General features: G+C 58.5%; 55 protein-coding genes and 1 pseudogene (2 of these 56 only partly in view). 27 read left to right on the top strand and 29 right to left on the bottom strand.

Translation table 11 applies throughout. The features are described from left to right. Together ACA069_RS12130 and ACA069_RS12125 are read right to left on the bottom strand one after the other, a co-directional pair. Positions 1–415, bottom strand: the 5' portion of a protein-coding gene (locus tag ACA069_RS12130; RefSeq protein ID WP_489880125.1) for a methyl-accepting chemotaxis protein. Its footprint begins 809 nt before the window's first position; the window shows 415 of its 1224 coding nt (coding positions 1–415); the start codon lies at positions 413–415; the stop codon falls past the left edge of the window. A 607-nt stretch (positions 416–1022) separates the two neighbouring features. Then, positions 1023–1427: a TraR/DksA family transcriptional regulator gene (locus ACA069_RS12125; protein WP_047301757.1), complete on the bottom strand. Its 405-nt coding sequence runs from the start codon at positions 1425–1427 to the stop codon at positions 1023–1025. A 401-nt stretch (positions 1428–1828) separates the two neighbouring features. On the opposite strand from ACA069_RS12125, the pseudogene ACA069_RS12120 reads away from it, so the two are divergent. Continuing rightward, positions 1829–2730, top strand: a pseudogene (locus ACA069_RS12120) (MurR/RpiR family transcriptional regulator). Between the two features lie 38 nt (positions 2731–2768). Here ACA069_RS12120 and ACA069_RS12115 read toward each other — a convergent pair. After that, complete coding sequence (locus ACA069_RS12115) at positions 2769–4034, bottom strand: hypothetical protein (protein WP_497617708.1); 1266 nt, start codon at positions 4032–4034, stop codon at positions 2769–2771. 353 nt (positions 4035–4387) lie between these two features. Here ACA069_RS12115 and ACA069_RS12110 point away from each other — a divergent pair, with 353 nt between their 5' ends. Beyond that, positions 4388–4993 (top strand): glutathione S-transferase, encoded by a 606-nt coding sequence (locus ACA069_RS12110; protein ID WP_497617707.1) that lies wholly within the window; start codon positions 4388–4390, stop codon positions 4991–4993. A 2-nt stretch (positions 4994–4995) separates the two neighbouring features. Continuing rightward, a complete protein-coding gene (locus ACA069_RS12105; RefSeq protein ID WP_497617705.1) occupies positions 4996–6102 on the top strand; it encodes a DNA alkylation repair protein in 1107 nt (368 codons plus the stop codon). A gap of 211 nt (positions 6103–6313) precedes the next feature. Here the strand turns inward: ACA069_RS12105 and ACA069_RS12100 are convergent, their stop codons facing one another. Next, complete coding sequence (locus ACA069_RS12100) at positions 6314–6631, bottom strand: DUF7677 family protein (RefSeq protein WP_175553718.1); 318 nt, start codon at positions 6629–6631, stop codon at positions 6314–6316. A gap of 1036 nt (positions 6632–7667) precedes the next feature. Here ACA069_RS12100 and ACA069_RS12095 point away from each other — a divergent pair. Further along, positions 7668–8890 (top strand): IS3 family transposase gene (locus tag ACA069_RS12095; protein WP_497617704.1). Its coding sequence is split into 2 segments (ribosomal slippage): positions 7668–8019 and positions 8019–8890, totalling 1224 coding nucleotides; the frame shifts between segments, so codons are not numbered across the junction. Positions 8891–8929: 39 nt separating this feature from the next. On the opposite strand, the gene ACA069_RS12090 is transcribed toward ACA069_RS12095, so the two are convergent. From ACA069_RS12090 to ACA069_RS12070, 5 genes are all read right to left on the bottom strand, one after another. Beyond that, positions 8930–9586, bottom strand: coding sequence for a DUF2931 family protein (locus ACA069_RS12090; protein ID WP_497617703.1), 657 nt, complete (start codon positions 9584–9586; stop codon positions 8930–8932). Between the two features lie 11 nt (positions 9587–9597). After that, positions 9598–10254, bottom strand: a complete 657-nt coding sequence (locus ACA069_RS12085; RefSeq protein ID WP_497617702.1) for a DUF2931 family protein — start codon at positions 10252–10254, stop codon at positions 9598–9600. Further along, positions 10254–11795, bottom strand: a complete 1542-nt coding sequence (locus tag ACA069_RS12080) for a T6SS phospholipase effector Tle1-like catalytic domain-containing protein (RefSeq protein WP_497617701.1) — start codon at positions 11793–11795, stop codon at positions 10254–10256. Before ACA069_RS12080 ends, ACA069_RS12085 begins: the two co-directional genes overlap by 1 nt. Before the next feature lie 138 nt (positions 11796–11933). Continuing rightward, positions 11934–12296, bottom strand: a complete 363-nt coding sequence (locus ACA069_RS12075; protein WP_401265461.1) for a DUF6124 family protein — start codon at positions 12294–12296, stop codon at positions 11934–11936. A gap of 549 nt (positions 12297–12845) precedes the next feature. Further along, the gene (locus ACA069_RS12070; RefSeq protein ID WP_489880057.1) at positions 12846–13589 is read right to left on the bottom strand and encodes a hypothetical protein; all 744 of its coding nucleotides are present in this window, start codon (positions 13587–13589) and stop codon (positions 12846–12848) included. A 270-nt stretch (positions 13590–13859) separates the two neighbouring features. Between ACA069_RS12070 and ACA069_RS12065 the strand changes: the two genes are divergently transcribed. Beyond that, a complete protein-coding gene (locus ACA069_RS12065) occupies positions 13860–14261 on the top strand; it encodes a carbohydrate-binding module family 20 domain-containing protein (protein WP_497617700.1) in 402 nt (133 codons plus the stop codon). A gap of 55 nt (positions 14262–14316) precedes the next feature. Here the strand turns inward: ACA069_RS12065 and ACA069_RS12060 are convergent, their stop codons facing one another. Continuing rightward, positions 14317–14532, bottom strand: a complete 216-nt coding sequence (locus tag ACA069_RS12060; RefSeq protein ID WP_489880055.1) for a DUF4287 domain-containing protein — start codon at positions 14530–14532, stop codon at positions 14317–14319. Positions 14533–14714: 182 nt separating this feature from the next. After that, positions 14715–15269 carry a cytochrome b gene (locus ACA069_RS12055; RefSeq protein ID WP_489880054.1) on the bottom strand — a complete coding sequence of 185 codons (555 nt, stop codon included), beginning with the start codon at positions 15267–15269 and terminating at the stop codon, positions 14715–14717. A gap of 209 nt (positions 15270–15478) precedes the next feature. Between ACA069_RS12055 and ACA069_RS12050 the strand changes: the two genes are divergently transcribed. From ACA069_RS12050 to ACA069_RS12010, 9 genes are all read left to right on the top strand, one after another. Continuing rightward, a complete protein-coding gene (locus ACA069_RS12050) occupies positions 15479–16156 on the top strand; it encodes a thermostable hemolysin (RefSeq protein ID WP_497617699.1) in 678 nt (225 codons plus the stop codon). Further along, positions 16146–17627: an AMP-binding protein gene (locus tag ACA069_RS12045; RefSeq protein WP_497617698.1), complete on the top strand. Its 1482-nt coding sequence runs from the start codon at positions 16146–16148 to the stop codon at positions 17625–17627. The genes ACA069_RS12050 and ACA069_RS12045 overlap by 11 nt, the downstream gene beginning before the upstream one ends. Beyond that, positions 17624–18298, top strand: coding sequence for an iron-containing redox enzyme family protein (locus ACA069_RS12040; RefSeq protein WP_497617697.1), 675 nt, complete (start codon positions 17624–17626; stop codon positions 18296–18298). The genes ACA069_RS12045 and ACA069_RS12040 overlap by 4 nt, the downstream gene beginning before the upstream one ends. Next, positions 18285–19094, top strand: coding sequence for an SDR family oxidoreductase (locus tag ACA069_RS12035; RefSeq protein WP_489880050.1), 810 nt, complete (start codon positions 18285–18287; stop codon positions 19092–19094). Before ACA069_RS12040 ends, ACA069_RS12035 begins: the two co-directional genes overlap by 14 nt. Further along, positions 19091–19735 carry a tetratricopeptide repeat protein gene (locus tag ACA069_RS12030; protein ID WP_497617696.1) on the top strand — a complete coding sequence of 215 codons (645 nt, stop codon included), beginning with the start codon at positions 19091–19093 and terminating at the stop codon, positions 19733–19735. The genes ACA069_RS12035 and ACA069_RS12030 overlap by 4 nt, the downstream gene beginning before the upstream one ends. Positions 19736–19746: 11 nt before the next feature. Next, positions 19747–20409, top strand: a complete 663-nt coding sequence (locus ACA069_RS12025) for a response regulator (protein ID WP_047295015.1) — start codon at positions 19747–19749, stop codon at positions 20407–20409. Further along, positions 20406–21821 carry an ATP-binding protein gene (locus ACA069_RS12020; protein WP_497617695.1) on the top strand — a complete coding sequence of 472 codons (1416 nt, stop codon included), beginning with the start codon at positions 20406–20408 and terminating at the stop codon, positions 21819–21821. The genes ACA069_RS12025 and ACA069_RS12020 overlap by 4 nt, the downstream gene beginning before the upstream one ends. A 136-nt stretch (positions 21822–21957) precedes the next feature. Then, the gene (gene fnr, locus ACA069_RS12015; protein WP_497617694.1) at positions 21958–22707 is read left to right on the top strand and encodes a fumarate/nitrate reduction transcriptional regulator Fnr; all 750 of its coding nucleotides are present in this window, start codon (positions 21958–21960) and stop codon (positions 22705–22707) included. Between the two features lie 90 nt (positions 22708–22797). Next, positions 22798–23361, top strand: a complete 564-nt coding sequence (locus ACA069_RS12010) for a GNAT family N-acetyltransferase (RefSeq protein WP_497617693.1) — start codon at positions 22798–22800, stop codon at positions 23359–23361. A 46-nt stretch (positions 23362–23407) separates the two neighbouring features. Here ACA069_RS12010 and ACA069_RS12005 read toward each other — a convergent pair whose 3' ends face one another. Then, positions 23408–24481, bottom strand: a complete 1074-nt coding sequence (locus ACA069_RS12005) for an NAD(P)-dependent alcohol dehydrogenase (RefSeq protein WP_497617692.1) — start codon at positions 24479–24481, stop codon at positions 23408–23410. A 256-nt stretch (positions 24482–24737) separates the two neighbouring features. Between ACA069_RS12005 and ACA069_RS12000 the strand changes: the two genes are divergently transcribed. Next, a complete protein-coding gene (locus tag ACA069_RS12000; RefSeq protein WP_401265486.1) occupies positions 24738–25664 on the top strand; it encodes a universal stress protein in 927 nt (308 codons plus the stop codon). 28 nt (positions 25665–25692) lie between these two features. Here ACA069_RS12000 and arsH read toward each other — a convergent pair whose 3' ends face one another. The 4 genes from arsH to ACA069_RS11980 form a co-directional block, all read right to left on the bottom strand. Then, positions 25693–26391, bottom strand: coding sequence for an arsenical resistance protein ArsH (arsH, locus tag ACA069_RS11995; protein ID WP_497617691.1), 699 nt, complete (start codon positions 26389–26391; stop codon positions 25693–25695). Positions 26392–26403: 12 nt separating this feature from the next. Further along, positions 26404–26874 carry an arsenate reductase ArsC gene (locus ACA069_RS11990; protein ID WP_401265489.1) on the bottom strand — a complete coding sequence of 157 codons (471 nt, stop codon included), beginning with the start codon at positions 26872–26874 and terminating at the stop codon, positions 26404–26406. Positions 26875–26901: 27 nt separating this feature from the next. Continuing rightward, positions 26902–27249, bottom strand: coding sequence for a metalloregulator ArsR/SmtB family transcription factor (locus tag ACA069_RS11985; protein ID WP_497617690.1), 348 nt, complete (start codon positions 27247–27249; stop codon positions 26902–26904). A gap of 75 nt (positions 27250–27324) precedes the next feature. Continuing rightward, complete coding sequence (locus ACA069_RS11980; protein WP_187680266.1) at positions 27325–28212, bottom strand: LysR family transcriptional regulator; 888 nt, start codon at positions 28210–28212, stop codon at positions 27325–27327. 133 nt (positions 28213–28345) lie between these two features. On the opposite strand from ACA069_RS11980, the gene ACA069_RS11975 reads away from it, so the two are divergent. Both ACA069_RS11975 and ACA069_RS11970 read left to right on the top strand, forming a co-directional pair. Continuing rightward, complete coding sequence (locus ACA069_RS11975) at positions 28346–29992, top strand: GMC family oxidoreductase (RefSeq protein ID WP_497617689.1); 1647 nt, start codon at positions 28346–28348, stop codon at positions 29990–29992. 176 nt (positions 29993–30168) lie between these two features. Beyond that, the gene (locus tag ACA069_RS11970; RefSeq protein WP_497617688.1) at positions 30169–31791 is read left to right on the top strand and encodes an MFS transporter; all 1623 of its coding nucleotides are present in this window, start codon (positions 30169–30171) and stop codon (positions 31789–31791) included. Between the two features lie 47 nt (positions 31792–31838). Here the strand turns inward: ACA069_RS11970 and ACA069_RS11965 are convergent, their stop codons facing one another. Both ACA069_RS11965 and ACA069_RS11960 read right to left on the bottom strand, forming a co-directional pair. Continuing rightward, positions 31839–32207, bottom strand: a complete 369-nt coding sequence (locus ACA069_RS11965) for a DUF427 domain-containing protein (protein WP_187680263.1) — start codon at positions 32205–32207, stop codon at positions 31839–31841. Between the two features lie 125 nt (positions 32208–32332). Next, on the bottom strand, positions 32333–33739 hold the full coding sequence (locus ACA069_RS11960; protein WP_497617687.1) for a serralysin family metalloprotease: 1407 nt from the start codon (positions 33737–33739) through the stop codon (positions 32333–32335). A gap of 221 nt (positions 33740–33960) precedes the next feature. Between ACA069_RS11960 and ACA069_RS11955 the strand changes: the two genes are divergently transcribed. The 3 genes from ACA069_RS11955 to ACA069_RS11945 all read left to right on the top strand — a co-directional run bounded on the left by ACA069_RS11955 (position 33961) and on the right by ACA069_RS11945 (position 37297). After that, positions 33961–35907, top strand: coding sequence for a DNA topoisomerase III (locus ACA069_RS11955; protein ID WP_497617686.1), 1947 nt, complete (start codon positions 33961–33963; stop codon positions 35905–35907). A gap of 47 nt (positions 35908–35954) precedes the next feature. Next, on the top strand, positions 35955–36458 hold the full coding sequence (locus ACA069_RS11950; RefSeq protein WP_401265508.1) for a GNAT family N-acetyltransferase: 504 nt from the start codon (positions 35955–35957) through the stop codon (positions 36456–36458). A gap of 509 nt (positions 36459–36967) precedes the next feature. Then, on the top strand, positions 36968–37297 hold the full coding sequence (locus ACA069_RS11945; protein ID WP_497617685.1) for a hypothetical protein: 330 nt from the start codon (positions 36968–36970) through the stop codon (positions 37295–37297). Between the two features lie 336 nt (positions 37298–37633). Here ACA069_RS11945 and cynR read toward each other — a convergent pair whose 3' ends face one another. Continuing rightward, positions 37634–38521 (bottom strand): transcriptional regulator CynR, encoded by an 888-nt coding sequence (gene cynR / locus ACA069_RS11940; RefSeq protein ID WP_497617683.1) that lies wholly within the window; start codon positions 38519–38521, stop codon positions 37634–37636. 119 nt (positions 38522–38640) lie between these two features. On the opposite strand from cynR, the gene cynS reads away from it, so the two are divergent. Further along, positions 38641–39108: a cyanase gene (cynS, locus tag ACA069_RS11935; protein WP_401265513.1), complete on the top strand. Its 468-nt coding sequence runs from the start codon at positions 38641–38643 to the stop codon at positions 39106–39108. A 64-nt stretch (positions 39109–39172) separates the two neighbouring features. Then, the gene (locus ACA069_RS11930; protein WP_497617681.1) at positions 39173–39832 is read left to right on the top strand and encodes a carbonic anhydrase; all 660 of its coding nucleotides are present in this window, start codon (positions 39173–39175) and stop codon (positions 39830–39832) included. A 66-nt stretch (positions 39833–39898) separates the two neighbouring features. Here ACA069_RS11930 and ACA069_RS11925 read toward each other — a convergent pair whose 3' ends face one another. Together ACA069_RS11925 and glsB are read right to left on the bottom strand one after the other, a co-directional pair. Then, entirely contained in the window at positions 39899–41401 is a 1503-nt protein-coding gene (locus tag ACA069_RS11925) for an aldehyde dehydrogenase family protein (protein ID WP_497617679.1), read from the bottom strand. Between the two features lie 139 nt (positions 41402–41540). Next, complete coding sequence (gene glsB / locus ACA069_RS11920) at positions 41541–42449, bottom strand: glutaminase B (protein WP_187680255.1); 909 nt, start codon at positions 42447–42449, stop codon at positions 41541–41543. 244 nt (positions 42450–42693) lie between these two features. On the opposite strand from glsB, the gene ACA069_RS11915 reads away from it, so the two are divergent. Beyond that, positions 42694–43491: a MipA/OmpV family protein gene (locus ACA069_RS11915; protein ID WP_497617677.1), complete on the top strand. Its 798-nt coding sequence runs from the start codon at positions 42694–42696 to the stop codon at positions 43489–43491. 66 nt (positions 43492–43557) lie between these two features. On the opposite strand, the gene ACA069_RS11910 is transcribed toward ACA069_RS11915, so the two are convergent. The 3 genes from ACA069_RS11910 to ACA069_RS11900 form a co-directional block, all read right to left on the bottom strand. After that, complete coding sequence (locus tag ACA069_RS11910; RefSeq protein WP_489880032.1) at positions 43558–44844, bottom strand: ATP-binding protein; 1287 nt, start codon at positions 44842–44844, stop codon at positions 43558–43560. Continuing rightward, positions 44845–45552, bottom strand: a complete 708-nt coding sequence (locus tag ACA069_RS11905; protein WP_497618223.1) for a response regulator — start codon at positions 45550–45552, stop codon at positions 44845–44847. A 142-nt stretch (positions 45553–45694) separates the two neighbouring features. Then, on the bottom strand, positions 45695–46297 hold the full coding sequence (locus tag ACA069_RS11900; protein WP_122607119.1) for a MiaE family protein: 603 nt from the start codon (positions 46295–46297) through the stop codon (positions 45695–45697). A 159-nt stretch (positions 46298–46456) separates the two neighbouring features. Between ACA069_RS11900 and uspL the strand changes: the two genes are divergently transcribed. Next, the gene (uspL, locus tag ACA069_RS11895) at positions 46457–47320 is read left to right on the top strand and encodes a universal stress protein UspL (RefSeq protein WP_497617674.1); all 864 of its coding nucleotides are present in this window, start codon (positions 46457–46459) and stop codon (positions 47318–47320) included. An 87-nt stretch (positions 47321–47407) separates the two neighbouring features. Here the strand turns inward: uspL and ACA069_RS11890 are convergent, their stop codons facing one another. Then, the gene (locus ACA069_RS11890) at positions 47408–47878 is read right to left on the bottom strand and encodes a DUF1289 domain-containing protein (RefSeq protein ID WP_187680252.1); all 471 of its coding nucleotides are present in this window, start codon (positions 47876–47878) and stop codon (positions 47408–47410) included. A gap of 410 nt (positions 47879–48288) precedes the next feature. Between ACA069_RS11890 and acnB the strand changes: the two genes are divergently transcribed. After that, positions 48289–50898 carry a bifunctional aconitate hydratase 2/2-methylisocitrate dehydratase gene (gene acnB / locus ACA069_RS11885; RefSeq protein WP_489880122.1) on the top strand — a complete coding sequence of 870 codons (2610 nt, stop codon included), beginning with the start codon at positions 48289–48291 and terminating at the stop codon, positions 50896–50898. 214 nt (positions 50899–51112) lie between these two features. On the opposite strand, the gene ACA069_RS11880 is transcribed toward acnB, so the two are convergent. From ACA069_RS11880 to ACA069_RS11865, 4 genes are all read right to left on the bottom strand, one after another. Beyond that, on the bottom strand, positions 51113–52393 hold the full coding sequence (locus ACA069_RS11880) for an HAAAP family serine/threonine permease (RefSeq protein ID WP_497617672.1): 1281 nt from the start codon (positions 52391–52393) through the stop codon (positions 51113–51115). A 249-nt stretch (positions 52394–52642) separates the two neighbouring features. Beyond that, positions 52643–52825, bottom strand: coding sequence for a hypothetical protein (locus ACA069_RS11875; protein ID WP_497617670.1), 183 nt, complete (start codon positions 52823–52825; stop codon positions 52643–52645). Positions 52826–52847: 22 nt separating this feature from the next. Beyond that, positions 52848–53042 (bottom strand): hypothetical protein, encoded by a 195-nt coding sequence (locus ACA069_RS11870; RefSeq protein WP_187680249.1) that lies wholly within the window; start codon positions 53040–53042, stop codon positions 52848–52850. A gap of 190 nt (positions 53043–53232) precedes the next feature. After that, on the bottom strand, positions 53233–53598 hold the full coding sequence (locus tag ACA069_RS11865) for a DUF6124 family protein (protein WP_497617668.1): 366 nt from the start codon (positions 53596–53598) through the stop codon (positions 53233–53235). A gap of 608 nt (positions 53599–54206) precedes the next feature. Between ACA069_RS11865 and ACA069_RS11860 the strand changes: the two genes are divergently transcribed. Further along, complete coding sequence (locus ACA069_RS11860) at positions 54207–54590, top strand: tautomerase family protein (protein WP_497617666.1); 384 nt, start codon at positions 54207–54209, stop codon at positions 54588–54590. 172 nt (positions 54591–54762) lie between these two features. Continuing rightward, a protein-coding gene (locus ACA069_RS11855; protein WP_187680246.1) for a 2-hydroxyacid dehydrogenase crosses the window boundary here: on the top strand, positions 54763–55411 show its 5' portion. It continues 320 nt past the right edge of the window; only the first 649 of its 969 coding nucleotides appear in the window; the start codon lies at positions 54763–54765; the stop codon falls past the right edge of the window.

Here is a 55411-nt window from a genome sequence, read left to right as displayed (position 1 = left end):
GGATCTGCTCCACAACCTGGGCGGTGCGCTGTTGAATGTCAGCGACCATCTCGCCGACCTCGCCCGTCGCCGACGCCGTTCGCGCCGCCAAGCCGCGCACCTCATCCGCCACCACTGCAAATCCGCGACCGTGCTCACCGGCCCGCGCCGCTTCAATCGCCGCGTTCAACGCCAGCAGATTGGTCTGGCTGGCAATCGACTGAATCACCAGCGTCACCCGCTGAATATCATCGCTGCGCAGACTCAAGGCCTCGATCAATTCACGGCTGGCATTGGCGCGCTGGCTGAGCTGATGCATGCGCGAGATCGAATCGACCAATTCGGTTCGCCCCGCTGCACTGCTGTGATGCGCCTCGCTGGCAGCGGCCAACGCTTCACGGCTGAGCTGCGAAGTGGCGTGTTCAGTGGCGATCATCACCTCGGCATTGCTGACAATCCGCGCTGCCGCATCGAGTTGCGATTCAAGTTTGCTCGCCAGTTCCTTGACCGAAAACGCCACCCCGGCCGCCGACAAGGCGTTATGGCTGGTGGTGTAGGAAAGATCGCGAGTGAGTTCGGAAATCGCACTACCGGAGTCGGCAGGCGTTACATCGGGGACGGCTCGGGAGCGCAGGCGCGGCAGCCAGACAATCAGCACCGCCAAGGGCATGCCGACGTAAAGCGACCATCCACCCAGCGTCATGCCGGCGAGCAACAGCATCAGGGCGATGCTTTGCAGAGTCGGTGCGACCCAGCGGTTTTTTGGCAAAAGCACTGGTGCAGGCAAAGCCCCAACCAGAGATCCGTCTCTCGTCATATCAACACCCCACGCTTGTTCTCATTATTGTGACTGCATTAAACGCCACTACAACGCCATTATCTATGGTCCGTTAGTCGTGGGGTCTTGCAGCAGGTCAATGGAACGGCTCGGGATATCGCAGACGAGCAAAAACAAAGATCGCAGCCCCTGCAACCCCATATAGGAGCTGCCGAAGGCTGCGATCTTTTCAGAACGACCCGCAATCGGCGGGTCGCCTCAGGAATCAGGCCTGACGCTGGTGCTTGTCGATCTGCTCGTGACGCTCTTGAGCTTCGATGCAGTACTTGGTGGTCGGGCTGATCAGCAGGCGTTTCAGGCCAATGGCCTCGCCGCTGTCGTCGCACCAGCCAAAGCTGTCTTCCTTGATGCGCTCAAGGGCTTGTTCCAATTGCGGCAGCATGCGCTGGTCGCGATCGATCGCGTTTACCAGCCAGGTGCGCTCTTCTTCAACCGAAGCCGCGTCCGCCGGGTCAGCCGGGGTGTCCAGGCTTTCGATGGCGATACGGTTTTGCTCAATGCGCTCGTGGGTTTCGACTTTCATGTTCTGCAACAGCTCAGCGAAGAAAGCGTGTTGCTCTGCATTCATGTAGTCATCTGCCGGCATCGCCAGCAACTTGTCCTTTGTCATTGATATCTCTATAAAAAAACGTGCATTAAGGCGAAATAGGGAGCGTTCCGGCGAACCGTGTCCGGTCGACGAAAAGGCATCGTTTATTGCAAACGCCACCCGGCACTCAATTTACGAGGGGCGGCAGTCTAAGGCCCGTTTCAGGCATCAGCAACTGTAAATACAGGGAATTTGTCCGACAAAGCCCGGAAACTGCTCTGACACAAGCTTCACAACGGTCATCGGAGTGCGTTTATAGCAAGAAATTCAGTCGAGCGGCTGTATATAGAAGACAAACGGCTAACAGAACAGTCTCAGATCGCCTTTTTTTCATGCGTCAGTGCATCGTTTCAGCAAAGCAGACCCGGCAAAGCCCCACTAATATCAGGCCAAACCAGCACGCTGCGCCCAAAGGATGACTTATGCCAAGCCCCGATCTGCCGGCCTCCGACGAGCCCACCCTCGCCAGCCCCCCGATCAATGCCGAGCGTCTGCTGCAACTGATCACCGAAGAATACGAAGCCCTGCCGCGCCAACTCAAACGCATCGCCACCTACATGAGCCAGCAGAGTGACCGGATCATGGTCGACCGCATCAGCGACATCGCCCGCGAGTGCGAAGTGCACCCGTCCGCCATCGTGCGTTTCTCGCAGCGCTTCGGTTTCAGCGGCTTCAGTGAAATGCAGGCACTGTTCCGCACCGCCTACACCCACAAAGCCTCGCCGGTGCAGAACTACCAGCAACGTATCCGCAACATGATCGCCGACCAGTCGCAGCAAGCCAGCGACGGCGACCTCGCCCGCGAACGTATCGACGCCACCCGCGCCGGCATCGAACGCCTGGGCCGCGAACTCGACGACATTGCCTTCGCGTCGACCTGATCACCAACGCTTACAACATCTATGTCGTCGGCGTGCGCCGCTCCTTCGCCGTCGCCGACTACCTCGTTTACAACTTGCAACACACGCAGAAGCGTATTCACCTGGTTTCCGGGCTTTGCGGTAGCTATCGCGAGCAGATACGTAGCGTCCGCGCGGGCGATCTGGTCATCGCCATCAGCTTCACCCCCTACGCCAAGGAAACCCAACACTGCCTGCGCTACGTCCGCCAGCAACAGGCCAACCCCCTGATCATCACCGACAGCCACCTCTCGCCACTGGCCAAACGAGCGAACAGCGTGTTGCTGGTGAATGAAGGCAGCGCCCTCGCCTTTCGCTCGCTGAGCGCGACGTTGTGCCTGTGCCAGGCGTTGTTCGTGGCCGTGGCCTATCGGCTGGAATTGAATGTCGATGAGATTCACGAACAAGCCGGATTCGACGAATAAAGGATTGTGGCGAATACCTGGTACTCGCCACCGACTAGCTACTCCTTCTTCGACGATTTGAGCATTATTCCCGGAAACTGCAATGGCCCGGTCACACTGCCGTTATCCGTCTGTGGGGGTTTTGTAACGGACATTGCGGCAATGTTGAAGTGTATGCCCCGATAACCAATCACTACGGGTTCGGCAAACGCTTGTCGCAACGTGATTCCCAGTGCTGATGATTTGACGACTGAACCCGTGACGCCCGGCATGTCGGGAACGATCTGACTTACCTTCGTCCTCAGTTGCTCATTTACCTGAACCAACTCGGCGTTGATGCGGGCAATTTCTGACGCCTTCCCGCCGCCCGATTGCGCTGCGTTCTCCACTTTGGGCTGAGCCCCGGCTACCGCAGGTTTCGGTTCTTCTGGCTTAGGCTTGGCTGGTTCCTCAGCAGCGGGTTGCTCTTCAGGCTTTTGGCCAGTCAATTTTCCAAGTTGCGCTTGAAGAGATTTTTTCTTCTCACTCAACTCCACCATCGACAATGTGACGGCGGAAAACGTACCACTCATACCGTCTTCAGACGACACCATTACATCCAGTGCCCTGGTCATAAACACATCAGTGACAAATACCAAAACTGGCGAGGTAGCATTAGTTTTGTTGACCTGTGCAGCCTGCAATTGATCGGCAGCGTCGCGCATTCTTTGTAGATCGTCTTCGGTATAGCGTTTGGCGGTCTCCGCATCGAACAATTTTCTGGCAGGGAGATACATCGCACCGTAAGTTTCAGCACTCGGTACCGAATAAGAAACACTGTACTTGGAGCGCCGCCCAAATCCCAAAGCGGCCCCAATCGCGCTGCTAGTCACGTTGACTCCTATATCACTCTCCGCCAGAGAAGCAAATGTGAATCCCGGAAACGCCACCAGACTGTTAACTTGTTTTTGGTTTATCGTCATAGGGATCAAGGCGCGAGTCGTTACCGCACCGCTGCCCGACCCATCATCGTAAGTAGCCATCGACTGGAAACTGTGCCTGGGCCGAGACTCGACAATCGCCGCATCTATGTTGATGTAATCGAATTTTGTTGAGGCCAACACATAGTCAGCCGTCGAAATTTTTTCACCGACTTTTACCGCTCGTGCAATGAACAAATCCCCTACCTCTACGTTAGTCCGTGGGGGATAAATCGCTTTAATCCCGAGCTGTTCTGTATTCGTTGTCCAATTCTCCGCCACAACTCCAGGAGCCGGCTTCGAACTCCCACACCCCGCCAACCCCGCCCCCATCAGACAAAACATCAAATGCTTAGAAGCTTTCATGCGATCACCCTCCCTGCAGTATCGAAAGCACGACCTGACGCATTGAATGCGCACAGGTCGGCGCCTCAACGATTTCGGGATCATGGACTACAAGGGAGTAATACAAACGAGTACTGAATCAGAGGGTCTGAGCTCGCTTAACTGTTCCATCCCTGGTCGGTGCTGGCACTTTGACTATAGATTCACTGGCGCAACTGGCAAGGCCGGTTTGGCCCTTTATTTTCGGGTGTTTCATGACCGTTACAGCTTGTGCCGGGAAGACCGGCAGTGCCGAGCAGTAGTCAATCGACAACCTTTCCCGCTACATTCGTCACCCATCGACGGTAGCAATCAGTCACGCCAAGGAGTTGCACATGAAACTGATCGGAATGCTCGACTCACCTTACGTGCGCCGCGTGGCGATCTCCGCCAAACGCCTGGACATCGACCTCGAACACGAGTCAGTCTCGGTGTTCCGCCACTTCGAGCAATTCCAGCAGATCAACCCGGTGGTCAAGGCCCCCACACTGATCCTCGACGACGGCGTCGTCCTCATGGACTCGACCCTCATTCTCGACTACCTCGAAACCGTCGCCGGCAAAAGCCTGCTGCCGAAAGAGTTGAGCCAGCGCGCCCACGCCCTCCGCCTCGTCGGCCTCAGCCTCGCCGCCTGCGAAAAAGCCGTGCAGCTCTACTACGAACGCAACCTGCGCCCGGCCGACAATCAATATCAACCGTGGATCGAACGCGTCGAAGGCCAACTCGCCGCCGCCTTCACCGCCCTCGAACACGAACTCGAAAAACACGGCCTCCCCACCGACGGCACTCTGACCCAGGCCGGCATCACCCTCGCCGTCGCCTGGAGCTTCACCGACCTCGTCGTCCCCGACCAGATCGACACCCGACGCTACCCCCATATCGCCCAATACACCGCCTACGCCGAAACGCTCGAAGCGTTCGTCAGCACGCCGATGACCTGAACATGAGCACAACTGAAACCGCCGCACCGGCCCTCAAGGAAATCTTCAACGCCGAGCGATTGCGCCACATCGCCACCGAAATGAGCGCCGTGTACCCGGCGTTCAAAGCCAAAGCATTCCTTAAACACGCCAATGACGGCCTCGCCGACCTGTCCGTCATGCAACGCATGGCCCGCGTCAGCGAAAGCCTGCACGCCGTGCTACCGCTGGACTACGAAGACTCCCTCGAAGTCCTGCGCGAACTCGCCCCACGGCTGAACAGCGGATTCGTCAGCATGTGCCTGCCGCACTACGTCGCCAGCTACGGCGCGCACGCCTTCGATACCTCCATGGACACCCTGAAATACTTCACCACCTTCGGCTCCTCCGAATTCGCCATCCGCCACTTTCTGCGCAGCGACCTGGAACGCTCGCTGGAACAAATGCACGACTGGACCCAAGACGAAAACCACCACGTCCGCCGCCTCGCCAGCGAAGGCAGCCGCCCTCGCCTGCCGTGGTCGTTTCGGCTCGAAGCGATACAGGCTGACCCGCAATTGGCCGCCGGGATACTCGATCGGTTGAAAGCGGATGAGAGCCTATACGTGCGCAAGTCCGTGGCGAATCATTTGAATGACGTGACGAAAGTGCATCCGGAATGGGTGCTCGACACGATTGAAGGTTGGTCGCTGGAAAACAAACACACAGCCTGGATTGCGAAACATGCGTTGCGGAGTTTGATCAAACAGGGGGATTTGCGCGCGTTGACGGTGATTGGCGCTGGCGGGAAGCCTGAGGTTGAGTTGCTGGATGTGAAGGTTGAACCGGCGGTGGTAAGGCTCGGGGAAGCGATTACGTTGTCGTTTGTGGTGAAGTCGACGGTGGCGGAAGAGCAAAGGCTAGTGATTGATTATGCGATTGACTATGTGAAGGCGAATGGCGGGGTATCGGGGAAGGTTTTCAAGTTGAAGACGCTGGTGTTGGCGGGGTTTGGAGAGGTGGTTGTGGGGCGGCGGCAGGTGATAAAGGATTTTACGACGAGGAAGCATTTTGTTGGGCTGCATGGGGTGCGGGTGATGGTTAATGGGGAGGTGTTGGCGACTAGCGCGTTCAACATCATCGCAGGATGACGCGACAAAGAGATTGAGGAGATCTGGCGAAGGTTGAACAGGTGCGAAATCACGGGTGGGCCGCCTTCAGGTCATAATAAGCGGCCAGTTATGAAGGACTGCTATCGGCCAAAAGCAGACGTTCGCGGAAAGCTGCTTTCGGCCACAACCTGCCATTCGGCTCGATATTTCGACCCTTTCCGGTCCCCGTGTCTGCGAACTAAAGCATTTTTTAGCGTCCGAGTGAGGGCGGCCCATATAGCTCAGTTTCCCAGTCTTCAAGAGGCGGCGTTACTTTGAAAGATGGGTCGCAGTATGACCTTAAGTAGTCAGTCGCTCTCCTTTGGGCGTAGGTAAAATTGAGCACGTTACCTTCACCGTCCATCTCTATGACGTTCGCGAATATCGCGAAGACCATCTCAATTGCACTCGGCTCAGAACCATAAATATCGATGTACTCCACGTTTTCAAGCATGTAGTGGGTTCCACTTGCCATATAGTACGCAAACGTTCGGAGTGCTCCACTGAAATCATTACTCAGCTTCTTCATGTACATTTTCTTTTAGTAAATATTCTGGATTTTAGCGCTCATAATCAACCAACGCCTTTTTTTGCCGTTTTATTGTGATCGAGAAAGACCTGAACCGAGCAATAAGCATTAGCAATAGGTTGCTTACTGCCTGATTACGGCCGGAAGCGGACGGTCAGTAGTTGCAGCTATCGGCTAGCGTCACCGATGAGTGAAATGCTGCTGTATGAAGGCATGCTCTTCTTCGACCAGTCGAGGGTATCTGCTTTCATCAAGCGTTTCACGAAGTCGCTTGGAGTAGCCTGCCTGCTCAAATGCTATTTGGCAACTCGCGCTGTCATAGAACGACCGGAGATGGGCGAGTGCCTGATCAAATTTGGGGCTTTCGATACGTAGAAATCCTCGTACGAAGCATCGACGAACGTGATGTGCTCGTCCCAAACAGCTTCAGCTAGATCCCGGATAATTTCAGCGAGTGCCTCAACATCCACCCCCTGAGCTTCGATGCAGGCCAAGCGCCCGGGCGACCAGTCGATGACGGAACACTGTGGATATTTCCTTAGCAGTGCGGACAGCGCTTCCTGAGGAGGCTTTTAGTGGCTATACATGAAGTCAAAGTACGGTGCACTGGCATTCTGAAGCGGGTACACCAGAGCCCAGGCATTTGATTGGCCGGGAAAGGAAATATGGACATAACGATGCGCCCATTCCGGCCCACTGTGTTTGATGTGGCGAAGTACTTCGATGATCGAATGACAATCGGCTATTCGGATCATGCGATCAGGGTCAAACGTCCAGCCAGGCCCAGGCTGGGTTTCTGCGTTACTGGTCAGAGGTGCAGTCATACTTGTTTTTCTCTTCATCGCATTACCTCAGGTTCGAACGTCTGCTCTTGGCCGACAGCGGCCATTCACGAGCGACCACTATCTAAAGAACGCGATCCATCGATTACAGATTGCAAGGACAGACTGTAGGGGAAATCCCCCCCCCCTGTTTCTGACCCCTGTCCCGTCCTGAATAAGGTTTACACCTTCTGACCCATTCTCAGGAGGGAGTAATGAATACGGGAGAAAGGCGCAGTCAGCGTGATTACACGCTGACCTTTAAATTGTCGGTCGTCGATCAGGTCGAAAAAGGCGAGTTGAGTTATAAAGAGGCTCAAGAGCGCTATGGCATTCAGGGTAAAACGACCGTACTGAACTGGTTACGCAGGCATGGTCGGCAGGACTGGAGTCAAGGCGCGTCCATTCGCTCCAAGAGACCCCGTTCCATGGATGAGCCCGATAAACCCCTGACACCCGAACAGCGAATCAAAGAGCTTGAAGAAAAGCTTGCCCAAGCCAACCAGAAAGCTCAGTTTTTCGAGGCCGTCGTTGACGTTTTGAAGAACGACTTCGGTGTTTCTGTCGTAAAAAAGCGATCCGGCAAGTCCTCTCCCAAGGGCAGATCCAAGGCCTGAGCATCAGTAGGGCTTGCCAGTTCATGGGGATTTCCCGTCAGGCTTATTACAAGCGCAACCGGGCGTGTGATGCCCGGGCCCGTCATGCCCAGGAAGTGATGGGATTCGTGAGGGAAAAGCGACTTAGGCAACCGCGCCTTGGCACCCGAAAACTTCACAATCTAATGCGCACTGAGCCAGAAGTGTCCGTAAAGGTTGGTCGAGACCGTTTATTCGATATCTTGCGAGATCGGCGCGAACTGGTTCCTCGCAGACGGGCGTATCACAAAACGACAGACAGCCATCATCGCTTTCGCCGGCATCCAAACCTGCTCAAAGATGGACCGATTCAGGTAGTCGCCAAGGCGCCAGAGCAAGTATGGGTTGCGGACATCACCTACTTACCGACGCAAACGGGTGTGGCTTATCTGAGTTTGGTCACCGATGCGTACTCCCGAAAAATCGTGGGGCACCATGTACATGAAAGCTTGCACACCGAATCGGTGATCCAAGCGTTCAACAAAGCCCTCAAGCAGCGGACAACGGAACAACGTCTGGTGCATCACTCGGACAGAGGCGTCCAATACTGCTCCGAGCTTTATCAGCGGCTGCATGCCAAGTACGGCATCACCTGTTCAATGACCGATGGCTACGACTGCTACCAAAATGCATTAGCTGAGCGTGTGAATGGGATTTTGAAAAACGAGTTATTGCTGCATCGCCCCAAAGATTTGGCAGAAGCCATCCGGATGGTGGACGAGTCGGTGCAGATCTATAACAACGAGCGGCCTCATCTGTCGCTGAAATACAAAACGCCCGATGCGGTGCATCGGGCGTTTTGAGGCTGAAACAGGTGTAAACCTATTTCAGGACTAGACACCCTACCAACTTCCGTATGGAATGCCGTATTTCTCGATGTACCGCGTGGTCTTCTCACTAACGGGATACGCGTATCGCCCTTGGTTTTTTCCTTGGCTCGGCCCCAAGGGCTCTATCTCAGCTTGGGCTCTGGCCACTTTGATGGGACGGTGGCACGAATCTCGAACAAAAACCTGCACAACGCCCCCAGGTGCCAATCCCAAATAAATAGATGCGCTGTAACTGGCCTGTTGCTCCGGCGTTTCGGGGCACCGCTGATTAACCGAGGCCATCATCAGTTGTCTCGCCTCTTCGGGCACATCAACCCAAACCTGATAGGTCTGCGGTTCAACAATGGATTGCCAGCGCACGTAGATGCGCTTGGGGAGATCAGCGCCTATTACCGCTTTTGAGGCAGCGCCCACAGCGTGCCAGCCTCGGGCAGACGCTTTACCGCTTTCGGGTTCCCCACCTGCGGCCGTACCTCCTCCCGTGCGCTTGAACAGCTTGCCGCTTACGTCTTCGACGGCGCTGTCTTCAACCCACACTTTCATGTAATAGGGTTCGGTGAACGCGAGTTCCCACGACTCGGCTTTGGGATCGTTTTTGCCTGATAGCGGATCTGCAGATTGGCAACCGGCCAAGAACAATATGCATAGCAGCGTGATGCTTGGCTTCATTGGTTTACCGTTTACCAACTTCCGTAAGGGATGCCCCACCTCTCGATATAACGCTTGGCCTTTTCACTCACTGGATAGGCATACCGACCACCGTGCTTCCCCTGCTGCGGGCCGAGCGGTTCAATCTCGCCTTGGGCATGGGCGACCTTTGTTGGGTGGTGGCACGAGTCTCTAACCCATGCTTGGAGCACTCCGCCAGGGGCAAGTCCCACATACAACGAGGCCATATATCGAGCTGTTTTTTTGGGCGTTTCCGGGCAACGCTGGTGTGTTGATTTCACCATCAGTTGCCTAGCTTCTTCTGGAATTTCTATGAAACCTTTATAGGTCTTTTGTTCTGATATGGACTGCCAACGGACGAAGACGAGTTTTGGAAGGTCGGCACCCGTCACTGGAATTCCAGCCCCCCCAGCTACCCCCCAACCACGCGCTGATTCTGTACCATCTTCCGGCTCACCGCCTGCAGCGGACTTCCCGCCGACTCTGAAAAACATCCTGTTATTGATGTCCAAAACCGAACTGTCTTCTACCCAAACTTTCATGTAATCCGGTTCAATAAACCCCAACTCCCACCATGGAGATTTAGGGTCATTCGCGCCGGTGTCGGAACTTCCGGTTTGGCATCCTGCCAACAGTAAAACACCGAGCAAGGCGATCATTGCTTTCATTACCAAAGCTTCCAATCAGGTACGTGTGGGTGTTGTACGCGAACCGCGTCTTCTGTCGGAGCATTGATATATACAGCGTCAATGCCACTCCCGTCCGTTCTTCCGAGGGGATGGTTCCAATTCGCGGAGGTGTGGATGTATTTGAGCCTCAGCAGCGCTTCGTCCTCAAGTGTGGTTTTGTAATCACCCGCGAGAAATCGATCACACAAGGACTGGAGTTCTTCAGGGATTGAGTACTCGTCATCTTCGGGTATGTCGGAGAACTGAACGCCCTTTTCTTTCGCTAGTTGATGCATGACTCTCAGGTAGATTCTCGAAAGCTTACCGCTAACCGGGCGTTTGAGTTGTAGAGCTGCATATACGCGTTTCTGTCCCTGCGTGAGCCTGTCTTGGTGCTCCTGCGGAATTTCGAAGGAGGCTGGTGTGACAATTTCCAGTAAATGGGCAGGCCATCCTTTAGCGACCCACTGACGTTTGACGCGCGCAGCATCTTGATAGATCGACGTGGTAGAAACGTCGGTATGCCGCGGAACAGCAAGTGTTTGCATAGGGCTGACCAGCACACACTCTTCGACTTCATCGAGGTAGCTGCCGCCGATATCCGAATGGACTCCAGGAAAGGAGTACTCCGGATGGGCTGGTTTCACTCGGCTGAGTGCGAAATTCGCACGACATTCATCTCTGGCTACGAGATGAACAACATCTGTGAAGAACTGGCGATCCAGGTAAAGCTTCACACCGGGAGCGATAGGACTCTTCACCCGACCAAAATTGGTGAAACCGGCAATGGAAGGTACCGTATCGAAAAGCCCGATAAATCCCATTTTGATGCCGCTGCCGTACTGACTATCAAAGCTGCGGCTAAAATCTCGGGCATTTCTGTTTAGCACATTTCCCAAAGGACCTCGCTTACCTCGCACCACTTCATTTGAGAAGTGTCGCGCCGCCGCAGCTCCACGGCTAAAGCCAAACGTATCAAAGACCAGAGAGGCGATTTCACTGTCGGGATTATCTTGCAGTATCTGTTCAATAGTTCGTTCTATTTGAGTGAAGGCCTCTTGCACACGCCCCGCCACACCCGTATCACCCCGCCCCGTCCCGCCCCCCAGAACACTGTCTTTCTGATTGGTTTCAGTGCCTATTCCATCGACATAGATTGGACGCGATATGTACTTGAAAGCGCCATCGCTTTCAGCTTTTTGAGTGTTTTTATATAAAGAATGTAATTTTTTAACGTTGGTTGGGCCGGCGCCATAGCTGCTATCCGGGTCACTCATGTATGGCTTGCAACTCGCAGGAATATCCTCTGGCGCAATCGGATGCTGCGCACCACACAGCAACCCAGCAGCCGTGTTATTCGCATTATTCCCAGTGCCATCAAAGAAAACCCCAATCCGCAACGCGATCCCAATCTTCTCGGGCTCGGGCGCAGGTTCTTTCCCGTGTTTCTCATATTCCGCCCAGCGCTGGGCATGGATATCGACGGGTTTGGCTTCTTCGTAGCGGTGGTTTTTCGGGGGGTTGGGGACGTAGCCGCTCATCCTTGATTCCTTGTTCTGATCCTTGAGAACGGGCCGAAGGGTGACAGCCGAGGCTTGGGGGCGCAAGGCGTGGCCGTGTGCCAGCCCGGTTGAGACAGCGTGGTTTGACGAGGGTTTCCCCTCGTCGTGGTGGTTGGGTTATTTGGGGATTTCGACGTTGTCCAGCGCCTGGTTGACGGCCAATTCGGCAAGCATTACGACTTGCGCGATGCCTAGCGCGTTTTTGCGGTGGGAGGTGTCGAGTATGGCGGCGAAGTTGTTGAGCATTTCGCTGGCAGAGCCGAGGGTTTCGCTGGCGTTGGCCAGGAGGGATTCGGTGTCGTACTTCGGGTTGGCGAAGTACATGCGCTCGGGTTCGTTGGTGCTGGCCATGATGTGGTCGGCGGGTTTGAGGTAGTGGTCGAGGGCGCGCTCGGCGGCTTCGTGGAATTTCTTGGAGTTGGGAGATTCGTAGGGGGATGCGGGGTCGGTTACTGGCGGGTTCGGCGTTACTTTGAACATGATGAAACTCCTAGTTAGTAAAAAGGAGCCATCACCTTCGCTACCAAACGAGGGTGGCGGCCATACGCGGGTTGGTAGACCGGTAACTAGGACCCGGCACACCCGAAGGTGTCCTGCGCATGGCCACCATTGAGCAGAGACCCGACGGGGTCTGCGAACGGTGCGCGATGCGACTAGTTATGGCGGGCTACCAAACCCGATCACTGTTTTTCAGTGACCGACAAACGATAGAACCCGCGACCTAGACGCACAAGCCGGCGGATTCTGGCGTAGTCGTAGGCGATGGCGCAAGACGTTGTAGGGCATGGATGGCGACAGGAGGTTTCTTTTAAACAGTGACGTTATTTTCTGTTTAGTTAGCTTGGGGAGTGAGGGGGTGACTTGGCTGACGCCTTCGCGGGCAAGCCCGCGCCCACAGGGTTTGTGGATGACGTTGGATTTTTCGTGGCTGGGCGGGCGTCATCGCGAGCAGGCTCACTCCTACAGGGGAATGTGTTCTGAGTTACCTGCTTTGTTCAGGCTGAATTGCGTTGAATGCCTGCTTAATGCTCAGTTCTGATTGCTGATCGCTAGAAGAGGTAAAGAATCCATCGAATCCGGCGCAGGATTAACTTGTAGGACATCCTGAACAACATCATCTAGGTCATGGACGGCCAGTTCCACGTAGCGTTTGATGCGCAGTCTTTCGTAAGCCGCACTTTGAATACCATCCCAGACAAGCCAGTAAATAAACAACACAACAGCGACCAGCATGAGAGCAACAGCGCCCTTTCCCCATAAGAAAAATGACGTGGCTTTGATCACTTCAGTGGAGAGCGCAATCATCAAACCAAAGAGAGAAACAAAGCCCAGATTTTGCGAAAGCGCAGGTTTGGCGGGTGCTACGGTCAGATCCGAATAGGCAGACAACTTTCGCAGTTTGTCAGTTGTGTAACCTTCGTTGCGGATAATTTGCAGAAAGAATGCATAACAAAGAATATTTTCTTGTTCCGCCCAAGACTGCCGGTCTATGGCATGCGCATCAAATTGCGCGGGATACACCGTCTGGAAGGCTTTGAGTCGAGTGAAAAAGAGCCCGCCCGCCCACAAGGCAAGTGCTACGTAGGACATCGGAACTACCATCGGATATTTGATTCCGAAGCCTGCGAATACCAGCAGGGGTAGTGTTGTTGCCGCAGCAGCCCACATCGGCCATAACTTGCGGGCATTTTCCAGTCTGAATAGCTGTTTGTTTGGCTGTTTACGGCTCTGTTTGTACAGAACCTTCAAATCAGCCCAATCCTTGAATGTCATGACGAGTGCGTATCCTTGAGCTCGATAAGAAAAGTATCCGTGCGCCAATATGCTATGTGAATCGGCCTGCATTTGCAGCCAGCCTGGTGCGCGACAAGGGTTCTGGAGTCCGCGAACAAGATCAAAACCTCGCAGCCTTCGGCAGCGCCAGAGAATAAGGGTGAGCAGAACTATCGCGAAGGCCACTAAAGAACTGTCAGTTCTTACAGGTCACTTTCAGTTTGAGCAGGACTAGTCTGGCCTGACTGAAAGCTTCCTGAGGATTTGACCATGAGCCGTATTCGTTATCTGTTGCAGCTGGGTTTTGTGCTCTGGGCAATGCTGCCCGTCGTTTCCAATGCCGGCGCCACCTGGACGTATCTTTTTCTCGAAGCGACATTTCAATGTAATAACGGCGTCACTACGCAGGGCTACAGCGTCTACGTAGTGGGCGATCGTCCAGAATTGGGGAGTTGGGATCCGGCCAAGGCAGTTAAACTCACCCCTTCGCCCTACCCCTCCTGGTCCGGACCGATAAAATTCAGTAATGCGAAGCCCGGTGATCTTATTGAATGGAAATGCATCGTTCGCAACGAAAACAACCCTGCCGACGTACAAACCTGGCAGCCAGGCCCTAACAATCAGGTGACCATGACTTTTAGTGCAGCGCTTAAGACCACCGGCACGTTCTGAGGCGCTAGTGGACCCAGTCAACAATCAGGGAGTAACGCTCATCGCTGCCCTGCACTCACTTTTTGCCGCTAGCCAAATGATGCGCGACCAACGCATTGGCATGCCCATGGCCCATGCCATGTTCATCCTTGAGTAAAGCCACCAGTTCCATGTGTTTTTTATCACCGACACTGGCGAGCAGTTTCAGCCAGTGGTCGATGGGTTGGCCGTACTTTTTCTCGATGGAGGGGAAGTAGGACGCCGGGCCTTTTACTTTGTTGTCTTCGGTCATGCTGCACGCTCCTTGTCGGCAAGGCCTAAGAGTGGACGCGAAGTGCGGTTCCAGCAACTATCGCGCTCTGCCAGACAACACAAAAACTGTAGGAGTGACCCTGCTCGCGATCGCGGTGGTTCAGTCAAAATCGATGCTGACTGAACAGGCGTCATCGCGAGCAAGCTCACTCCTACAGGGGGTCAGCGTGAACCTGTGCGCCCCGGCAGCATCCGTACCAGCGTGTTATCGCGCACCCAATAGTGGTGAAACAACCCAGCCACTGCGTGCAGACCGATCACCCAATAACCGCTGCTGCCGATCAGTTCGTGCCAGTACTTGAGGCGTTTGGCGAGGTCCGGGTCGATGGCGACCGGCGCCGGTACGTGGAAGCCGAAGTACGGGAACGGTTTGTCGCCGGCGGCGAGCATCAGCCAGGCGAGGATCGGCGTGGCGATCATCAGGCCGTAGAGAGCCAGGTGCGTCAGGTGCGCGATGCCGGTCTGCCAGGCTGGGGGTTTGGGGGTGATCGGTGGGCGCGGGGTCAGGCGGCCGATGAGGCGCAGCCACACCAAGGCGAAGATGCTTGCGCCGAACAGGCCGTGAAAGCCCATTAGCAGGCCGCGCGCTTCGCTGCCCTTGGGCATATAGCCTTTGATTTCGACGCAGGCATAGACGCCGACGAACAGCGCCAGCATCAGCCAGTGCATCGTGATCGAGAGTTTTCCATAACGGGTTGCGGCGTTGTCGCGGGTCATAAAGATGCGCCTCGTGATTGTCGTGGGTGACGGTCGATGCAGTCGACAGTCACGTTCCTTTGGCCGGGCGAACCGACGGTGTCAGCCTGCCCGGCCAGTCTTAAGACAGTCTGAAGATCGGCTTGCAGGTTAACCTTTTTTCACCTTCAGACTTCGTTAAGAAATGGCTCGGATACTTCGCTCAAATCTTTGAGGGAGGCGTTCTGCCCATGCCCGATTTCGACTGGAACATCCCCCTGCCCCTGCATTTCGGCCAGTCCGAAACGCCGCAGATGACGCTGACCCATGCGTTGCCCGACGACGCACAACGAACGGCGTTCGAAGCGTTCATTCAGCAACGCTTTCGCAAGGCTCACGGCGCCGATATCCGCCACTTCATGCCCGAGCTGTTCGGCATGCACAACGCCGACGGTGAGCTGAGTGCGGTGGCCGGTGTGCGCCGCGCGCATCTGGAGCCGCTGTTTCTTGAGCGCTATCTGGATGAGCCGATCGAGCCGCTGATCAGCGCGGCGGCGGATCGCCCGGTGACGCGCAACGGCATCGTCGAGGTCGGCAACCTCGCCGCCAGCGACACCGGCAGTGCGCGCCTGAGCATCATCGCCATCACTTACTTGCTGGCCATGGGCGGTCTGGAATGGGTGACCTTCACCGGCAACATCGGGCTGGTCAACAGCTTCCATCGCCTCGGTTTGAAGCCAGTGACATTGTGCGCCGCCGATCCGGAGCGACTGGGTGACGAGCGTCAACATTGGGGCAGTTATTACGAAAGCAAACCTTGGGTTCACGTCGGCAACATCCGCGCCGGGTTCATCCATTTGCGCAATATCGGCCTGTTCACACGCTTGGGGCTGCCGACCTCGATTGAAGGAGCTTTCCATGTCGCTTGAACTGCAACGCTTCCAGGAAACCCTGCGCAGCCATGCCGGGCGCAATGACGGTGCGGTTGCCCTGTGGGGCGATACGCTGAAAATCGATTACACGACCCTGTACGCCGAGGTGATGTATCGCCAGGAGCGATTGCGCGATGAAAACGTGCAAGTGATTGCACTGGCGCTGGATAACGGGGTCGATGCGATGCTCTGGGATTTGGCCGTGCTGTTCGAAGGCCTGACCTGTGTGACGCTGCCGCCGTTTTTCAGCCCGGCGCAACGTGCCCATTGTCTGGAGCAGAGTCAGGCCGAACGGGTGATTGCCGAGCCGGAGCTGGAAGCCGAATTACTCGCGGGTGGATACGTGAAAAACGGCGAGTTCTGGTGCCGCTCGTTCAGCGGCCCGAGCCGCATGCCCGCCGGCACCGCCAAACTGACGTTTACCTCCGGCACCACCGGCACACCCAAAGGCGTGTGCCTGAGCGCCGAGAGTTTGTTGCGGGTGGCGCGTGAGCTGCATCAGGCGAGCGAACCCACCAATCCTGAGCATCATCTGGCCCTGCTGCCGCTGGCGATTCTGCTGGAAAACCTCGGCTGTTATGCGGCGCTGTATGCCGGTGCGATGTTGAGCCTGCCGAGCCAGAAAACCCTCGGGATTCAGGGCGCCAGCGGCGTCGATGTGCCGCGCTTGCTCGGCTATCTGGCCAGCCGTGCGCCGGAGAGTCTGATTCTGGTGCCGCAGTTGTTGCTGTTGCTGGTCAGCGCCGCCGAACAGAAAGCCTTCGCCCCCCAAAAACTGCGCTTTGCCGCTGTCGGTGGCGCACGGGTTTCCGAAGATTTGCTGCACCGCGCACAACGGGTCGGCCTGCCGGTTTTTGAAGGGTATGGTTTGTCCGAATGTGCGTCGGTGGTCTGCCTTAATCGCCCCGGTGCGCAACGTCCGGGAAGCGTTGGCCGGCCCTTGCCGCATGTTGAAGTGCGCTTGGCCGAGGACGGCGAAGTGCTGATCAAGGGCTCGCCGCTGTTGGGTTATCTGGGCGATGCGCCGCATGCCGAAGAGTGGTGGCCAAGCGGCGACCTGGGCGAGTTCGATCCGGAAGGTTTTCTCTACCTCAAGGGCCGCAAGAAACATCAGTTCGTCACCAGTTTCGGGCGCAACGTCAACCCGGAATGGGTCGAGTCGGAGCTGACCCAGCGCCGCCACATCGCCCAAGCGTTTGTTTATGGCGAGGCGATGCCGGAGAACCACGCGCTGCTATGGCCGCACCGCGCCGAATGCAGCGATGCGGAGCTGGCCGCCGCCGTCGCCGAAGCCAACGAGGCCTTGCCCGATTACGCCCAGGTACACCGCTGGACGCGTCTATCCCAACCTTTCAGCTCCGCCAATGGTCTGCTCACCGCCAATGGCCGCCCGCGCCGCGAAGCCATCGTCGCGCACTACCACACCCAATTGACTGAATCCGTTATCTGCGAGGAATCCGCGTTATGAATTTTTTCGACACCCTGCAAGAAGCCACGCAGCAGGAACGCCACGAGTTGTTCAACTTGCCGATCATCCTTGATGCCTTGCAAGGCAAAGTCAGCCTTGAGAGTTATCGGGCATTTCTTGCGCAGGCCTATTACCACGTGCGCCACACCGTGCCGTTGATGATGGCGTGCGGTGCGCGTCTGCCGACACGTCTGGAATGGCTGCGCAAAGCGGTGTGCGAGTACATCGAGGATGAATACGGCCATGAACAGTGGGTGCTCAACGACATTGCTGCGTGTGGCGGTGATCGCGATGCCGTGCGCGATGGGCAGCCGTCGCTGTCGATCGAGTTGATGGTCAGCTTCCTCTACGACCTGATCGCCCGGGGCAATCCGGTGGGTCTGTTCGGCATGGTCAATGTGCTTGAAGGCACCAGCATTGCCTTGGCCACACACGCGGCGGGCAGTATTCGCGAGCGTCTGGCGTTGCCGGAAACGGCGTTCAGTTACTTGAGCTCCCACGGTTCGCTGGACATCGAGCACATGCAGACTTACCGCCGACTGATGAACAAACTGGAAGATCCAGAAGATCAGGCGGCGGTGATTCACGCTTCGAAAGTCGTCTATCGTCTGTACACCGACATGTTTCGTGGCTTGCCGCGCAACACGGAGGCTCAATATGCAGCTGCGTGAAGCACGTGTTGTGTTGACCGGTGCCAGTGGCGGCATCGGCATGGCCATCGCCAATGCCTTGTGCGCCGCCGGCGCGCGGGTGCTGGCCGTGGCCCGACATCAAGAAGCGCTGCTGCCGCTGCTGGAGCGTTATCCGCAAAACCTGTGCTGGGTCGCCGCCGACCTGACCTACCTCAGCGACCGACGCAAAGTGCTGGCCGCCGCCGAAGCCATCGGCGGCATCAACCTGCTGATCAACGCGGCCGGAGTCAACCACTTCGCCATGCTTGAGCAGCTCGACGACAACGACATCAACGCGATGCTGGCGGTGAACATCAGCGCGCCGATCTGCCTGACCAAGCTGTTGCTGCCAATGCTCAAGCAGGCCGACAGCGCGATGGTGGTCAACGTTGGCTCGACCTATGGCTCGATCGGCTACCCCGGTTACGCCAGTTATTGCGCGACCAAGTTTGCCCTGCGCGGGTTTTCCGAAGCGCTGCGCCGGGAGTTGGCCGATACCCGGGTCAGCGTGCTGTATGTCGCGCCACGCGCCACCCGCACATCGATGAACAGCGCGGCGGCGCAAGCCTTGAACGATGCGCTCAAAGCCAACGTCGATGACCCACAAACCGTCGCCGCAGCGGTGATTCACGCGATTGCCGGAGACCGTCGCGACCTGTATCTGGGCTGGCCGGAACGTTTCTTCGTGCGCCTCAACAACCTGCTGCCGCATCTGGTTGATCGGGGTCTGCGCAAGCAGTTGCCGCTGATCCGCCGCCTCAGTGAAAAACCTGAAAACGAGACCCTCAAGCCATGAAAAAACTTTCCGCATGCCTGTTGTTGGCCGCCCTGAGTCAAAGCGTCTGGGCGCTGGACTCCGCCGATCAGCAACGCCTCACCGGCATCCAGCAGAGCTGGGCGCACATCCAATACGAAGTGGCGGAAAAACAGCGCGCCACCGCCTTCGAACAACTCTCAGCCGAGGCAACGGCCTTCACCACGCAACGCCCGGCCGTGGCCGAAGCCTGGATCTGGAAAGGCATCGTCACCAGCAGTTGGGCCGGTGCCGAAGGTGGGCTCGGTGCCTTGAGCAAAGCCAAGGACGCCAAGGCTGATCTGGAAAAATCCCTGACGCTTGACCCCAAAGCCTTGCAAGGTTCGGCCTACACCAGCCTCGCCGCGCTGTATGACCGCGTGCCGGGCTGGCCGATCGGTTTCGGTGACAGCGACAAGGCTGAGCAACTGCTCAAGCAGGCGCTGCAACTCAATCCCAACGGCATCGATAGCCTGTACTTCTGGGGCGATCACCTCTACCGTGAAAAACGCTACGCTGAAGCGAAAGGGGCGTTGCAAAAAGCCCTGCAAGCCGCGCCGCGTCCGGGCCGGGAAAGCGCCGACGCCGGGCGTCGCAAAGAGATCGCCGCCCTGCTGGTGGACGTCAACAAGAAACTCGACTGACAGGAGTCCGCGTGCGTTTATTACTGATTGAGGATGACGTGGCGCTCGGTGAAGGCATTCATCAGGCGCTGGGGCGTGAGGGTTACACCGTCGATTGGCTCAAGGACGGCAGCAGCGCGTTGCATGCGCTGCTCAGTGAAACCTTCGACGTGGCGGTGCTCGATCTCGGCCTGCCGCGCATGGACGGCCTCGAAGTGCTGCGCCGTCTGCGCGACAGCGGCTCGAATTTGCCGGTGCTGATTCTCACTGCCCGCGATGCTACCGAGGATCGCATCGCCGGGCTCGACGCCGGGGCCGATGATTATCTGGTCAAGCCGTTCGATCTGGCCGAACTCAAGGCGCGGTTGCGTGCCTTGTTGCGACGCAGCGCCGGGCGCGCCCAGGCGCTGATCGAACACGCTGGCATCAGCCTCAACCCTGGCACCCAGCAGGTCAGCTATCAGGGCCAACCCGTGGCGCTGACGCCCAAGGAATATCAGTTGCTGCACGAATTGCTCTCGCCGCCGGGCCGTGTAATGACCCGCGATCAACTGATTCAGTTGCTCTACGGCTGGAATGAAGAGGCGGAAAGCAACACCCTGGAAGTCCACATCCATCACCTGCGCAAGAAATTCTCCACCGACCTGATCCGCACCATTCGTGGCGTGGGCTATCTGGTGGAGGAGCGTCGATGACCTCGATCCGCCGTCGTACGCTGACGCTGATCATCGGCCTGTTGCTGGCCGGTCTGGCGGTGCTCAGCACGTTCAATGTGCATGACAGCAACCACGAAATCGCCGAAGTCTACGACGCGCAACTGGCGCAAAACGCCCGGTTGCTGCAAGGCGTGATGCGCATGCCAATGGACAGTACCGAGCACGCGCAGTTGTATCAGGCGTTCAATCAGGCCCTGGGCGAAGCCAAGCCCCGGGTCGATGGTCATCCGTACGAAAGCAAAATCGCTTTTCAGGTGTGGGATCCCAAGGGTGAGGTGCTGGTGCATACCGCCAGCGCGCCCTCCTTCACCGCACCGCCGACCCAACCGGGTTTCAGCGATGTGCGGGATTTGAAGGGTCGGCAATGGCGGGCGTTCATGCTGGAGGACAAGCAGAACAGCCTGCGCATCTGGGTCGGCGAACGCGATGACGTGCGCTCAGATCTGGTCGACCGCATCGTCCGTCACACTTTATGGCCAAACGTGATCGGCAGCCTGATCCTCGCGGCCATGATCTGGCTGGCCATCGGTTGGGGCCTCAAGCCGCTGGCGGACATGGCCGCGACCCTGCGCGCCCGCCATAGCGGCTCGCTGGAACCGCTGCAACTGACACCGCTGCCCAGCGAACTGGAACCGATGCAGGCGGCGCTCAACCGCATGCTCGCGCAGATCCAGGAAGTGCTCGGCCGCGAACGCCGCTTCATCGCCGACGCCGCCCACGAAATGCGCACGCCGCTGGCGGTGCTGCGGGTGCATGCGCAAAACCTGCTTGAGGCCGGCACCGAACAAGAGCGCCGCGAATCCCTGGAATTTCTGATCGTCGGCGTCGACCGCACCAGCCGTCTGGTCAATCAGTTACTGACCATGGCGCGCCTGGAACCCAAACCCAACCCGCCGCCACTGCAACGCATCGACCTCAGCGAAACCGTACGCAACAGCCTGGTGCAACTGACACCGTGGTTGCTGAGCAAACAGCTGGAGCTGGCTTTCGAAGACAGCGCCGAACCGCTCCACGTCATGGCCAGCACCGCTGCCATCGACATTGCCCTGAACAACCTGATCACCAACGCCGCCAACTTCTCCCCGGAACACGGCGTGATCACCGTGACGCTGACTCAGGCCGACGGTTTCTGCCATTTGAGTGTCGAGGATCAGGGGCCGGGCATTGATGAGGAAGATCGAGAGCGGCTGTTCGAAAGGTTCTACAGTCGCGGCAATGCCCAGGGCGCGGGATTGGGGCTGACTATCGTCAACACCATCGCGACGCGGCTGGGTGGGCGGATTACGTTGGTCAATCGGGCTGAGGGTGGGTTGCGGGCGACGTTGTCGATGCCTGGCGCACAATCGCGCCCCGCAGCACAACGTATCACCCGCGAGCTACCACAGGGCTGAGTACGCAGCGCAATCCTGGCCGATTCTGATTGGCCGGCCTGCCCGTTCGTCACTTGAGCGGGCAATCGGGCAAATCAACGGCATGCGACCAGCCCACACACCTATGCTTGGTGAACCTTCCAAGGCGTCCTCGCTAATGCCTGAAACTCGTCCTCTGAACATTCAATACCTCAAGACTGCGTGCTCGAGTTGCAGCGTTGTGGAACTGTGCCTGCCGATTGGCCTGACCGGAAAGGAAGTCGAACGCCTGGATACGCTGATCGTGCAGCGTTCCAGGATCAAGAAAGGCGCGGCGCTGTATCGCGCAGGCGATCCGTTGCGCTCGCTCTATGCGGTGCGCACCGGTTCGTTCAAGACCAGTGCTGTATCCGTCGACGGCCGGGAGCAAGTCACCGGTTTTCATATACCCGGCGAGATGCTTGGCCTCGACGCGATCAGTCGCGATGAGCACGTGTGCAGTGCATTTGCCCTGGAGGACAGTGAAGTCTGCCCCATCCATTTCGCCCAACTGGAGAAGCTGGCCCAGACCTTGCCGTCATTGCAGCACAACCTCAACAAACTGCTGAGTCGGGAGATCGTGCGCGATCACGACATGCTGATGTTGCTCGGCAACATGAGCTCGCATGAACGCCTGGCGGCATTTTTGGTGAATCTCTCGCAACGCTTCAACATGCGCGGATATTCCTCCAGAGATTTCGTGCTGAAGATGCGCCGCGAAGAAATCGGCTCCTACCTGGGGCTGCGCCTGGAAACCATCTGCCGTGGCATCGGCCATCTGCGGGATCAGGGTTTGGTGGACATCTCGGGACGTAACGTGAAAATCCTCGACATGAGAGGCCTCAAACAACTGATCGTCGGCTGTCGGCCGACTCAGTCGCCGATCTGATCCAGATCAGATGCCCGCATCACCAACGGCGTACAAAGAGATCAGCGCAATGCACCGCGCGTTGATCTTTTCCACGCTGGAGGTCACATCATGCTCACTGTCAAAGACCACAATGATCGGGCCGCGGCTGTGTATGCCACGCACCACGGCCAATACTGGATCGAATCGCTCAAGGACGGCCGACACGTGCTGATCCGGCCGCTGGCCGAAAAGGATCGCGAACGCGAATACGCGTTTATCAAGCGCTTGTCCCCCGAGTCTCGCCACATGCGTTTTCTGGCGCAGATCAGCGAGCCGGGCACGGCGTTGCTCGATCAGTTAATGGACATCGACCAGAAGCAACGCGCAGCCTTTATTGCGCTGGTTCACGAGAACGGCGAATTGATCGAGATCGGTATCAGCCGCTATGCCGCCACGGCCGAAAAAGAATGCGAATTCGCGGTGACGGTCGCCGATGAATGGGCGCATCTGGGCCTGGCAACCTTGCTGATGGAGCACCTGATCAAGGCCGCCCGACAGAACAACTTCAGCCGCCTGTACTCCGTGGATTCGGCCAGCAACACGGGCATGCGCGAATTGGCCAAAGCCTTGGGCTTTGAAACCCACAGTGATCCCGACGATAGCCACCAGGTCATTCATCGCCTCTCTCTGTAGTACCGCAACGCAACCCGCCCCGGCCAACGGCACGGGGCGCGTTTGATCACGGTGTAATCGCGACCTTCATCACGCCATCGCGCTGATGGCCGAACAACTCATACGCCGCCTCGATATCGTCCAGTTTGAAATGGTGGGTCACCAGCGGTGACAGATCGACGCCACCGCTTTGCACCACCGCCATCAATCGGCGCATGCGTTCCTTGCCGCCGGGGCACAGGGTGCTGACGATGCTGTAATCGCCCAAACCCGCTGCAAAAGCATCGTAGGGAATGCGCAGATCCGAAGCGTAAACCCCAAGGCTCGACAACCGCCCGCCCGGGCGTAACACCCGTAATGCGGACTCGAACGTGCCTTGGGTGCCCAAGGCTTCGATAGACACATCCACCCCGCGGCCATCAGTCAACACCATGATTTGCTCGACCACGTCACCGTCCTTGAAATTGACCACATGGGTCGCGCCCAACTGCCGCGCCACCGTCATACGCTCGGCCACCGCGTCGACACCGATGATGACGCTTGCACCCTTGAGCCGCGCACCGGCCACTGCGCAGAGCCCGATCGGCCCCAGCGCAAACACTGCAACGGTGTCGCCGATACTGACCTCGCCGCGCTCCGCTCCGGAAAACCCGGTGGACATGATGTCCGGGCACATCAGCACCTGTTCATCACTCAGCCCGTCGGGGATCGGACACAGGTTGGCCAGCGCATCCGGCACCAACACATACTCCGCCTGACAACCATCAATGATGTTGCCGAACTTCCAGCCGCCGGTGGCGCGAAAGCCGTGCCGGGTGTCCGGCCCGTCCTGTGAGCCGCAGTCGCACAGGCACGCGTAACTTTGGCCGCTGGGGGTAATGGCGCCGGCAATCACGCGCTGACCTTCGACAAAGCCGCGCACTTGCGAGCCGAGTTTCTCGATGACACCCACCGGCTCATGACCCACGGTCAAGCCTTTGGCCACCGGATACTCGCCGCGCAGGATGTGGACGTCAGTGCCGCAGATCGTGGTGGTGGTGATGCGCACCAGCGCGTCCAACGGGCCTACTTCGGGGATCGGCTTGTCATCCAGCACGATGCGATCCTTTTCGACGAAAATCGCCGCTTTCATCATGGCCATGAGCGATGTTCCTGCGCGGGTGGTTCAAGTGAGTGCAGCACCTATTGGAGACTGCGCCGACTTAACCGACACAAGGTTGATCACGATCAACCATTGCGGGATCGCTTGCGCGATTACCGCGCGTCGGGCGTCAGCGTCGCTGCCCCCTGCCATTGACAAAGATCAAGGCGTGCGACCCGGCACGGAGCAGGATGACTCAACGCCTCTGCCGCCATTGCGCACAAGCGTCCATGCCGTTACCCACGGGAGTTTTGTCATGTCCGAGCAAGCACGTTTCATGCTGGTGGCCCCACCCCTGATGAAAGACAGCCCCGCATTCGAACGGGCTGGCGCACTGGCCAAGGCCTCGGGGGCGGCGCTGCACATTGTGGCGTTCGATTATCTGGAAGGTCTGGCAACCGCCGGACTGGTTAACGAACAGGCGCTGGAACAGATGCGTATCGGCTATGTCGAGCGTCACCGCCAGTGGCTGGAAGATCAGGCCAGACCCTTGCGTCATCTTGGCGTCACGGTGACGACCGAGGTGGTCTGGATCGAGCACCCCTTGCGCGAGATCCTGATTCACCTCAAAGAGCAGCCGATGGCCCTGTTGATCAAGGATCTGGAGCCCGCCTCATTCATGTCCCGGCTGATGTTCACGCCACTCGATCTGCACCTGCTGCGCGAATGCCCGGTCCCCCTGCATTTCGTTAGCCATGTGCACAATGCCCGGCCTCGGCGAATGGTTGCCGCTGTGGATCCGTTTCATCGTGACGCCCGGTACGAAGACTTCAACGACCGGATTCTGCGTGAGGCCGTCAAACTGGCAAGCCTCAGCGACGCCGAACTGGAAGTGATCTATGCCTATGACCTGTCATCGATCAGCGCCGATGAGTTCGGATTCGACAATGCCTCGACGTTTTTCACGCAGGGCAACGCCAAAGCACTGTTCGATGCACAAGCCACCGCGTTCCGCGCACTGGCCGAACGCAACGGCATCCCGCCGGAGCGCCAACACATGATCATGGGCGATCCGGCCAAAGTGCTGTGCAGCTATGCCGATGCCTATGACATCGACGTGATCGTCATGGGCCGTGTCGGCCATCGCGGCCTCGGCCGGTTGGTCGGCAGCACGGTGGAACACCTGCTGTACAAAATGCCCTGCAGCGTCTGGGTGGTGTCGCCGCAAATGCTGTCCGCCTGAACGCAGCCACCCCTTAAAGTCGGCGGGCTCAGATCGAGCGCTGATTGACCCGCGCCATCAGTTGCTCGGCGCTTTCTTTGCGCTCCGAATACCGATCAACCAGAAAATCCTGGCGGTCGCGCAGCAGCACGGTGAACTTCACCAATTCTTCCATCACGTCGACGACGCGGTCATAGAACGGCGACGGTTTCATCCGCCCTGCCTCGTCGAACTCCATGTAAGCCTTGGGCACCGAGGACTGGTTGGGGATGGTGAACATGCGCATCCAGCGGCCCAACACGCGTAGCTGATTGACGACGTTGAACGACTGAGATCCACCGCACACCTGCATCACCGCCAGGGTTTTGCCCTGGGTCGGGCGAACGGCGCCGAGTTCCAGCGGTATCCAGTCGATCTGTGCCTTGAACACCGCCGACATGGCGCCATGACGTTCTGGCGAACACCAGACCTGACCTTCCGACCACAGCACCAGTTCGCGCAGTTCCTGCACTTTCGGATGGTCGACGGGGACGTCGTCGGGCAATGGCAAACCGGACGGGTTGAAGATGCGCGTCTCGGCGCCGAAGTGTTCGAGCAAGCGCGCGGCTTCCTCTACCAGCAAACGGCTGAAAGAGCGTTCGCGGGTCGAGCCGTAGAGCAACAGGATGCGCGGTTTGTGTTCGCCCGAGGTCGTGGCTTTAAAGCCTTCGAACAGGGTTGGATCAAGGTTGGGCAGATGTTCTGACATATATCCTCCGGCTTACAGGGAGCCGATTCGATCCAGCTCACGCTGCAGTTCTGCGCGGCTGAGCGTTGTAAAAGGCAGGCCGAGGAAGGTCGAACAGCGCCGCTCGATGATCGCCAGCGTGGCACTGAACGCCGCATCCACTGCGGCCTCGTCACCGGTCACATCGGAGGGATCTTCCAGGCCCCAATGGGCTTTCAGCGCCGGACCGAAGTACACCGGGCAGCTTTCACCGGCGGCCTTGTCGCAGACGGTGATGACGATATCCGGCGGGTTGTCCTCGAAGGCGTCATTGCCTTTGCTGTACAGGCCATCGATGGAAATACCGGCCTGTTGCAGCGTGGCAAGACTGCGTGGCAGCACCTGGCCTTTAGGGAAACTGCCAGAACTCAGCGCTTCGAAACCCGGGCGCGCCAGGTGATTGAACATGGCTTCGGAAAGAATGCTCCGGCAACTGTTGGCCGTGCACATGAACAGAACTCGCATGGGGGGGCTCCTGCGGACGTTAATAATTCAGCAGCACGCTGCTTCGCGGACGGGGCGATCATCCATGTTTAGCAAGCGCGAGGCGTTGTCCTTGAGCCAGTCGGCGTTAGCCTTCGACGTCACTTGCAGGATTTGATGAACCCAATCGGGCAGATCCGGGTTGAGCCGGTAATAGACCCACTGGCCCTGCCGACGATCAAGCAGCAGCCCGTTGCTGCGCAGTTGCGCGAGGTGGCGGCTGATCTTCGGCTGGCTGTCATTGAGGGCACACATAAGCTCGCAAACGCAGAGTTCGCCTTGAGCGGCGATCAGCAGCGTAGCGCGGACACGGGTCTCGTCGGCGAGGCTTTTGAAGAGTTCGAGGGGCGTGATCATCAGGGCGCACCGTACATATGGACTGCCGAATATACGGATATCCATATATTAATCAACCTGAAAGATCAAAAGATCTCAGGAATTGAGCAACAACCCCTGCTCCGCCTCGCACAACCCCACTACATAATCCCAGACCACCCGCAGCCGCACCGACTTGTGCAACTCGCGCCGGGTGCTGATCCAGTAACTGCGCTCGATGCTTTCGTCCGGCAGCAAGGGCACCAGATCCGGCTCAGAGGCCGCCATGTAGCACGGCAACACGGCAATGCCCAATCCCGAGCGAGCGGCTTCCTGCTGGGCGATGACGCTGGTGCTATGGAACACCACCCGAGGACTGCGGCAAAAGCTGTTGAGGAACATCAACTCCTGACTGAACAGCAGATCATCGACGTATCCGATCCATGCATGCCGCCCGAGGTCTTCCCGGCTGCGCAACGGTGGCGCGTTGTCGAGGTAACGCTGGCTGGCATAGAGGGCCAAACGGTAGTCCGTCAGTTTGCGGGTAACGAGCATGTCCGCCGCCGGACGCTCCAGATGAATGCTGATTTCTGCCTCGCGGTTAAGGATGCTGACGAAGCGCGGCACCGCGACCAATTCCACTTCCAGACCGGGGTAGCGCTCGAACAGACCGATCATGCGGCTGGCGAGAAACTTGATGCCGAGGCCTTCAGTGACGCCGACACGGATTTTGCCCAGTGGCGCAGTGGATTGAGTGATTTCCTCCTGGGCCAGCAGGGCGACGTTTTCCATGGCTTCGGCGTGCTTGAGCAGCGCCTCCCCCGCCGGGGTCATTTCGTAGCCTTGGGCGTGCTGGACGAACAGCGCGGTGCCGAGGCTTTTTTCGATGGCCTCGATGTGGCGGGCGACGGTGGCGTGGGTGGTGTTCAAGCGGCGGGCGGCGGTGAGCAGGCGGCCACTGCGTTGCAACTCCAGAAAGAACCGCAGATCGTTCCAGTCGAACATGGGGTGTCCTTGTCAGCTATCGTCATTCAGGGCTGTTTAAAAACGCACAGCGGCTGCGCAAAAACTAACATTCTTTTGACGAAAGCTAACAACTAGAGTGTCCGACAATAAAAACAAAAAGCGAGGTCAGGGAATGCAGACTTCCCTTGATGAATACGACTACATCGTGGTCGGCGCCGGCCCTGCCGGGTGCTTGCTGGCCAATCGACTGTCGGCCGATCCGCAGCAGCGCGTGCTGTTGCTCGAAGCGGGCGGACGCGACAACTATGCGTGGATTCACATCCCCGTCGGTTACCTGTTTTGCATCGGCAACCCGCGTACCGACTGGTGCTTCAAGACCGAAGCGCAACCCGGTTTGCAAGGCCGCAGCCTGAGTTATCCGCGCGGCAAAGTGCTCGGTGGCTGTTCTTCAATCAACGGCATGATCTACATGCGCGGCCAGGCCGGCGACTATGACGGCTGGGCAGCCGAGGGCAATCCGGGCTGGGCCTGGGATGACGTGCTGCCGCTGTTCAAACACAGCGAAAACCATTTTGCCGGCGCCGCTGATTTTCACGGTGCCAAAGGCGAATGGCGGGTCGAGCAACAGCGGCTGTCGTGGCCGATTCTCGATGCGTTTCGCAGCGCCGCCGAGCAGAGCGGCATCGCCAGCATCGATGACTTCAATCAGGGCGACAACGAAGGCTGCGGCTACTTTCAAGTCAACCAGAAGGCCGGCGTGCGCTGGAATGCGGCAAAAGCCTTTCTCAAACCGGTGCAACCCCGGACCAATCTGACCGTGTTGACCGGGGTTGAAGTGGATCGTGTTCTGCTGGAGGACGGTCGCGCATCGAAGGTCAGCGCCCGTCATGAAGGCCAGGTGAAAAGCTTCAAGGCGCGCAAGGAGATCGTGTTGTGTGCCGGCTCCGTGGGTTCGCCGAGCATTCTGCAGCGTTCCGGGATTGGCCCGCGTCCGCTGCTGGAACGCCTCGGCATCGGCGTGATTCATGAGCTGCCGGGTGTCGGCGGCAATCTGCAGGATCACCTGCAACTGCGGCTGATCTACAAACTGGAAAACGCCCGCACCCTCAACCAGATCGCCGGCAGTGTGTGGGGCAAGATGGGCATGGGCCTGCGTTATCTGTATGACCGCAGCGGGCCGTTGTCGATGGCGCCGAGTCAGTTGGGGGCGTTCGCCCGATCCGGGCCGGACCAGACGTCGGCGAATCTTGAATACCACGTGCAGCCATTGTCGCTGGAGCGTTTCGGCGAACCGTTGCACAGCTTCCCGGCCTTCACCGCGTCGGTCTGTGACCTGCGTCCGCAGAGCCGTGGCCGCATCGAAATCCGTTCCGCGAACCCGCAAGACGCACCGCTGATTCAGCCCAATTACCTCAGCCATCCCGAAGACCTGCGCGTGGCCGCCGATGCGATCCGCCTGACCCGACGCATCGTCAGCGCCCCGGCCCTGCAAGCGTTCAAACCGGTCGAGTATCTGCCCGGGGATAGCCTGCAAAGCGAAGAGCAACTGCACGAAGCGGCGGCCAGAATCGGCACAACGATTTTCCATCCGGTCGGTACGTGCCGCATGGGTAATGACGGTGATGCGGTGGTCGATGCGCAACTGCGCGTACATGGTGTACCCGGGTTGCGCATTGCCGACGCATCGATCATGCCGCGCATTACCTCGGGTAATACCTGTTCGCCTACGCTGATGATTGCCGAGAAGGCGGCACAGCTGATCCTCAACCCACCAACAAGGATCTACACACCAGCTCCGGAACTGGCCCAAACCCTGTAGGAGCTGCCGCAGGCCGCGATCTTTTGACTTTGTTTTTTCAAGGTCAAAAGCAAGATCAAAAGATCGCAGCCTTCGGCAGCTCCTACAGGGAACCGCGTTAATTCAGGGCATCGCGCATCACCCGGACACGCAACACCAGTGGAACAACAAAAACAATCACTGTGAGGGATACCGATATGTCGGAACACGTTCAGCCGCTGGACGCCGTGCGCAGCACGGACACCAGCCCGGATACACGCAAAGTCATCTTCGCCTCCTCCTTGGGGACGGTGTTCGAGTGGTATGACTTCTTCCTCTACGGCGCCCTCGCGGCGGTAATCAGCAAGCAGTTCTTCGCCGGGGTCAACGACACCACGGCGTTCATCTTTGCGCTGATGGCGTTTGCCGCCGGGTTTATCGTGCGGCCGTTCGGGGCGCTGGTGTTCGGTCGGTTGGGGGACATGATCGGGCGTAAATACACCTTCCTCGCGACCATCATCCTGATGGGCGTCGCAACCTTCTGCGTCGGCCTGCTGCCTACCTACGCCAGCATCGGCATCGCCGCACCCATCATTCTGGTGGTGCTGCGCATGCTCCAGGGCCTGGCGCTCGGCGGTGAATACGGCGGCGCCGCGACTTACGTAGCGGAGCACGCGCCAATCGGCAAACGCGGTTTCCACACTAGCTGGATTCAGTCCACCGCCACCCTCGGCCTGCTGTTGTCGCTGCTGGTGGTGCTCGGTTGCCGCTACTTCACTGGCGATCAGTTCGAAGTGTGGGGCTGGCGCATTCCGTTCCTGCTGTCGATTGTGCTGCTGGGCATTTCCACCTGGATTCGCCTTAGCCTGCACGAGTCGCCGGCGTATCTGAAGATGAAAGAGGAAGGCAAAACCTCCAAGGCACCGATCCGCGAATCCTTCGGCAAGTGGGAAAACCTCAAAGTGGTGCTGATCGCCCTGTTCAGCATCAACGCCGGGCAAGCGGTGACGTTCTACGCAGCGCAGTTTTACGTGCTGTTCTTCCTCACCCAGTTCCTGAAAATGGACCCGGCGGTGGCCAACACCTTGCTGATCATCAGCGTGGTCATCGGCGCACCGTTTTTCATCTTTTTTGGCTGGCTGTCGGACAAGGTCGGGCGCAAACCGATACTGATGCTCGGCCTGCTGCTGGCGACGGCGCTGTACTTCCCGATCTTCAAATCCCTCGCCCATTACGCCAACCCGGCCATCGATCAGGCCAGCCGTCAGGCGCCGATCACCGTGCTGGCCGATCCGGCGACCTGTACCTTCCAGTTCGACCCCGTGGGCAAAGCCAAATTCGATAGCCCGTGCGACAAGGTCAAAACCTTCCTGGTCAAGCAAGGCCTGCCCTACTCCAGCGCCGCCGCGCCGGCCGGCAGCGCGGTGCAAGTCAGCGTTGGCGACGTGAAACTCGACGGCTTCGACGAAGCGGCGTTGCGCGGCGCAATCATCCTCGCCGGCTACCCGCAACAGGCGGATATGCAGCAGATCAACAAGCCAATGATCGTCGCCCTCATCGTCGCGCTGATCATCATCTCGGCCATGTGCTACGGGCCGCTGGCGGCGCTGATGGTTGAGCTGTTCCCGACCCGCATCCGCTACACCTCGATGTCCTTGCCGTACCACATCGGCAACGGCTGGTTTGGCGGTTTCCTGCCAACCGTGTCGTTCGCGCTGGTGGTGTACACCGGGGATATTTTTTATGGGCTGTGGTATCCGGTGCTGATTACCGGGGTGAGCCTGGTGGTAGGGATGATCTGTTTGCGTGAGACGAAGAATATCGATCTCGATAAGAACTGAGACAAGCGGTGGCGAGAGACTTAACGCTGTCGCCACCATTACTTGAATCAGTCATCCGCTTTGATCACCTCGAACTTCACTTGATCCGGATAGAACGCGACATAGTTTTTGATCTGATCAACCGATATTTTCGGATTTTCGTAAGTCCACACCGCATTCGCCCCCTCATGCCCCGGCACCTGCAAACTGAAGTAATTGGCGTCGCCCTTGTACGGGCAGTAACTGGTGTGATCGGTGCGGGCGAAATACTTTTCGTCGATGTCTTCGCGGGGGATGTAGTACACCGGCGGGTAGTTGGCCTCATTGAGGACCATCACGTGGGAGGACGCGGCGACCTGGATGCCGTGGAATTTCACCACCAGGCAACCGATGAGTTGTTCGAGGGCAATGACGGGAGTGGGGCCGGGGGTTTTCATGGGTTTCTCCTGAATACGGCAAAGAGACCGCTTCAGGTATAGCCCATGTGTTCCGGTCATGGGAGGTTCACAGCCGAACGGCCAACGTCCCGCACCCCATCAGGGTGAGAGCCGCTTTTCAGGCATCACGCAACAATATCGGTCGCCAACGCCTGCCCCACCACACCTACGGCAAAATCAATCTCGCCCTGCCCCGTCAGGTCAACCAACAGCGTGGTCTGATCGCTCTGCGCGTAGTAAGTCAAAATCGCGTCCCCCGCATGCCCGGTGAAACCGTTGACGAAATTCAGCGAAGCAGCACCATTCGCAAACCCGGCAATGCCCGACAGGTCGATCTTGTCCAGGCCACTCTTGAAATCCATGATCCAGTCCGGCTGGTTATTGGTCGAATCGCTGGCCGCGCCAAACACGAAAGTGTCCGCCCCCTCGCCGCCCCGCAGCACATCGGCACCGCCGCCACCGTAGAGGATGTCGTTGCCCGCGCCGCCCAACAGATAATTGACCGCTCCGTTGCCGATCAGCAGGTCATTGCCCGAACCACCCACTGCGTTTTCCACGGTTACGCCGTAAGCAATCGACACGTTACCGACCAGACCACCGACGTCAGAGAACGAACCTTCATTGAGGTTGATTTTCTGGTTCTGGGTGAAGCCAGAGAAATTCAACGTGTCATCGCCGCCACCGTCCCACACCGAGAACACCAGTTTCGACGACGCCGAAGTGGCGCTGTAGAAATCGCGTCCGGCGTTGGAACTGAAACCGTACGTGGTGTTATCGGCGCGTGTCTCGCAGTTGGCGCCATACAGTTTCTGTACGGCAACGATATCGTCCAGCAACGGCGCCGAGGCATAGGCGCCGCTGCCGTCCTTGCTGAAGTTCTGGTCGGTATTGGCCTCGCTCCAGTAGCTCATCAGGCTATAGCCACGGGTGTCTTCGGCGTACTTGGCGTCGGTGTAGGTCGGGTTGCCATTGCCGGCGTTGTAGGCGCCGGGGTGGGACAGGCCGAGGGTGTGGCCGATCTCATGGGTCAGAGTCTGACGCCCGTAGTTATTGGTGTCCGGGGTTTTGTTGACCTGGTATTGATCGTTGATCAAGTACCACGACTGGCCGTCATAACTGCCGCCGCTCGGCAAGTAGGCGAACGCCGCGCCGCCGGTGCTGACGTCGTAGTTGCCAAACGTCATATGACCGTCGCCGCCCTTGCCTTCGGTGAAGGTGACGTTGGCGACGTCGGCCCAGGATTGCATGGCCAGCACGGCTTGAGCCTTTTGCTGGGCGCTGAATTCGCTGAAGTTGCCGAGTTTCGGGTTGTAGTTCGCCGGTTGGTCGGTGAGGAAGGTGTAACTGAGGCTGATCTTGCCGTCGGCATTTTTATCGCCCCACGACAGGCCCTTGCGCAGGATTTCGTCAGCGGCGTGATCGGCAGTGTATGAGGGCTTGCCATTGACCAGTCCTTCGCCACGGTCATACAAGTGGCTGAATATATTGACTTCATCGTAGGCGCTGCTGGTTTTGGATGTGGCTTGAGCCATGGTGTACGTCCTTGTTCAGTGGTCAGGTGTCGCGTTGAACCTGACATGACCTGCAACCCCCGCGCTAATCAATTTCTCGATAGTTCCTGGCAGCGTCCCCGAATTGCCCGTCATTTTCGGCAATGCTTTTTATCTGTATATCCATACAGATAAAAGTTGCCCCTGGCGCCAAGTCCGGCCATTCTGTGCGCCTGTTCGGACCTTGATCGACGATGGTGGTTATGCGGCTGTACCTCTGTGAAAAACCTTCCCAGGCCAAAGACATTGCGGCTGTGCTCGGCGCCAAGCGTCGGGGCGACGGCTGCTGGCTGGGGACGGACGTCACGGTGACCTGGTGCATCGGCCATTTGCTGGAGACCGCTCCGCCGGACGCCTACGACGCGCGCTACAAGCGCTGGGTGCTGGCGGATCTGCCGATCATTCCGGACAAGTGGAAAATGACCGTCAAACCGCGCACCGCCAGCCAGTACAAAGCAGTGAAACGCCTGCTCGGCGAGGCCAGCGAACTGATCATCGCCACCGACGCCGACCGTGAGGGCGAGATGATCGCCCGGGAACTGGTCGAGCACTGCCGCTATCGGGGGCCGATCCGCCGCTTGTGGCTGTCGGCATTGGACGAGGCGTCGATCCGCAAGGCTTTGGCCTCGTTAAAACCGGGTGCAGAGACGTTCAGCCTGTATCACTCGGCATTGGGTCGCTCGCGGGCGGACTGGCTGATCGGCATGAACATGAGTCGTCTGTTCACCCTGCTCGGTCGTCAGTCAGGTTATCAGGGTGTATTGCCGGTCGGTCGGGTACAGACGCCGACATTGCGACTGGTGGTGGACCGTGATCGCAGCATCGCCGATTTCGTGCCGGTGCCGTTTTGGGCGATCGACGTGGAGTTGCTGCACAACGGCACGCCGTTTACCGCGCAGTGGCGGGCATCCTCGGATGTTTGTGACGATCAGGATCGTTGCCTGAATCAGGCGCTGGCGCAGCAAGCCGCCGTCGCGATGAGAAGCGCCGCCAGTGCGCGAGTGGTGAAACTGCGCACCGAGCGTATGCGTGAAGTGGCGCCCCTGCCCTTCGACCTCGGCACCTTGCAGGAAGTCTGTTCGAAGAAACTCGGCCTCGGTGCGCAGGAAACCCTCGACATCGCCCAGGCGCTCTACGAAACCTACAAAGTCATCACCTATCCGCGCAGCGATTGCGGTTTCTTGCCGCTGAGCCAGCACAGTGAGGCGCCGGGGATTCTCGCGGCGTTGCGTCAGGCCGACCCGAGCCTCGACGCGCTGCAGGGTTTTCTCGAACCGCAGCGCAAATCCCGGGCGTGGAACGACGCCAAGGTCAGCGCGCACCACGGCATCATCCCCACCGCAGCGGCAAAGAACCTTGAACGCCTGAGCGGCAAGCACCGTGCGGTCTACACGTTGATCCGCGCCCGCTATCTGGCGCAGTTCCTGCCCAACCATGAATACGATCGCACCCAGGCCGATTTTGATTGCGCCGCAGAAGCGCTGCGTGCGGTCGGCAAGCAAATCATTGAACCGGGCTGGAAACGCGCATTACCCGAGGCATTGGCACCGGCCAAGGGCCGTGAAGCACCAGCACCGCAAACCTTGCCGGCATTGTCTCAGGGCGTCGAGTGCGCGGTCGCAGACGTGAAGTTCAAGGATCTGTGGACGCAACCGCCCAAACCCTATACCGAAGGCGATCTGATCAAAGCGATGAAAAACGTCGCCAAGCTGGTGGAAGACCCGCTGCTCAAGCAGAAGCTCAAGGACACCACCGGGATCGGTACCGAGGCCACCCGCGCGTCGATCATTCAGGGCTTGCTGGATCGCGGGTATCTGGTGAAAAACGGCAAGGCCCTCGCCGCGACACCCGCCGCGTTCAGTCTGATCGACGCCGTACCCCGTGCAATCGCCGACCCCGGCACTACAGCAATCTGGGAGCAGGCACTGGACATGGTGCAAAGCGGTGAGATGAGCCTGGAAGAATTCGTCACCAAGCAAGCGGCGTGGATGAGCAAACAAGTAACCCGATGCTCTGCCCTGAGCCTGACCATCAGCGGCCCGCCACCCGCCGGCAAGGCTGCCGCGCCGTGGAAGAAAAAACGCAAATCGACGCGCAGCAAAACCGCCGGTACCCCTAAACGCACCGCGAAACCCGCAGCCAAAAAGTAATACACGCTACTGTTTCTGAAAGGTCATCACTTTCAGGAAGCCTAAGCATGCATAACGTCGAACTGCACCCCGCCCAGCGCGACGAACTGCAAACCCTCGAAAACCTGATGCAGTTCTACATGTATGACTTCAGCCAATGGCTGCCTTTGAAGCTCGCCGAGCATGGCTTTTTCAGCATCCAACCGAAAGACGAATACTGGCGCCATCCCGCAACCCAACCCTTCCTGATCCGGGTCGACGACGAACTCGCCGGTTTCGTGACCGTCGATAACGAAACCCACATCGCCAGCGCCGAACACAACATCGGCTACTTCTTTCTCGCCCGACGCTTTCGTGGCCAAGGTGTCGCGCAGTTTGTCGTCTCTGCCCTCTTGAGCCGAATCCCGGGTCAGTGGCAGATTTTCCATATCGATGCCAACCGGCCTGCACAGCGCTTCTGGGCCAGGCTGATGCCGGTATTGAGCGGCGGCGAGTTCACCTTGCTGCAGCGCGAAGTAGACGGTTATCCGTGTACGTTCTATGTCCTGCGCAGCCCCTTTTCCGTTGCGTGAACGGATCCTTTCTCATTCCAAAACAGCTTTGTCCGACAATATGTAGTGAACAAAAATAATCACTACAAAACCGTTGACGGCGTCGTTTTGCTTTTGCATGATGAAGACGTTCCCCGATCGGGAACATTGGTAATACGCTTGAGCAAACTCGTCTGACCGCCGAGTTGTTTTTTCCGGATACACGCTGCCCACAAGGCAGATTGAAGAAGCTGACCTGGCCTGAACGTCCAGTACAAGGACGAGAAGCGCTGGCGAAAATTCTCAAGACGCTTGTGGTCGACACTGAAAATGTCGACAAGGGCCTCCCGGTTTTCGCTGCTTCTCCTCGTTGTGACGCTATTGCGTAGCAGTTATTCAACACGACTACATGCAACAGATGCACGACCCCGTACTTCACACGGGCGAGCGCTGACGTCCTGGTTTCGGTGCCAGGGATCAACTAACCGATGGGCTACCTGTATTAGCGAATCAACTTTGAAAGATCACCAAACTGGTCAAGGGGCAAAATCATGAATCTGAACAATAAACCCACTATCGAAGAACTGGCTCGTATGTTCGCTGCGCAAAAAGACAGCCTCGACAGCCATATTCTGTGGATCAGCAAATCGGGCCAAGTGCATATCGACTGCCTGGCGCCCCACGCTGGCGAAGAAGAGTTCGACCGCAACAATCAGAACCTGCTGGCCCGCCTGAAGATGTACCGCCGCGGCCAAGGTTATGTCGGCAAAAAAGCCGCGGCCGACAAGGACTTCATCGGTAATGTTCTGCAGACGCTGAAACAGGCGTGGGACTCGATGCAGAACAAGAATGAAGTTCGGGTGATTGATCGGTTCTGCTGATTTACAACTTAAATAACAAGAGGGTCTGCTTCCAGCTATGGAGCAGGCCTTTTTTTGTGTATGGCGTAAGCTTTGTGGTGTTAGTTAAATCTATCCCCTCACCCCAGCCCTCTCCCGGAGGGAGAGGGAGCCGATCTCGAGCGTGCTTGCGATCTCCATTCAACTTCAATATTTCAAGTCGGCGCATTAGCCAAAAACTCCTCGTTCAATCCCCTCGCCCTCGGGGAAAGGGAGTCGATCTGGATTGTGCTTGCGATCTACATCCAACTTCAATATTTCAGGTCGGCGCATTAGCCACCAACACCTCGGTCAGTCCCCTCTCCCTCCGGGAGAGGGTTAGGGTGAGGGGCTTCCCATGCTCAACACCAGTTCCACAAACGCCACCGCCGCCGCACTGTGATAATTATTCCTGCGCCGCAACAACGCCGCCCCTCGCCGCGGCGCTTCGCTTTCTACCCGCAGCCTGCGCAAAGCGCGATCCTCAGTCGCAATCGCCTCCGGCAACATCGTCGCAATCGGCGAATGTCGCACCACCTCCAGCAGCGTACTGACCGAATTCACTTCAATACGCACTTTGGGCGTGATCCCGTGCTGACGGAAATACTCATCCACCAATAACCGCGTGATGAAGTCCGGCGCCAGCAGCGCAAAATCCAGTTGCGCAACGTCATCCGAGGTCAGCACCGCCGTGCTGTCGTACAACGGATGCTCGCGCCCGACCATCACCCCCAGCGTCTCGACAAACGCCGGAATGCACTCGATGTCCGGGCTGCGCACCGGAGTAAATGCAATCGCGATATCCAGCGAGTCATCCGCAAGCCCTGCCTCAATGTCGTCCATCGACAACTCGAAGATCTGCAAATGAATCCCCGGAAACCGCGCCGTGCAATCGCGCACCAATGGCCCGACCAGATACGCCATGAACGTCGGCGTCATGGCCAGACGCAAGGTGCCACGGGTCAGATCCTTCACGTCATGCAACGCGCGCTTGCCCGCCTCCAGTTCCACCAGCACCCGCCGCGCGCATTCGATATAGGCCTCGCCGGCATCGGTCGGTTTGACCGATCGTGAGGTGCGATCAAACAGATTCACACCCAGGGTTTCCTCCAGTTGGCGAATCTGTTGCGACAGGGTCGGCTGCGAGACATGCAGCGCCTCGGCCGCGCGGGTAAAGCCGCCGTGATCGGCAACGGCCAGCAGGTAACGCAAATGTCGCAACAGCATGGGTGCACCATCTATAGGAAAGGCTTATGCGAAGCATTGTATATGGGTCTTGGACGCTATGGATAAATCGGCAGAAGATCAATCCCACACAGCAAGCCAACCCTGAAAGGAGTGACACCATGCAACAGTCCCACGCCTACAACGACACCAGTCTGGCCCTGACCACCCGCATTCTTGACCTCAAGGCAGGCAAAAACCTGTCCTGGCAGGATCTCGCCGACGGCACCGGCCTCAGCCTGGCCTTCGTCACCGCCGCCCTGCTCGGCCAGCACCCCCTGCCGGAAAACGCCGCCCAAGTAGTGGGCGACAAGCTGGAACTGGACGCCGCTGACGTCGCCGCCCTGCAAATCATCCCGCTGCGCGGCAGCCTCAGCGGCGTGCCGACCGACCCGACCATCTACCGCTTCCACGAGATGATCCAGATCTACGGCACGACCCTCAAAGCTTTGGTTCACGAGCAGTTCGGCGACGGCATCATCAGCGCGATCAACTTCAAACTGGACATCAAGAAAGTCGAAGACCCGGAAGGCGGTTCCCGCGCCGTGGTCACCCTCGACGGCAAATTCCTGCCCCTGCGTCCGTTCTGATGTGCCCCGGCCCGCCCGCCCCCCGCGTGCGGGCCCACCGATCTCCATTGAAGAGGACACGCCCATGAAAGCCCTGATCGACGGTTTCCTGAAGTTCCAGAACGAAGCCTTCCCGAAACGCACCGAACTGTTCAAACACCTGGCGACCACCCAGCAACCCGGCACTTTGTTCATCACCTGCTCCGACAGCCGCGTGGTGCCGGAACTGCTGACCCAGCAAGAACCCGGCGAACTGTTTGTGATCCGCAACGCCGGCAATATCGTGCCGTCCTACAGCCCTCATCCGGGCGGGGTGTCGGCGACGGTGGAATATGCGGTGGCGGTGCTTGGCGTGACGGACATTGTGATCTGCGGACACTCTGATTGCGGTGCGATGACGGCGATTGCGAAGTGCAAATGCATGGATCACCTGCCCGCCGTCAGTGGCTGGCTGCAACATGCCGAGTCGGCGAAAGTGGTGAACGAAGCGCGGCCGCATGCCAATGACGCGGCGAAATTGAGTTCGATGGTGCGCGAAAACGTGATCGCGCAGCTGGCGAATATCCAGACCCATCCGAGTGTGCGTCTGGCCCAGGAGAAAGGCCTGCTGAATCTGCATGGCTGGGTGTATGACATCGAGACTGGCTCGATCGATGCGCTGTCCTCGGACCGCCGCACCTTTGTGCCGCTGGCCGAACAACCGGCGGCTTGCGCAGTTCAGGCAAACACCAGCGAAGCAGCCTGAAATACACTTTGCCCCCTGTAGGAACTGCCGAAGGCTCGGGCCTTCGGCAGTTCCTGCACAACGCAGTCAGCGTTTTACGGTCAGGTCGATCTGGCTCATGCGACTGCGCACCGTAAACACACCATCCCCGGAAAGAATCGCGCTGCGCGCAAACAACCGCCCGCTCTCCCAGTTCGAAAGCCCCAGTTCCGGCTTGTTCAGTGCGTACTGGCCATCGACCCATCGGGTGATGCCATTGCCCACAAACGGCGCATTCACCGCGTTGTAGAACCGCTCCTGAACCTGCGCATCTTCGCTGATCAGCGACACGGTAAATTGCGGGCTGTAGCGATTGAACAGCGCAATGGCCTGATCCAGATCGTCAACGATCATCAGGCTGACCTCCGGGGTTTCTTCCCATTCCCACTCGCGACCCAGCTCCGACTCTGCCAGCGGTTCGGCCAGTGCTTCGGTCTGATAACCCTCGGCGCGATAGACCTCGACCGTCGCGTTCTGCCATTCAGTGGGCAGGCAACTTTCGCTGCCTTCGACGATGTGCAATTTGCAGCCTTGGCCGCGCGCGGTGCCGGCCTGTTGCAGCGCATCGAGGAACAGTGGCACCAGTTCGGCGGCGCGCTCGCGCTGAATCAGGCAGACGTTCAGGGTGTTGCAGACTTTGCGATCCAGCGAATTGCGTACCACCGCCGCAAAGCGTTTGGCATCAGCTTCACGATCGGCAATCAACCACGCCCCACCGGTGCCATGCAGGCTGACCGCAGTCCCGGCCTGCTGGGCAATGCTGCCCAGTTGACTGACCGCGCGCCCCGAACCACGAGCCACCGCCAGCGACAAGCGCCGATCGGCAAACATCGCCCAACCGGCGGCGTGATTGACGCTCTCCACCAACGACACCGCGCCCGCCGGCAGACCGGCCGCAGCCAACGCCGGGTTCAGCGCATGTGTGACGATGGCTTGCGCCGTCCCCAGCGCATCGCTGCCAATCCGTAGCACCGCTGTATTACCGGTACGCAAGACACCGGCCGCATCGGCGAAGACGTTAGGGCGACCTTCAAAGACAAACGCGACGATACCCAGCGGCGAGACCACCTGCTCGACCTTCCAGCCGTCGTGTTCGACGCTGCTGATGACTTTACCGCGCGTCGCCGGCGCATCACGCCAGGCACGCAGGCCGGCAATCATATCGCCGCGCATACGCTCGTCGGCGAGCAGACGCGTGGTGGAACGCCCGCGTGCCTTGGCCCGCTCGATATCGGCGAGATTGGCTGCTTCAATCTGTGCCCAGCAATCCGGTGTTTCCAGGCGCTGCGCGAACAGATCGAAGAATTGACTGATCGCCTCATCGGACACCGCCGACAGCGCGGTAAATGCCGCCGCCGCACGTTCGATCGCGACAGAGGCCGCTTGTTGATCGGCGACCGGAATCAGCAACAGTTCGCCACTCACCTGCTCAACCAGCAGGTGATCACCGGGCTGAAAGCGCGCGGCCAGTTCGGGGCTGACCACGGTGACGCGGTTACCAGCGAAAGGGATCGGCGTGCCAGCAACCAGACGTTCGAGCGCAAGAGACATGAAGCGGATTCACCATGCAGAGGGCGGGCGCAAAATGTATAGGATTCTTCGCTGAAATACACCTTCCGCAAACACCGCTATCCCGGTGGGAGCTGGCTTGCCAGCTCCCACAGGATTTTGTGGTGTTTGACTGATCGGGTCAGAACACCGACCAGCCAATCCGCGAACTGAGCATCTCCAGCGCCGCCATCCCCGCCAGCGAATTCCCCGCAGCATTCAACTCTGGCGACCACACGCACACAGTGAACTGCCCCGGCACCACCGCGACGATCCCGCCGCCTACGCCACTCTTACCCGGCAGGCCGACGCGATAGGCGAAGTTGCCCGCCTCGTCATACAGTCCGCTGGTGGCCATGATCGAGTTGACCTGCTGGGTCTGGCGGCGCGTCAGTATCTGTTCGCCACTGTGTTTGCAGAAACCGTCGTTGGCCAGAAAGCAGAACGCCCGGGCCAGATCAATGCAGTTCATGCGCAGCGCGCAATGGCTGAAATAGCTACGCAGAACCGACTCGACGTCGTTGTGGAAGTTGCCGAAGGATTGCATCAGGTACGCCATCGCCGCGTTGCGCGCACGGTGCTGATATTCGGAATCAGCGACCTTGGCGTCGATCATGACTTGCGGATTGCCCGACAGGCGCCGGACAAAATCACGCATCGACAGGGTCGGTGCGGCGAAGCGCGACTGGTTGATGTCGCAGATCACCAGCGCACCGGCATTGATGAACGGATTACGCGGTCGGCCACGCTCGAATTCCAGTTGCACCAGCGAGTTGAACGGCTGACCGGACGGCTCATGGCCGAGGCGTTCCCAGATCGCCTCACCCGAGTGATCAATCGCCTGCACCAGGCTGAACACCTTGGAAATACTCTGCACCGAGAACGGTGTCTCGGCGTCGCCGGCAAAATACATCTCGCCGTCGTTGCCATACACGGCGATGCCCAACTGATTGGCCGGCACGGTGCCGAGGGCAGGAATGTAGTCAGCCACTTTGCCCTGACCGATCAGGGGCCGGACAGCGTCCAGGATCTCGTTCAACAGCGCTTGCATGCCGGGTTCCGAAGTCTCGCCCCATAGGATTGCGGGGACACTGGGGCTAGACGCTGCCGGCGCGGGTCGAATCACACCGGCGGGTGTCGAGCAAAATGTTCCAGGCCCAAGCGCACACCCCTGCTATCGGAGAGCACCTGGTGACTGCCTTCACAGTCTTTGACAGTTTCCCGACAAAGCTGCCAAAGATTGCTGGCCGGCAGCCACCTAGCATGGGCGCATCCACATGACTCTCAGGTGCCTCATGCCAGTTCCGTTTCGCATACTCTCCTTGTCTCTGACTTCCCTTTGCTTGCTGATTCCCGGCGGTTCGTTGCGCGCCGAAGACTGGCACACGACGCTGCATGCAGGCGCAGTTAACGCGCCGCGCTACAGCGGCAGTGATGAGCGGGTAACGGCGCCGCTGGTGGGTGTCAAAGTGGTAAGCCCCCAGGGCTTTTTTCTCGACACTGGTCGGGGATTGGGTTGGGGGTTTGATGAGGACAATTTCGGTCTCAGCGTCTACGTCGGGGCCAGCGATGTGCGCAAGGATCGCAAGAGCGGATTCAAAGGCTCTGACGAGTTGAACGGCATGGGTTCGATCAAATCACGCCCGGTGTTGGGCGTGGATGGCAGCTACCACATGGGACCGATCATTCTTGGAGCGAGCTTCGAGCATGCGCTGGAAAAGGACGAGGATGACCGCGACACCGGCTCGTCGTGGAATCGCCTGAAGCTGAGCATCAACCTGCCGTTGTATGAAGGTCGCTATGGCAAAGTGATCGGCGGGTTGAACAGCCAGTTTGGCGATGGCGATTACCTGCGCACCTGGTACGGCGTCAGCTCGGCGCAGGCTGCGCGCAGCAAGTTCGGCGCTTATGAGGCGAAAGGCGGGCTGATCAGTCGCGGTGGAGAGTTGACCTGGACGTTGCCCATTGATGAGCGCTGGAGTGTGTCTTCGGTGCTGGCGGTGCAGTACCTGAGTAGTGAGGCTGCGGACAGCCCGATTGTCGAGCGCAGGTTGCAGACTTCAGTGGTTGGGCAGGTGGCGTACAGCTTTTGATTTTGTGGCGTCTTTGATGACCTCATCGCTGGCAAGCCAGCGATGAGGCCGCCACTGACAGTGCAATCAATCCAGATGCGCCCAGGTCATGCGAAACGACGCCCCGCCCCAAGGCGAATCCCCGACTTCGACCTGCCCACCATGGGATTGCGAGACCCTCCGCACCAACGCCAATCCCAGGCCAAAACCACCCGTGCGGCGATCCCGGCTGGCATCCAGCCGCGAGAACGGTTCAAAGATCTTCTCCCGTCCATCCACCGGCACCCCCGGCCCGTCATCGTTGACCCGCACTTCGTAGTAATCACCCGTGCGCACCAGCGTCACCTCCACACGCTGCTCGGCATAGCGAATTGCATTGCGCAGCAGGTTGATCACCGCCCGTGCCATGAACCGTGGCTCGATGCGCACCGTGTCGAGGCGGCAATCACCGATCAACAACTGCACCCCCGCCGCCTCTGCCTCTAGCGCCACACTGCCGACCACGCTGTCCAGCCAATTGGCCGCCTGAATGTTCTCGCGCTTGATCACCGTCGCGCCGCGCTCGAGGCTGGCATAGGTCAGCAGCTCGGAGACCATTTCCTCCAGCTCGCCAAGGTCGGCGTACATATCGGCAATCAGTTCGCGATTCTGGCTGGCGTCCGGAGACTGCTTGAGCTGATCGAGCTCAAACGACAGCCGCGCAATCGGCGTGCGCAGTTCGTGGGATACCGCATTGGTCAATTCGCGCTGATTGGCGATGAGGCTTTCGATACGTGCGGCCATCAGGTTGAAGTGCTCGGCCAGATCACGGATGTTCGAGCGCTTGGACAGCTGAATGCGTACTGACAGATCGTTGTCGCCGAAACGTTCGGCGGCCAGGCGCAGTTTTTCCAGATCACGCCAGTGCGGACGCACCCAGAAGAACAGGACAAAACCAATCATCACCGCGATCATCAGATACGCCGCCGCAAGGTAAAACGGCATCAAACTGGGCTCGGCCGGCAGACGGATACTGAGCAACTGCGAGCCGCCATCAATTGAGCCGATGTAGTGGGTGTACTTGTCGCGGATCACCAGTCGCCCTTGAGCCAGCTCGGTTTTTTCCTTGTCGCTCAATGCCAGTTGTTCGGCTTCAACCAGCGTCAGCCCCGAACCGTAGTGCGGGCGAATGGCCTCAAGCTGCTTTTCCCGTGCCGGGCCGTCGAGGCCACGCAATAGCTCGCTCAGCGTCCAGACCTGCCCACGCATCGCCTCGCGGTTGTAATCCTCCATCTGATAATCGAGCAGCGCGTCGAATGTGCGCTCGACCGTCTGCAGAGCCAACACCAGCCCCACCGTCATCACCAGAAACAGACCGAGAAATAACCGCAGCATCTACAGCTCCCACGCAAACGGATTGAACAGATAACCCTTGCCCCACACGGTTTTGATGCACACCGGTTCGCGTGGGTTGTCCTTGAGCTTGTTGCGCAATTTGCTGATGTACACGTCGACGCTGCGGTTCAGCCCATCGAAGGCAATGCCGCGCATACGGTTGAGGATATCATCGCGTGAAAGCGTATTGCCGGCCGCACTGGCCAACAACCACAGCAGCTCGAATTCCATGGTGGTCATTTCGATGATCTCGCCCGCCAGGCGTACCTCGCGGCAACTGCGGTCGATGCTCAACTGACCGAATTCCAGAGAACTGACTACGCCACTGTCCGGCGCCTGCCGCCGCTGCAATGCGCGCAATCGGGCCAGCAATACCGGCGGTTTGATCGGCTTGATCACGCAGTCATCGGCACCGGACTCAAGGCCCAGAATGTGGTCGAGATCGTCTTCCTTGGCGGTCAGAATCACGATCGGCGTGTCCGACACACTGCGGATTTCCCGGCACACGTGCAGACCGCTCTTCCCCGGCAGCATCAGGTCGAGCACCACCACTTTCGGTTTGAACTCATGGAACGCGGCCACGGCCAGATCACCGCGATGCACCGTGCGCACCTCGTAGCCGTGCTGTTCGAGGAAGTGCGCGATCAGTGCGGCAAGGCGCTCATCGTCTTCCACCAGCAGGACTTTGCCAAAACCCAGGTTATCCATAACGACCATTTGCCAACCCATGTGTGAAGTGGGCGCCATTATGGCGGCAAACATTGTTGTGGCGTTTACAGCGGGCAGCAAAAACCGGCCACTGGGGCCGGTTTTCGGTGATGTTTCATACTCTTAAGAGTTTTTAACAATCTCAGGCAGGTACGCCGCTATGGAAACGGAACTCGTCGTCCGGCGATTCGATCAGTTCTTGCTCGGCAGCACGCACCTTCTCGATCACCTGAGCGATGTCTTTTGCATCGCCATATTGATAAGCCAGCTTCAGATAACCCTGAAAATGCCGCGCCTCGCTTTTCAGCAGGCCAAAGTAGAACTTGCCGAGTTCTTCGTCCAAATGCGGCACCAGTGCTTCGAAACGCTCGCAACTGCGCGCTTCGATAAACGCCCCGACCACCAGCGTATCGACCAGTTTCACCGGCTCATGGCTGCGTACCACTTTGCGCAGGCCCGAGGCGTAGCGGCCGGCATGCAACTGACGCAGCTCGATCTTGCGGCGCTTCATGATGCGCATGACCTGTTCGTGGTGCACCAGTTCTTCCCGGGCCAGACGCGACATCATGTTGATCAGATCGACGTGGGAATGGTACTTGGCTATCAGGCTCAGTGCGGTGCTGGCCGCCTTGAACTCGCAGTTTTTGTGGTCGATCAGCAGGGTTTCCTGATCGGCCAGTGCCGCCTGCACCCAGGCGTCGGGTGTGCGGCAGCCAAGGAATTCGTGGATTTCGGGAAGGATCATGGGGCTCACGGTAAAAGGTGTTCGAGCGAAGGGCGCCGATTATACCGGCCTGTCCGCAGACCACCAGCGGCGGGTGTTGATATGCATCAAGTCGCAGGTGTTGGAGCAGCAACTATAGTTGTGCAACGCCGTGCCTTTTCTTTGCTGGAGACTCCGCTCATGCAAGCCATTCGCAGCATTCTGGTGGTCATCGAACCCGAACACTCGGAAAGCCTGGCGCTCAAGCGCGCCAAGTTGATCGCCGGGGTGACCCAGGCCCATCTGCACCTGCTGGTGTGCGACAAGAAGCACGACCACGCCGCCATGCTCAGCGTACTCAAAGCTGCGCTGCTAGAGGACGGCTACAGCGTGACCACTGAGCAGGCGTGGAACGAGAGCCTGCACGAAACCATCATCGACGTGCAGCAGGCCGAAGGCTGCGGACTGGTAGTCAAACAGCATTTCCCCGACAGCTCGCTGAAAAAAGCCCTGCTGACCCCGGCGGACTGGAAGCTGCTGCGCCACTGCCCTACTCCGGTGCTGTTGGTGAAAACGTCCACTTCCTGGAAGGACCGGGTGATTCTGGCCGCTGTCGACGTGGGCAATGTCGACGGTGAGCACCGTCATCTGCACACCACCATCATTGATCATGGCTATGACATTGCCAGCCTGGCCAAGGGGCATCTGCATGTGATCAGCGCCCATCCCTCGCCGATGTTGTCGGCCGCAGACCCCACGCTGCAACTCAGTGAGACCATCGAGGCGCGCTATCGTGAACAGTGCCGGGCGTTTCAGGCGGAATTCGACGTCGACGACGCACATTTGCACATCGAGGAAGGCCCGGCGGATGTGTTGATTCCGTTTATGGCGCACAAGCTGCAAGCGGCGGTGACCGTGATCGGCACCGTGGCGCGCACAGGCTTGTCAGGGGCGCTGATCGGCAATACCGCTGAAGTGGTGCTGGATGAGCTGGAAAGTGATGTGCTGGTGCTAAAGCCGCAGGAGGTTGAGGATCATCTGGTGGAGTTGACGGCGAAGCACTAAAGATCAAAAGATCGCAGCCTTCGGCAGCGCCTGCAGGTAGATCGCATTACCCTGTAGGCGCTGCCGAAGGCTGCGATCTTTTGACTTTCAGGCGCCGAAGGCGTCCTTCAAAAAGCCGGGCGCGATGTAGCGCTGATAGTGCGCTTCCGACAGCAGGAAGAATTCCCGATCAATGGCATCGCGCAACTCCGGCAGATTCCAGTCACGAAACTCCGGCAGCAGCACCATGCCATACGCTTCGAGATTAATGATCACCCGCGCCCCCCGGGCAATCAGCTGATACGCCCAGCAATATTCCGACTGATGCGGCACGAAGCGGATCTTGCGCTGTTCCAGCTGCTGGCGAAGGCGCGCGGGATCGAAAATTTCGACCTTGCCCGCCATCACTTGTGACAGCAATTGTTCCAGGCGCAACCACACCGCACGCTTTTCCTCCTCACCGTAACCATTCCAGTTGATCACTTCGTGATGGAAACGCTTGCAGCCACGGCACACCAGATCACCGTAAACAGTGGAGCAGAGGCCGACGCAGGGGGTCTTGATGGTCTGATTGGGCATAAGGTAGGCAAAGGCACTGAAACGCGGAACAGGTCGGCATGTTAGCCCTTTGTCTAACATTCATCACCCCTCAAACATCAGGGACGAACTTACCTTTAATTTTTTTTTGCCGTAGAATCAGCCAGCCTTTTAAGGCGCCAATGTCCGTTAGAAGCTGTTTTCAAAGCGTCACGAGCACAGTCGTTCCTTCAGAGCGGTGTTGGCGAAGGGTTTTTCCAGCGGGGAAAAACCCAACGCCAACCCTCATCAGCTCCCCGTTCTGCAGGCGTAAAACTTTGAAAGCAGCTTCTGTAAGGAATGGTCGGTAATTCTGGCTAAGTGGCCCACAACGCCACGCAGCGCATGAGTACGACCATTTCGGGATGAGCGTCCCGGACACCCATTTGGGACCACTGATGAGGGTAATAACTGTGCTTGAAGCCTACCGCAAACATATCGAAGAGCGTGCAGCCCTGGGTATCGTTCCCCAGCCGCTTAACGCCGAACAAACAGCAGGCCTGGTCGAGCTGCTGAAAAACCCTCCGGCTGGCGAAGAAGAATTCCTCGTTGACCTGATCACCAATCGCATTCCACCAGGCGTGGACGAAGCCGCTTATGTCAAAGCCGGTTTCCTGTCTGCACTGGCCAAGGGCGAAGTTTCCTCCCCTCTGCTGGACAAAAAGCGCGCTGTAGAACTGCTCGGCACCATGCAGGGCGGCTACAACATCGTGACCCTGGTTGACCTGCTGGACGACGCCGAACTGGCGCCAGTCGCTGCCGCGCAACTCAAGCACACCCTGCTGATGTTCGATGCGTTCCACGACGTGGCGGAAAAAGCCAAGAACGGCAACGCTCACGCCCAAGCCGTGCTGCAATCCTGGGCTGACGGCGAGTGGTTCAAGAACCGCCCGACCCTGGCCGACAAGATCAGCCTGCGCGTCTTCAAAGTAACTGGCGAAACCAACACCGACGACCTGTCCCCTGCTCCAGACGCCTGGTCGCGTCCAGACATCCCGCTGCACGCCCTGGCCATGCTGAAAATGGCTCGCGACGGCATCGTTCCTGATCAGCAGGGCGCCATCGGCCCGATGAAGCAGATCGAAGAAATGCGCGGTCAAGGCTTCCCGATCGCCTACGTCGGTGACGTGGTCGGTACCGGTTCCTCGCGTAAATCCGCTACCAACTCGGTGCTGTGGTTCTTCGGCGACGACGTGCCTTACGTGCCGAACAAGCGCGCTGGCGGTTTCTGCTTCGGCAGCAAAATCGCACCAATCTTCTACAACACCATGGAAGATGCCGGCGCACTGCCAATCGAGTTCGACGTTTCCAACATGAACATGGGCGACGTGATCGACCTGTACCCGCATGCTGGCAAAGTCTGCAAACACGGCACCGACGAAGTCCTGACCACCTTCGAAATGAAGACCCCGGTTCTGCTGGACGAAGTCCGCGCCGGCGGCCGTATCCCGCTGATCATCGGCCGTGGCCTGACCGAGAAGGCTCGCGCCGAGCTGGGTCTGCCAGCGTTCGACCTGTTCAAGAAGCCTGAAGCACCGGCTGAAAGCACCAAGGGTTTCACCCTGGCGCAGAAAATGGTCGGCAAGGCTTGCGGTCTGGCAGAAGGCCAAGGCGTTCGTCCTGGCACCTACTGCGAACCGAAGATGACCACCGTGGGTTCTCAGGACACCACCGGTCCAATGACCCGTGACGAACTGAAAGACCTGGCGTGCCTGGGCTTCTCCGCTGATCTGGTGATGCAGTCGTTCTGCCACACCGCGGCTTATCCAAAGCCGATCGACGTGACCACCCACCACACCCTGCCTGACTTCATCATGACCCGCGGCGGCGTTTCCCTGCGTCCGGGCGACGGCATCATCCACTCGTGGCTGAACCGCATGCTGCTGCCGGACACCGTGGGTACCGGTGGTGACTCGCACACCCGTTTCCCGATGGGCATCTCGTTCCCGGCCGGTTCCGGTCTGGTCGCGTTCGCCGCAGCCACTGGCGTTATGCCGCTGGACATGCCGGAATCGATCCTGGTGCGCTTCAAAGGCAAAATGAAACCTGGCATCACCCTGCGTGACCTGGTTCATGCCATTCCTTACTTCGCTATCCAGAACGGTCTGCTGACCGTCGAGAAGAAAGGCAAGAAAAACGCCTTCTCCGGCCGCATCCTGGAAATCGAAGGCCTGGAAGGCCTGACGCTGGAACAGGCTTTCGAACTGTCCGACGCCTCGGCCGAACGTTCGGCTGCCGGTTGCACCATCAAGCTGTCGAAAGAGTCGATCACCGAGTACCTGAACTCCAACATCACCCTGCTGCGCTGGATGATCGGCGAAGGTTACGGCGATGCACGTACTCTGGAACGTCGCGCCCAAGCGATGGAAGCCTGGGTTGCCAACCCTGAGCTGATGGAAGCCGATGCCGACGCCGAATACGCCGAAGTCATCGAAATCGATCTGGCCGACATCAGCGAGCCTGTACTGTGCGCGCCAAACGATCCGGACGACGCCCGTCTGCTGTCCAGCGTTGCTGGCGAGAAGATCGACGAAGTGTTCATCGGTTCGTGCATGACCAACATCGGTCACTTCCGCGCTGCCGGTAAACTGCTGGATCAGGTCAAAGGTCAGCTGCCAACCCGTCTGTGGCTGTCGCCGCCGACCAAAATGGACGCTCACCAACTGACCGAAGAAGGCTACTACGGCATCTACGGCAAGGCTGGCGCACGCATGGAAATGCCAGGCTGCTCGTTGTGCATGGGTAACCAGGCACGCGTTGAGCCGAACAGCACCGTGGTGTCGACGTCGACCCGTAACTTCCCGAACCGTCTGGGCGACGGCGCGAACGTCTACCTGGCTTCGGCTGAGCTGGCGTCCGTTGCTTCGATCCTGGGTCGCCTGCCGACCGTCGAGGAGTACATGGAATACGCTGGCAAGATCGACAGCATGGCGGCCGATATCTACCGCTACCTGTCCTTCGACCAGATCGCCGAGTTCCGTGAAGCTGCTGCGAACGCCAACATTCCGGTCGTTCAAGCCTAACGCTACAACGCAATAAAGAACGCCGCCCATCGTGAGATGAGCGGCGTTTTTTTATGCCTGCTGAATAGTCAGAGCCTGTCCCGGCCTCATCGCTGGCAAGCCAGCGATGGCGGCATGTCAGGCGACACCTCTGATGGGCGCCAGACAGGCGAAAAAAAGCCGCTGCACACATCGTGTACAGCGGCTTTTGTTACTGCGATCTATTGATCTTGCTTTACAGCGACAGCTTGTAAACCAGCGCCGAGATAGCCACCAGACCAACAGCGGTGACAAACACGTTCGACGCCTGGCCACGATAACGGGCCATCGCCGGTACTTTGCGAATCGCGTACATCGGCATCAGGAACAGAATCGCTGCGATCACTGGGCCACCGACGGTCTCGATCATGCCCAGAATACTTGGGTCCAGGGTTGCGACGATCCAGCAGATTACCAGCATGAACGCCGCCACCATGCGGTCCAGCGCCTTGGCGCCCGGACGCTTGCCACTCTTGATGATCAGGCCTTTCAGACCTTCGCTGGCACCGATGTAGTGACCGAGGAACGACTTGGAGATCGCCACGAAAGCAATCAACGGCGCCGCAAACGCGATGGTCGGGTTGCTGAAGTGGTTGGCCAGGTACGACAGGATCGACAGGTTCTGATCCTTCGCTTGCGCCAGTTGCTCCGGCGACAGGGTCAGCACGCAACTGAACACGAAAAACAGCACCATCACCACCATCAACAGGTGGGCGCGGCACAAAATCTGTGAGCTGCGCTGGTCAGCGTTGTCGCCATAACGACACTTCTGATCCACCGCAAACGCCGAGATGATCGGTGAGTGGTTGAACGAGAACACCATCACCGGAATCGCCAGCCACAGCGTGTGCAGCAACGCCGACGGTGGTGGCACTTGCGAAGCGGTGGCGAGGATGCCGCCATTCCAGTGTGGAATCAGGTAAACCGCCAGAAACAACAGCGCGACGATGAACGGATAGACCATCAGGCTCATCGCCTTGACGATTGCCTGCTCGCCGCAACGCACCACCGCCAGCAGACCCAGGATCAGCACAAACGACAAAATCGCCCGTGGTGGTGGCGTGATGTGCAGTTGATGTTCGAGAAAGCTGGCAACCGTGTTGGTCAGGCCCACGCTGTAGATCAGCAGGATCGGGAAGATGGCGAAGAAGTACAGCAGCGTGATCAGTGCACCGGCCTTGATGCCGAAATGCTCCTCGACGACATCCGTGATGTCGGCGCCTTCGCGACCGGAGAGCACGAAGCGGGTCAGACCACGGTGTGCGAAGAACGTCATCGGGAACGCCAGCAACGTGAGGATCACCAGCGGCCAGAAGCCACCCAATCCTGCGTTGATTGGCAAATACAGGGTGCCGGCGCCGATGGCCGTCCCAAACAGTCCCAACATCCAGGTGGTGTCCTGGCGATTCCAGCTCGAAAGTTCAGCGGGTGCTGCTGCATCAAAGCGTTGGTCGACGCTTTTGGCCTGATCATTCATCCGGTCGGATCTCCGCATTCCGGTCACTTGCCACTCGGTCAGGACGCGTCGGAAAAAACCGACAGACATGCTCCGGCCGAAACAGGGGCGCGATTCTCCGCGATAAATGAGCAGAAGCAAAGACTTAGCTGAGGAATGGTTGTGCGGAGCAGAACAGAGGGGTGTCGTTTTTGGGGAAATTGCTGTCGGCTTCAGGTATGTTCGGCGTCGTTTTTAAACATGTCTTGCGCCGAACTTGCCGAGGACGTTTCAAAGCGAACGGAGAACTATCGTCCCAATGATGAGCACTACCAAGGCAAATAGCGCCCCCATGCTGAACCTGAATAACTCTGAGCGGATTTCCGCTGGTGAGAGGTCTTGCGCTTCTTCAGCAAGTTCGGTGCCCTCCTGATACAGACGTTCAATTCTGGCAACACGTTCTTCTAGGGTCATGATTATTCTTTTCCGGGTTAACTTAAAACTTGATCAAAAGAGTTAATACAGCAGCAAGCGCGGTCAGCCCCCCAGTGCCTACCGCGACTGGATACCAGAATTTTTCTCGCTTTAATTTGCCTTCCTCCGCCATGAGCTTGAGTCTCTCAACAACGAGTTTACGAATTTCATTTTGAAGCCTTTCGAGTTCCAGATTTTCCCGATCGTTCTGAAGCATGCGCCTTCCTTGGCTGTTGGCAATGACTGCCGGGACTACTTTGTACCCTCATGATTTCCTATTCATCCCGTGCCTGATAGCGGACGAATCCGGCGGATTTGTAGGCAAAATCCGGGAATCGGGTAAGCAGCCTCATACAAAGCCGCCATAGCAACAGTGGCGGAGCTACACGCCCCGCCACCGCGTGGGTCTACTGCGCCGGCACCCATTTATCGAGCACTTGATTGACCGCCAGCTCAGCCAGCATCACGTTCTGCGCAATGCCCAGCGCCGTTTGGCGATGCGTACCTTCAAGCAGTGCGGCGAAGTTGTTGAGCGTGACGTTGACCGAGCCAAGGGTTTCGCTGGCGTCGGCCAGCAAGGCTTCGTTACTGGCGGCCGGGTTGGCCATGTACAGGCGATTGGGGACGTAGGGCGCGGCCATGATCTCGGCGACTGACGGGGCCAGGTAATGGTCGAGGGCGCGCTCGGCGGCTTCGTGGAATTTCTTGGAGTTGGGGGATTCGTAGGGGGATGCCGGATCGAAGATCGGCGGGTTTGGCGTTACCTTGAACATGATGAGCTTACCTCTGTTAAGGCCACATCCCTTTAACCGCTAAGCAAAAGGGTGGCGGCTATGCGCAAGTTAGCGGACCGGTAAGCTCTCAGAACCCGGTGCACCCGAAGGTGCCATGCGCACAGCCACCATCAAGCGCAGACGTAAACCTGGACTGGATGAGACTTGTGCAACTGAGAGTAGCCGGGCCGCTAAGCCCGATCACTGGAAATCAGTGATGCAGACCAAGTTACCGACCGACCTCCAGGCGCACAAGCCGGCGGATTCTGGCGTACGCGTAGGCAACGGCGCAAGAATTTGTGGGCATTGGCACGTAACTTCGGGTGTCTTTAAACAGACGCATCAAATTGCGTTTATCAACCCAAGAACATGACGAATCGCCTGACAGATTGCTGTAAAAAAGTTGTGCTTTGTGAAGGCTGCCGGCCTCTTCGCGGGCAAGCCCGCCCCCACAGGGTTATGCGCTGTTCACGCAATCGTGGCCAAATCACGAATCCCTGTGGGAGTTGGCTTGCCAGCGATGACGTCCACCCAGGCACCGGATACTTCAAATCAGCCCCAAATGGTCTAGCGTGAATGAGTCCCCCTGCCCCGCGGAGTCTCTGCCCATGCCCCTCGTTCGCGTCGACATCAGACAAAACCCCGACCCCACCTTCGCCAAGCGCGTCGGCGAACTCATCTACGCCGCCCTGCGCAGTTCGATTGATGTGCCAGAGCACGACAATTTCCAGATCCTCGCCGAACACGACAGTCAGCACTTGATCTACGACCCGCAATACCTCGGCATCCCGCGCAGCGATGGCGTGGTGTTCATTCAGATCACCATCAGCGAAGGGCGCACCGTGGAGAAGAAACAACTGCTGTTCAAAACCATCGCCGAAAGCTTGCACACGCAACTGGCGGTGCGCTTGGAGGACGTGCTCATCAATCTGGTGGAAGTGAAGAAAGAGAACTGGTCGTTCGGCAATGGCATCGCGCAGTACGTCACGTGATCTGCTGAGCCAAGCTTCACGAAAGCCTTCTGACGAAGCGCCCGCGCGCTCCCCGCGACAGCTCCTACACTGCTGGAACGGAGCAACGTCCGGCCATTGCCAAACCGCTCTGGAATGAGCACTCTGCAACGACTTTCGCGACCGAACCAACAACGATCACAGGAGCCGCGCAATGCCCGCAACCGTTCTGGTACTCGTTGAAACCATCAATGATTACCTGCCGATTCTCGAGCATCAGGGCTTTCACCTGATCCTCGCCCCCACGCCTGCCGAACGCGCGCAAGCCATCGCCACCCATGGCCCGCGCATTGACGCGGTGCTGACCCGTGGCCCGTTGGGCCTGACCGCCGACGAAATCGCCGCCCTGCCCTCACTGAAAATCATCACGGTGATTGGCGCCGGTTACGAACATGTCGACCTGCAAGCCGCCAGCGACCGGGGAATTACTGTGACCAACGGCGCCGGGGTCAACGCCTCGTCGGTGGCTGACCATGCGATGGCCATGCTCTTGGCGCTGGTTCGGGATATTCCGCACTGCGATGCCGCTGTGCGTCGGGGCGAATGGCCGAAGATCATGCGTCCGTCGCTGGCCAATAAGCGCCTTGGCATTCTCGGGCTGGGTGCGGTTGGGCTGGCGATAGCCAAACGCGCCAACCTCGGTTTCGATATGGAGATCAGTTATCACAGCCGCCAGGTGCGCAACGACGTGCCCTACGCGTTCTGCTCGACACCGACGGAACTGGCGCGGGCCTCGGACTTCCTGATCGTCGCCACGCCGGGCGGAATCGGCACTCAGCATTTGGTGACCCGTGCGGTGCTCG

The sequence above is a fragment of the Pseudomonas sp. LBUM1652 genome (genome assembly GCF_059716105.1).
The sequence above is the reverse complement of the archived record's forward strand: the minus strand, read 5'-3'. Positions and strand labels throughout refer to the sequence as shown.

Excerpts from the sequence above, each read along its gene's own strand:
- ACA069_RS11925 (WP_497617679.1), bottom strand. The coding sequence starts at position 41,401 with ATGTCTCTTGCGCTCGAACGTCTGGTTGCTGGCACGCCGATCCCTTTC.
- ACA069_RS11900 (WP_122607119.1), bottom strand. The coding sequence starts at position 46,297 with ATGATCCTTCCCGAAATCCACGAATTCCTTGGCTGCCGCACACCCGAC.
- ACA069_RS12105 (WP_497617705.1), top strand. The coding sequence starts at position 4,996 with ATGAGCACAACTGAAACCGCCGCACCGGCCCTCAAGGAAATCTTCAAC.
- ACA069_RS12040 (WP_497617697.1), top strand. The coding sequence starts at position 17,624 with ATGAATTTTTTCGACACCCTGCAAGAAGCCACGCAGCAGGAACGCCAC.
- ACA069_RS11965 (WP_187680263.1), bottom strand. The coding sequence starts at position 32,207 with ATGAAAACCCCCGGCCCCACTCCCGTCATTGCCCTCGAACAACTCATC.
- ACA069_RS12085 (WP_497617702.1), bottom strand. The coding sequence starts at position 10,254 with ATGAAAGCAATGATCGCCTTGCTCGGTGTTTTACTGTTGGCAGGATGC.
- ACA069_RS12050 (WP_497617699.1), top strand. The coding sequence starts at position 15,479 with ATGCCCGATTTCGACTGGAACATCCCCCTGCCCCTGCATTTCGGCCAG.
- ACA069_RS12100 (WP_175553718.1), bottom strand. The coding sequence starts at position 6,631 with ATGAAGAAGCTGAGTAATGATTTCAGTGGAGCACTCCGAACGTTTGCG.
- ACA069_RS11960 (WP_497617687.1), bottom strand. The coding sequence starts at position 33,739 with ATGGCTCAAGCCACATCCAAAACCAGCAGCGCCTACGATGAAGTCAAT.
- ACA069_RS12020 (WP_497617695.1), top strand. The coding sequence starts at position 20,406 with ATGACCTCGATCCGCCGTCGTACGCTGACGCTGATCATCGGCCTGTTG.
- ACA069_RS12115 (WP_497617708.1), bottom strand. The coding sequence starts at position 4,034 with ATGAAAGCTTCTAAGCATTTGATGTTTTGTCTGATGGGGGCGGGGTTG.
- ACA069_RS11875 (WP_497617670.1), bottom strand. The coding sequence starts at position 52,825 with ATGACCCTAGAAGAACGTGTTGCCAGAATTGAACGTCTGTATCAGGAG.
- ACA069_RS11865 (WP_497617668.1), bottom strand. The coding sequence starts at position 53,598 with ATGTTCAAGGTAACGCCAAACCCGCCGATCTTCGATCCGGCATCCCCC.
- ACA069_RS12045 (WP_497617698.1), top strand. The coding sequence starts at position 16,146 with ATGTCGCTTGAACTGCAACGCTTCCAGGAAACCCTGCGCAGCCATGCC.
- ACA069_RS11930 (WP_497617681.1), top strand. The coding sequence starts at position 39,173 with ATGAAAGCCCTGATCGACGGTTTCCTGAAGTTCCAGAACGAAGCCTTC.
- ACA069_RS12075 (WP_401265461.1), bottom strand. The coding sequence starts at position 12,296 with ATGTTCAAAGTAACGCCGAACCCGCCAGTAACCGACCCCGCATCCCCC.
- ACA069_RS11980 (WP_187680266.1), bottom strand. The coding sequence starts at position 28,212 with ATGTTCGACTGGAACGATCTGCGGTTCTTTCTGGAGTTGCAACGCAGT.
- cynS (WP_401265513.1), top strand. The coding sequence starts at position 38,641 with ATGCAACAGTCCCACGCCTACAACGACACCAGTCTGGCCCTGACCACC.
- ACA069_RS12005 (WP_497617692.1), bottom strand. The coding sequence starts at position 24,481 with ATGGCCATGATGAAAGCGGCGATTTTCGTCGAAAAGGATCGCATCGTG.
- ACA069_RS11975 (WP_497617689.1), top strand. The coding sequence starts at position 28,346 with ATGCAGACTTCCCTTGATGAATACGACTACATCGTGGTCGGCGCCGGC.
- ACA069_RS11880 (WP_497617672.1), bottom strand. The coding sequence starts at position 52,393 with ATGAATGATCAGGCCAAAAGCGTCGACCAACGCTTTGATGCAGCAGCA.
- ACA069_RS11910 (WP_489880032.1), bottom strand. The coding sequence starts at position 44,844 with ATGCTGCGGTTATTTCTCGGTCTGTTTCTGGTGATGACGGTGGGGCTG.
- ACA069_RS12000 (WP_401265486.1), top strand. The coding sequence starts at position 24,738 with ATGTCCGAGCAAGCACGTTTCATGCTGGTGGCCCCACCCCTGATGAAA.
- ACA069_RS12065 (WP_497617700.1), top strand. The coding sequence starts at position 13,860 with ATGAGCCGTATTCGTTATCTGTTGCAGCTGGGTTTTGTGCTCTGGGCA.
- ACA069_RS11915 (WP_497617677.1), top strand. The coding sequence starts at position 42,694 with ATGCCAGTTCCGTTTCGCATACTCTCCTTGTCTCTGACTTCCCTTTGC.
- ACA069_RS12080 (WP_497617701.1), bottom strand. The coding sequence starts at position 11,795 with ATGAGCGGCTACGTCCCCAACCCCCCGAAAAACCACCGCTACGAAGAA.
- arsH (WP_497617691.1), bottom strand. The coding sequence starts at position 26,391 with ATGTCAGAACATCTGCCCAACCTTGATCCAACCCTGTTCGAAGGCTTT.
- fnr (WP_497617694.1), top strand. The coding sequence starts at position 21,958 with ATGCCTGAAACTCGTCCTCTGAACATTCAATACCTCAAGACTGCGTGC.
- ACA069_RS12035 (WP_489880050.1), top strand. The coding sequence starts at position 18,285 with ATGCAGCTGCGTGAAGCACGTGTTGTGTTGACCGGTGCCAGTGGCGGC.
- ACA069_RS12110 (WP_497617707.1), top strand. The coding sequence starts at position 4,388 with ATGAAACTGATCGGAATGCTCGACTCACCTTACGTGCGCCGCGTGGCG.
- ACA069_RS12090 (WP_497617703.1), bottom strand. The coding sequence starts at position 9,586 with ATGAAGCCAAGCATCACGCTGCTATGCATATTGTTCTTGGCCGGTTGC.
- ACA069_RS12125 (WP_047301757.1), bottom strand. The coding sequence starts at position 1,427 with ATGACAAAGGACAAGTTGCTGGCGATGCCGGCAGATGACTACATGAAT.
- ACA069_RS12070 (WP_489880057.1), bottom strand. The coding sequence starts at position 13,589 with ATGACATTCAAGGATTGGGCTGATTTGAAGGTTCTGTACAAACAGAGC.
- ACA069_RS12055 (WP_489880054.1), bottom strand. The coding sequence starts at position 15,269 with ATGACCCGCGACAACGCCGCAACCCGTTATGGAAAACTCTCGATCACG.
- ACA069_RS11870 (WP_187680249.1), bottom strand. The coding sequence starts at position 53,042 with ATGCTTCAGAACGATCGGGAAAATCTGGAACTCGAAAGGCTTCAAAAT.
- glsB (WP_187680255.1), bottom strand. The coding sequence starts at position 42,449 with ATGCAAGCGCTGTTGAACGAGATCCTGGACGCTGTCCGGCCCCTGATC.
- ACA069_RS12010 (WP_497617693.1), top strand. The coding sequence starts at position 22,798 with ATGCTCACTGTCAAAGACCACAATGATCGGGCCGCGGCTGTGTATGCC.
- ACA069_RS11890 (WP_187680252.1), bottom strand. The coding sequence starts at position 47,878 with ATGCCCAATCAGACCATCAAGACCCCCTGCGTCGGCCTCTGCTCCACT.
- ACA069_RS12060 (WP_489880055.1), bottom strand. The coding sequence starts at position 14,532 with ATGACCGAAGACAACAAAGTAAAAGGCCCGGCGTCCTACTTCCCCTCC.
- ACA069_RS11990 (WP_401265489.1), bottom strand. The coding sequence starts at position 26,874 with ATGCGAGTTCTGTTCATGTGCACGGCCAACAGTTGCCGGAGCATTCTT.
- ACA069_RS11985 (WP_497617690.1), bottom strand. The coding sequence starts at position 27,249 with ATGATCACGCCCCTCGAACTCTTCAAAAGCCTCGCCGACGAGACCCGT.
- ACA069_RS11860 (WP_497617666.1), top strand. The coding sequence starts at position 54,207 with ATGCCCCTCGTTCGCGTCGACATCAGACAAAACCCCGACCCCACCTTC.
- cynR (WP_497617683.1), bottom strand. The coding sequence starts at position 38,521 with ATGCTGTTGCGACATTTGCGTTACCTGCTGGCCGTTGCCGATCACGGC.
- ACA069_RS11945 (WP_497617685.1), top strand. The coding sequence starts at position 36,968 with ATGAATCTGAACAATAAACCCACTATCGAAGAACTGGCTCGTATGTTC.
- ACA069_RS11950 (WP_401265508.1), top strand. The coding sequence starts at position 35,955 with ATGCATAACGTCGAACTGCACCCCGCCCAGCGCGACGAACTGCAAACC.
- ACA069_RS12030 (WP_497617696.1), top strand. The coding sequence starts at position 19,091 with ATGAAAAAACTTTCCGCATGCCTGTTGTTGGCCGCCCTGAGTCAAAGC.
- uspL (WP_497617674.1), top strand. The coding sequence starts at position 46,457 with ATGCAAGCCATTCGCAGCATTCTGGTGGTCATCGAACCCGAACACTCG.
- ACA069_RS11970 (WP_497617688.1), top strand. The coding sequence starts at position 30,169 with ATGTCGGAACACGTTCAGCCGCTGGACGCCGTGCGCAGCACGGACACC.
- ACA069_RS11955 (WP_497617686.1), top strand. The coding sequence starts at position 33,961 with ATGCGGCTGTACCTCTGTGAAAAACCTTCCCAGGCCAAAGACATTGCG.
- ACA069_RS11905 (WP_497618223.1), bottom strand. The coding sequence starts at position 45,552 with ATGGATAACCTGGGTTTTGGCAAAGTCCTGCTGGTGGAAGACGATGAG.